Origin of the sequence: Pseudonocardia sp. (assembly GCF_035305885.1) — a bacterium.
Taxonomy (GTDB): Bacteria; Actinomycetota; Actinomycetes; order Mycobacteriales; family Pseudonocardiaceae; genus Pseudonocardia.
The window spans coordinates 1-48,660 of sequence record NZ_DATGOP010000064.1 but is presented as its reverse complement, the minus strand read 5'-3'; the positions used below and the strand labels follow the sequence as shown (position 1 = coordinate 48,660).

Below are 48,660 nucleotides of genomic sequence, written 5' to 3'. Positions count from 1 at the left end.
CGTAGGACGCGGAGGCCGACGCGGACGCGGAGTAGGAGTGGCTGCAGTTGGTGCCCTTGGTGCCGTGGCAGGACGCAGAAGCCTGCCCGGAGCCGCCGGCGGCCATCGCCGACGCGCTGGTGACGACCCGGCCGGCGCCCTTCCCGCCGGTGTAGTAGCCGGTGGCGGTGCCGTGGGCGCTCGCGCCACCGGCCGCGGCCGAGGCGCTGCTGTGGGCGCGGTAGGAGCGGCGGCAGTCGGCGCCGGTGCACGCCGCCCCGGCCATGGCCTGGGTGCCGCTCGCGGACGCGGCCACCTGGGCCGCGGCCGAGCAGGTGCCGTTCTTGCCGGCCACGCAGCGGCCGTAGGCGGTGGAGAGGCCGCCGGTGTGGGCGGCGCCGGTGGTCGTGGCCCGGCACCCGGTGCCCTGGCAGTCGCCGGTGACGGCGGCCGTGCGGGTGGTGCCCTGGCCGGAGACGACGGTGCTGGAGCCGGCGGCGATCTGGCCGACGCAGGCCGTCTTCCCGGTGCAGGCGACCCGGCCGGTGGCGTGCGTCCCCTGGCCGTTGACGGAGCGGCCGTTCAACTCGGCCTTGCAGCCCGCCTGCGGGCAGTGGGCCTGCGAGCCGGTCTGGCCGGTGGCGGTCAGGCCCGGGACGGTCGTGGTCCGCTTGCTGTTCTTGGCCGTGATCACGCCGGCGTTGCCGGTGAGGGTGGCCGATGCGCTGCTGGTGACCGCGCACCCGCCGGCCTTGCCGCGGCAGGTGGCGTCGGTGTGCGAGCGACCGGGCGCGCCACCGACGTCGCCGGTGGTCGTCACGGTGCAGCCGCGACCGGCGCACTGGCCGATCACGTTCGACACCGACAGGCTCGCCGGCGGGTTCGTCACCTTGCCGGTGCGAGCGATCCGCGCCGCCTCGGCGGCGATCCGACGTGCCTCCCGTGCGGTCTCGGCGGCCTGGGCGGCCAGCTTCTTCTGCTTCGCGGTCGCGCCCGGTGCGGCGGCGGCCTCGCGGGCCTGCGCGGCAGCCTGCCGGGCCTGCTTGGCCTGGGCGGCGGTCTGCGCGGCCGTGGTCCGGGCGTTGGCGAGGATCGTGTCCACCACGGCCTGGCCGGACACCGAGTACGAGGTGCTCTGGATGGTGCAGGCGCTGCCCGTGGTCCTGCAGGTACCCGTGGTCTCGACGTGGGTGCCCTTGGCCGTCGGCGGCCCGCGCGCCCCCACGCCGCCGTCGGCGTTGTTCGGCCGCGTGGTGCTGCCGCCGGAGGTGGAGGGCCGTCCGGAGCACTTGCCGCCACCGGTGCACTCGAGCGTGGCCGAGGCGGCCGACCAGCTCGACGCGCCCGCCACGGTCGCGGCGCCCGAGCTCGCGGCGGCGCCGGGCGCCCCGACGGGCGGCAGCACCGCGTTCTTCCCGGCGGGGCCGCGGTCGCCGCCGTCCTCCTGCGCGTCACCGGTCTGGACCGAGCCGGTCTCGGCGTTGTCGGTGGACCGGCCCGCGTACAGCGCGCCGATGGAGGAGGCGTCCGGGCCGGAGGAGGCACCGGAGTTGGTCACGCCCTGGCAGTGCCCGCCGGACACGCCCTTGCAGGAGGCCCAGCTCCGGTCGCCGCTCGTGGTCGAGGTGGCGGCGTCGGTCCCGCTGGCCGAGCTGGTGACCTTGCCGTTGCAGGTGCCCGGCCCGTCGCACGACACGACGCCGCCGGAGGCCGTGGCGGTCGACGGCCCGGACGTGAGCCGCTTCTTGGTCGGGTTGCCCGACAGCGTCTGCGCCGCGCCGGCACCGGAGTAGGCGACCGAGACGACGCGCCCCTCACAGGTGTCGCCGCCCTCGCAGGTGGCGTGTCCCTTCGAGGTGTCGGGTGCGCTGCGCTTGCCGTCCCACGCCGCCGACTGAGAACGGACGGTGACCCGGCAGCTCGGGGAGTCGCACGTGATCCTGCCCTCGGACACCGACCGCGCGCTGGCGCCCCGCTCGCCCTTCGTCAGGGGCTTGCCGGTCTTCGGGTCCCGCGCCACGAAGTCGCGCGTGCTGCTGGCGGACGACGTGGTCGCGACCTGGCAGCCACCGTCGCGAGCCCGGCAGTCCTCCTTCTTGGCCGTGCGCTTCCAGCCGTCGGACACCGCGGTGTCGCGGGCCCTGGCCGAGCTGGACGCGGTGCCGCCGCACCGGCTGCTGTCCGCGCAGCTGACGTAGGCGCTGCCGTGCGAGACGCTGACCGGTTTGCCGTCGCGGTTCTGCACCACCGAGCTGCTGCTCGCCCCGCACGACCCACCGTCGCCGTAGACGGTGCAGCGGCCCTTCCCCTCGCTCTCACGGACCCCCTTGACGTCCCCGGACGCCGACGCGGAGGTGCGGGCGCGGGCCTCGCCCCGGCACCTGGGGTTGTCGCAGCGGACCTCGCCCGCCGCGTCGCTGGCCGCGATCAGCCCGCCGCGGCGCTCGACGTGAGAGCTCGCGGACGAGGTGCAGCTGCCTGCCTCGACCGTGCAGCTGCTGCGCCCGGAGGTCGTGCGCACGGCGGCCTTCTCCCCGCGGCCGCTGGTGATGGTGCCGGTCGTGCTGGTGCGGCACCCGCCGTTCGTGGCGGCGCAGCCGGCGGCCGAGTCGCGGGCGCTGGCGGACGTGGTCAGCGTGCAGCCGCCGGTGCAGGACCCGGTGGCCCGCGTCTCGGTCCTGGCGCTGCTCCCGGTCTCGGCGTCGGTGGTGCGACCGGTGAACGCGCTGCTCCCCGAGCACCCGTTGCTCGCCTGGCAGGTGGTGGCCGTCTGGCGGGTGTCCGCGCTCGCGGCCACCGCGCAGTCGCCGGCCCCGCACCCGCTGGTGGCGGAGTTCCGGCCGCTCGTGGCCGTGGTCTTGCAGCTCTTCGCCGTGCACTTGGCGGTCGCCTTGACCGAGCCCTTGCCGGACTTGGCCCCGCACCCGGACCCGCCGAGCGCGACGCAGTCGTCGCGGACCACCTTGTCGGTCTTGTTGTTGGTGGCGGCGGTGTTGCACGAGGTGAAGGCCCCGCTGCGCCCGCAGGCCGCGGCCGCCCCCTTCTCGCCGACCTCCACGCGGTCGACGACGTCGTTGCCCGTGACCTTCTGCAGCTTCTTGGTCTGCGCCTCGATCGTGGAGCGCTGCTTCTTGGTCAGGTTGGCGTTGGGGTCGTTCAGCTTCTCCTGACCGGCCACCACGCTGTTGATCAGCTTGCGGTTGGCCGCGCTGACCTTCTTCGCCGCCGCGTCCGCCTTCTTCTCGAGCGCCTTCTGTTCCTTGACCTGCTTGTTGTAGGCGGCCTTCGTCATCTCGCCCGCGGCGACCTTCTTGCGGGCCGCCTCCACCTTGTCCGCGGCCTTCTCGGCCTTCAGCCGGGCGTTGAGCGCCGCGTTGGCCTTCTTCTGGGCGGGCGTGCGTTCCTGCGCGGTGGCGGTGTCGTTCGCCATGCTCTCGCCCTGCAGGGTGTCGGTCTGCGTGACGTACACCTCGCCGGACGTGACGCACGCGAGGCAGTCACCGATCCCGCCGGACTGGACGAGCGAACCGTTCCCGCTCGCGTCCGAGAACGAGGCGCCGCCAGCCCCGCCCGACCCGGAGCCGCCGCGGTCGACGAGCACGGTGCCGGGGCTGTCGGAGGGCACCAGCTGGTTCGCCCCACCGGACCCACCGGCATCGGTGTCCGAGTGGTTCGTCAGCGCGGTGCCGGGGCTGTCGTCGACCAGCAACTGGCCGTACGGGATGGCGTCGGTGACGGTGCTGTTCGTCTGGAAGGTGGGCGCCGGGTCGGGACCGTCGTCGTACGCCGGCCCGCCGGCAGCGCCGTAGTCGATCCCGTAGTCGATCCCGTGGTCGGCACCGAGGTCGCCGCCGTCGAAGGCGCCGTGGCCGGCGAAGGCGGCTTCCATCGAACGCATCGAGGAGGCCGGTGGACCGCGCGCGCTCCGGTGCGACGGCCAGGAGGTGCTGGACGCCTCCACGCCACATCCGCCGCCGGTTGCCAGGCACAGGCCGTCCGCACCTGGTCCGTCCGGCGGCAGGGCGTCGTCATCCCCGCCCGGGTCGAACCGGCGCTCCCCCGACCGTTTCGCGCCCGCGTCGCGCGCGAGCACGGCGAGGAGCTGTTCCGGTTGGTCGGACGGCCCGCGGCCCGACCGCATCGTCCGGGACACCTCGTCGGCGAGCCGCTTCACGGCCTCGACGAGGTCCTCGACGTCACCGCCGGACACCGCCTCCTCGACGACCTCGACCACGCGGTCGCCGATCCGGCTCAGCGCCTCGGCGTCGACGGGCGGTCGCGGGTCCGACGCGTCGCGCAGCACGGCCCCGTGGTGCCGCTCGGACGCGACCAGTCGGCCCGGCCGCCGCCGCCCGTCCCGTTCGGTGGCGCGACCGCCGTCGTCGTACATGCCCGGTGATCTGTCGCCGACCGAGCGCACGAGATCGCCGTCGGGCGTGAACCCGCGTCGATCGAATCGAGGTGGTCCGTGCTCGCCGCGGGTGGCGCGGTCGCGCTTCGTCCACTCGGAGCGCACGGCGCGCACGCGGTCGCTGATGTCCTCGCCCGAGGACGCGGCCGCCACCCACTCGGGCACGTGCCTCAACACGCTGCGCGCGATCGCGCCCGCGTCCTCTCCGCGATCGGACACCAGCTCCGCCACGGAGTCGGTGACGCGGCGGGCGACGTCCACGACGGACGTGGGCATCGCATCGTCGGCGTCCTCGGGGAGCTCGTCCCCGCGCGCCCGATCGAACACGTGGCGATCGCGGCCGTACCGGATCGACCGTTCCGCGTCGAAGCCGCCGTGGTCCCGGGCGACCGGCCACCGCCACGGCCCGTCGTGGCGCTCGTCGGGCCCCCGCGACGGCCCGTGCCACCATCCACCGTGGTGGCGGTGCCCCTCCCGCGGCCCGGCGCGCCAGCCGTCCCGTGCGTCCTCGTCGGCGCCCGGTCCCCTGTCGTGGGTCCGCACGAAGAAGCGGGGGCCGGGTCGGTCGCGCCGCTCCTCGGGCCTCCAGTCGTCCCACCCGCTCCGGAAGCGCGTCGGCTCGTCGTCCGACCACGGGCGGGCGGGCTTCGGGTACCAGGCGTCGTCAGCCGAGGATCCGAACCGCCGGGACGCGTCGCCTCGCTGCCCCGACCGCTCCTCCGCCGAGCCCATCGACCACCGGGCCGACGTCCGCTCGGCCGCGTGGCCGCCCGAATCGTCCGCGCCGGAGAACGCCCTGCTTCCCTCGGAGAACCGCCGGCGCCCGTCCGCCCGGGAACGGTCGCGCTCGTCGTCCGCACCTGGCGACCAGCCGGTCCTCGACGCGGGTCTCGACCACGTCGATCCGTCCCCGACGCTGCGCCCCGAGTACGAGACCGCGAACCCGATCTCGTGCTCCGAGCGCGAGTCGCCCCGGCTGCGGCGCCCGGACCACCGGTCGGCGTCGGAATCGTGGCGGGCCGCCCAGCGACCCTCGTCCCCGCGAGACGGCCGCTCGCCCTCCACCTCGGGGGCGGAGCCGCGGCGGGAACGGGGCTCGTCGTCCGCGTCGGGGCGCCACTCGTACCGTGATGGTCGGGGCCCCCGGTCCGCGTCGGAGCCGCGGCGCGCCGCCCAGCCCTGCTCGTCTCCGCGGGACCGCCGCTCCCCGCCGGCGTCCGCATCGGAGTCGTGACGCACCGGACGAGCCTCATGGTCGGAATCCGAGCGCGATCCGCGCCACGAGGGCTTCCGGTCCGAGTCGCGGTGCGCCGCCCAGCGGTCCTCGTCCCCGCGAGACGGCCGCTCGCCCTCCACCTCGGGGGCGGAGCCGCGGCGGGAGCGGGGCTCGTCGTCGGCGTCCGGGCGCGACCCGTGCCACGAGGGACGCGGCTTCCGGTCCGGTTCCGAGTCGCGCCTCTGGGCACGCGACTTCCGGTCCGAGTCGAAGTCGGAGTCACGCCTCGACGAGCGCGACTCGCGATCCGCGTCCGAGTCGCGCCGCGACCAGCGGGACGCGTGGTCGGAGTCCGAGTCGCGCCGTTCCGCTCGCGACCGCCGATCCGAGTCGGCGTCGGAGTGCCGCGACCGGCGGGACTCGCGATCCGAGTCGGACTCGCGCCGCTCGGCACGCGACCGCCGATCCGAATCAGAATCCCGGTCGCGACGCTCCGAACGGTCCTTCCGATCCGAATCCCGGTCCCGCCGCTCCGAACGATCCTTCCGATCCGAATCCGAGTCCCGATCACGACGCTCGGAACGGGACTCGCGACGGGAGTCGGAGTCACCGTCGTCATCGTCGTCGTCATCGTCGGACGAGGCGGCGAACAACCGCGAACCGGCGGCGCGACCGCCCGCGGCCTTCGTCGCAGCCCCTGCCCCGAGTGCGAGCGTGTGCGCCGGGACCACGGCCGCGGCGGCCGCGGGCGCGGCCAGCAGCGCGCCGCCCACCCACAGCGCGGCCACGCCGATCCCGACGGCGAGGATCGAGCGCAGCGCCAGCCACAGGCGGTCCGCGGCCGAGAGGCGCAGCCGCACGACGCGCGCGCCGGCATGCGCGGCGGGGCCCATGGCCCCACCGTCGCGAACCCGACGCGCGAACACGGCTCTGCTTCTCCCTCGTGGTGCCGACCGATCTGATCAGGACACGGACCGGTCAGACGGGAATGCGAAATGGAATCGCCAGAAAAGTGACAGCACAGCAGGGCCCAACGGGGACGCGCCTGGGGCAAGCGAACCCCGACCGGGCGGTGTTCAACACGCCCGACAACCCTGCGACATCCCGATCGCGACGTTGCGAGTCGTCAGCAACCTCGCGGCTCGGTGAAGGGCCCCTCGATTCGTGAACCGAGGGTGATGGGGAAGATACCAGACGCATCACGGCATTCGCCAGACCTTCCGCGACGGCACCCTGGGCGTGCGCACGCCCAGGTGCGTCGACCCACGTCGGGGACCGGGTCGGCACCGCGGGAAGTGGACGGCGACACCCGGCCCCCGGGGCCCGGACGCCGCTGCTGCGGTCGGCCCGGCCGGCCGCGGTGGGCCGGCGCGGTCCCGCGGCACGGCCACCGCGCACCCCGGGGAGACGCCACGCTGACGGAGACCGACCGGTTCGACGCATCGATTTTCCCGATCTGCAACGGGAGATCCGGAAGCGGCGCAATCCGACGGAACCGCCCAGCGCGAAGTGCGGCGCGGTGCCACTTTCGCGGGTGAAGCGGAAACGATCTGCCACCCGTCACGGTTTCGCGATCCGCTCCAGCAGCGGCTGCATCCGGTGCTCGACGAGCGTGCGCATGACGAGCGACGTCGTCGTCCGCTCCACGCCGTCGGTGGCGAGCAGCCGGCCCGCGATCCGGTAGAGGTCGTCGGCGTCACGCGCGACGACGCGCACCAACAGATCGGTCGGCCCGGAAAGGCCCAACACCTCGATCACCTCCGGCACCTCGTGCATGGCCGCCGCGACCTCGGCGAGCATCCGCTGGGTCACCTGCACCATGACGAACGCGGTGAGTGGGTAGCCCAGCGCGGCCGGGTCGATGCGCCGCTCGAACGAGGTGAGCACGCCGCGGGCCTCCAGCCCGGCGAGCCTGGCCTGCACGGTGTTGCGCGACAGCCCGGTGCGCTCGGCGAGCGCGAGCACCGTGGCGCGCGGGCTCTCGGCGAGCGCGAGCAGCAGCCGCGCGTCGGTCGCGTCGATCCGGTCCGCACTGCGCACAGTGCCCGCACCTCCCTCGTCACCGCACCCCGCGGCTGAACAGTCTGCTCAACATCAACCGTCATGGTTGTGCAATCCACCTCCGGGGTGCTGCCATTTCAGGCATCGTGGCACGAGGAGGAGCGATGACGATCGTCGACCCGCGGCCGGCCGCCGCTTCGTCCCTGCCGGAGTCCTCGCCGGAGCCGCTGCGCGAGATCGAGAAGCGGGTGCTGTGGCTCGCGACGGCGATCGTGCACCACGCGAACCGGGTGCGCCCGAACCCGACCGGGCTCAAGGTCGGGGGCCACCAGGCGTCCAGCGCGTCGATGGTCACGATCATGACGGCGCTGTGGTTCAACCACCTGCGGCCCCAGGACCGGGTCTCGGTGAAGCCGCACGCGTCGCCGGTGCTGCACGCCATCAACTACCTGCTCGGCGAGCTGGACCAGCGCTACCTGACGACGCTGCGCGAGTTCGGCGGCCTGCAGGCCTACCCGTCGCGGTCCAAGGACCCCGACCCGGTCGACTACTCCACGGGGTCGGTCGGCATCGGCGCGACCGCCCCGATCTGGGGCGCGCTCGCGCGCCGCTACCTCGCCTCGAAGGGCGCAGGCGCGGGCAGCGGGCGGCAGTACTCGCTCGTCGGCGACGCCGAGCTGGACGAGGGCGCGTGCTGGGAGGCGATCCTCGACCCGATGGTCGCCGAGCTCGGCGAGGTCGTCTGGATCGTCGACGTCAACCGGCAGTCGTTGGACCGGGTCGTCCCCGGCATCGGCGTCCCCCGGCTGCAGGGCATGTTCGCCGCGGCGGGTTGGCAGGTCCTCACCGTCAAGTACGGCCACCTGCTCGAGGAGCTGTTCACCCGGCCCGGCGGCGCCGCGCTGCGCAGGCGCATCGACGAGATGACCAACCCGGAGTACCAGCGGCTCCTGCGCTGCACACCCGCGCAGCTGCGGGAGCGGCTGCCCGGCGGCGACCCGGAGCTCGCCCGCCTCGTCGCGGACCTCGACGACGACACCCTGCACGCGGCCGTGCGCAACCTCGGCGGGCACGACCTCGCCGCGCTCGACCAGGCGCTCTCCTCGATCGACGACACCCGGCCCACGGTGATCTTCGCCTACACGGTGAAGGGGCGCGGCCTCGCCACCGAGGGGCATCCGCAGAACCACTCGTCGCTGCTCACCGACGAGCAGATGGCGCAGCTCGCCGCCCGCCTCGGCACGTCGGTCGACGACCCGTGGGCGCGGTTCCCGGCGGGCTCGGCCCCGGCCCGGCTGTGCGCGGAGGTGGCGCGCCGGCTGCGCCGCGAGCCGACGCCCGCGCCGCGCACGTTCGCCGTCCCCACCGACTTCGGGCGCACCCCGGCCGGCACCGCCACCACGCAGGCCGCGCTCGGGCGCACGCTGCTCGACCTCACCCGGTCCGCCCCCGAGGTGGCCGGCCGGGTCGTCACGCTGTGCCCGGACGTCAGCTCGTCGACCAACCTCGCGGGCTGGGTGAACAAGGTCGGGGTCTGGTCGCCGCGCGAGCGGGTGGACTGGTTCGCCGACGACCCGGAGACGATCCTGCACTGGCGCGAGCGCCCGACCGGCCAGCACCTGGAGCTGGGGATCGCCGAGACCAACCTCGTCGGGTTGCTCGGCGAGCTCGGGGCGACCTGGAGCCGGTGGGGCGAGCCCCTGCTGCCCATCGGGGTGCTCTACGACCCGTTCGTCGAGCGGGCCCTCGAGCCGTGGTCGTTCGGCATCTACGCCGGCGGCCAGTCGATCCTGGTCGGCACGCCGTCCGGGGTGTCGCTCGCACCGGAGGGCGGCGCGCACCAGTCGGTCACCACCCCGTCGATCGGGCTGGAGCAGCCGGGCTGCATCGGCTACGAGCCGGCGTTCGCGATCGACGTCGAGTGGACGCTGCTCGCGTCGCTCGCCCGGCTCGGCCGCCCGGACGGGACCTCGGCCTACCTGCGCCTGTCGACCCGCCCGGTCGACCAGACCCTCGCCGCGGTGCCCACCGACCCGGCCGCCCGCGAGCACCGGCGCCGCCAGGTCGTCGCGGGCGCCTACCCGCTGCGCCGGTCGCAGGGCCGCCCGGCCGTCACGCTCGTCGCGATGGGGGCGGTCGTGCCCGAGGCGCTCGCCGCGGCCGACCGGCTGGACGCGCTCGGGGTGCCCGCCGACGTCGTGTGCGTGACCAGCCCCGGCCTGCTGTTCGACGCGGTGCAGGCCCGCGCCGGGCGCGGCGAGGCCGAGACGTGGATCCTCGACTCCGCCTTCCCCGCCCGCCGGGCCGCGCCGATGGTGACCCTGCTCGACGGCCACCCCCACACGCTGGCCTTCCTCGCCGGGATCCACCGCGTCGACGCCACGCACCTCGGCGTCACGCGGTTCGGCCAGTCCGGCGGCCTCGACGACGTGTACCGCCACCACGGGCTCGACGCCGACAGCGTCATCCGCGCCGCCCTCGACCTGCTCGGCTGAGCCGCCGCCCACGGGCGGGCGACGCGTCGTCGCGCGCCCGGCGGGCGCGCAGCGACTCGTCGGCGCGCTCGGCGTACCACCGCATCGCGCACGGGTGGTTCGGCACCGCGGCCGTCCGCCACGAGCACCCGGCGCAGCGGCCGGTGCCGTCGTCGACGTGCACGCGCAACAGCTCCGCGACGAGGGCAGGCCGCTTCTCCATGAAGTCGATCACGTCGAACACGCGCCCAGCGGTCACGTAGTCGATCTTGGTCGCTGCGGCGCGCGATGCGTTGCGCCACGCACACAGTCCCCCGATCGGGCTACCCCGAAGAAGTGGCCGGATCGGGCCCCGATACCTCACCGTTCCAGGTGGGCAGCGCGAGCACGTCGTCCATCCGACGCAGCTCGGCGCGGTGCAGCGCGCTCAGCCGGCCGAGGATCCGCTCCCCGTCGGCGGTCAGCTGCACGCGGACGGCGCGCGCGTCGTCGGGGTGCGGCACGCGCTCGACGAGCCCTTGCCGCTGCGCCCGGTTGACCAGCTCGACGACGCTGTGGTGGCGCAACAGCAGCCGGTCGGCCAGCTCCCGCACGGTGGCCCAGTCCCGCCCGGGAAACCCCTTCAGCGCCAGCAGCAGCTGGTACTGCTGCGGGGTCAGGCCGTGGCTGCGCACGGTCTCCTCGCTGAAGCGCAGGTAGCGGCGGATCCCGAACCGGAACCGCGCCAGCGCCTCGAAGTCCTTCTTGGTCAGGGCGCCGGCATCCCCGTCGTCGGCCACCGCCCCATGACACCACTCACGCCCCCGGCGTTTCGCCACGACCCCGTACTATATCGGCTCACGATACATCGTGCTACGATATAAACGACCGTAGGGCACCGATCGCCACGGGAGGCAAACGCCGACACGGGAGGTGCGCCGTGCTCAGTGACCGGGAACGGGAGACGCTGCGCGAGGTCGAACGCGGGCTCCTGACCGACGACCCCGACTTCGCCCGCTCCTTCGCCGCCCGCGCCCAGGACCTGCCCCGACGCAAGGGCGGGGTGGGCAACAAGATCTTCCTCGCCAGCGGGTTCCTGCTCAGCACGCTCGTGCTGGCCGCCGGGTCGCTCGCCGGGGCCGCGGCGTTCGCGGTGACGACCGTGCTGGTCTGGATGGCGTGGCGGTACGGACCCGACGCCGCCGGGTGAGGGGCCCGGCTCACCAGCCGCGGCGGATCCACTCGTCGAGGTGCGGGCGCTCCGACCCGACCGTGGTATCCGGGCCGTGCCCGGGGTGGACCACCGTCGCCTCGTCGAGCGCGAGCAGCCCGCGCACCGAGTCGACGATCGCGGGGAAGTCCGACAGCGGCGGGCCGGTGAGCCCGGGCCCGCCCGGGAAGAGCGTGTCGCCGCTCAGCAGGTGCCGCCCCGCGAGGAGGCAGATCCCGCCCGGGGTGTGGCCAGGGGTGTGCAGCACCCGGACGGCGCGGTCCCCGACGGCGATGTCGTCGCCGTCCGCCACGGGCGTGAACGCCCCGTCCCACAGCCGCTCGGGCGGCGCGAGCCGCGCGGGGTCCTCGGCGAGCAGGGCGGCGGTGGCCGTGCCCGCGTCCCAGTGGCCGCCGCGGCGCACGCCTGCCACCTCGTGCGGCCACACCGGCGCCTCGGCGGGGTGGGCGAGCACCGGCACCGCCCAGGCGTCGACCAGCGCGGGCACCGCGAGGACGTGGTCGAAGTGGGTGTGGGTGAGCACGACGGCCCGCACCCGCAGGCCCGCGGTGGCCGCCAGCACCCGCTCCGGCTCGTCGCCGGGGTCGACGACCAGCGCCTCCCCGCCCGAGGACACGATCCAGCAGTTCGTGGCGAGCACGCCGACGACCACCCGGCGCAGGTTCATCCCGCCCGCCGCAGCAGATCGTCGTAGACGCCCGGGTCGTGGCGGTCCACGATCGGGAACCCCTCCCCGAACGGCCCTTCCCAGTGCACCTCGATGCCCGGGTTCGCGACGGTGGTGCCGTCGGGGAGGCGGAACGTGGGGCTCAGCGGGATCGCGTCGGTGCGGGCCACGGCGTGGTCGGCCATGACGCGCGAGCGGTGGCGCCCGTCGTCGAGCGCCCCGGCCAGCGCGTCGACGTCGACCTGCCCGACCTCCGCCGCGACGTCGAGGATCACCTGCCGCTGCCCGATCGACCAGGACCGGGTCCAGAACGCCCGGCGCAGGGCGAGGTCGAGCTCCTCCCCCGCGGCCGGGCTCTGCGCGCTCGCGGCGTGCACGGCCTCGGCGGCGAGCAGCACGCTGTGCGGGTAGAGGTCGTCGGGGGCCGTCCACACGCGGAAGCCGGCCTCCGGCTCGATCTGCCCGAGCCCGACGGCCTCGGTGTCGGTGCCGCGCCGCCGGTGCGGCCCGTTGAACAGCTCCAGCGGGAACGTGTGGTGCTCGACCGGCACGTCGAGCCCCAGCCGCTCGCGGGCGCGCCGCATCCGCAGGAGCCCCACGTAGGCGAACGGGCAGAGCAGGTCGGACCACACCTCGATCGCGGTCATCAGCCCTCCTCGTGCTCGGTGCCCGGCGGGTTGGTCGTGAACCGGGTGGGCCGCAGCAGCACCGCGGTGCGCCGCTCCTCGGCCATCACGCGGTCGTAGGTGTCGAAGTCGGGGTGGGTGCCGCCCGCTGCGGTGAAGATGTCGCGCAGCAGCTGTCGCAGGTCCACACCGGGCATCGGGTCGTCCGGCCCGGCGAGTTCGACCGGGCCGCGCACCGCGACCCACTCCCAGCCCGACCGGAACACGAGCGTGGCCCGCGGGTCCCGGCGCAGGTTCGCGAGCTTGGCGGTGCCGCCCCGGGACACGAACGCCACGGTCGGCTCCCCCGTGACCGGGTGCGGCAGCACGCCGGCGTTGACCACGCTGACCGACGGCGCGGTGCGGCCGCTCGTGACCAGCACCGCAAGCCAGTGCTCCGCGCCCCCGTAGGTGCGCACGAGGCGGAGCCCCTCTTCGGTGGACAAGCTCATGCCGCCGACGATACGGACTTCGGTCCGGTTACGCTAGGCTCGTGCCCGTGGACCTGTTGGCCGACGACGCACCGAGGGAGCGCGCCGACGCGGCGCGCAACCGGCGCAAGGTGCTCGCCGCCGCCGCCGAGCTGTTCGCGGCGCGCGGCGTCGCGGCGGTGAGCATGGACGACGTCGCCGCGGCCGCCGGCGTCGGCAAGGGCACGCTGTACCGGCGGTTCGGCGACAAGTCGGGGCTCGCCGCGGCGCTGCTCGACGAGCGGGAGACCGAGCTGCAGCAGCGGATGCTCGCCGGCCCTCCGCCGCTCGGCCCCGGCGCACCCGCCGTCGAGCGGCTCGTCGCGTTCACGGACGCCTACCTCGCCTACGTCGACGCCCACCTCGACGTCGTCGCGATGTCGCAGACCGCGCGCCCGGGCGCCCGGCTGCGCACGGGCTCGCACCGGCTGTGGCGGCTGCACTGCCGGATCCTGCTCGCCGAGGCCGGCGCGCCCGACCCGGAGCTGCGCGCCGACGTGCTGCTCGCCGCGCTCACCGCCGAGCAGGTCCGGCACTGGCGCCGCGACGAGCGGCGCGGCCTCGACGAGCTCACCCGCGCGATGGGCGACCTGGCCCGCGCCCTCGCAGAGGGAGGGCGCGGGCCGGGTGTCAGCCCTTGAACGCCCCCTCGAGGATGCCCGCGACCATCCGCTTGCCGACGAAGACGAACAGCACCAGCAGCGGCAGCGTGGCGAGGAACGAGCCGGACATCGCGAGCCCGAGGTCGATCGTGTAGCTGTTCTGCAGCGCCTTGATCGCGATCTGCGCGGTGAAGCGCTCGGGCGACTTCAGGACGATGAACGGCCACAGGAAGTCGTTCCACGCCGTCACGAACCCGAACAGGCCCAGCACGAACGCCGCGGGCCGCACGATCGGGAACGCGATGCGCCAGAAGATCTGCCAGGTGCTCGCGCCGTCGATGCGAGCGGCCTGCACCAGCTCGTCGCTGACGGTCGCCGCGATGTGCTGGCGCATCCAGAAGATCCCGAAGGCGCTCGCCAGGCCGGGCACCGTGATCGCCTGCAGGGTGTCCACCCAGCCCAGCCAGGAGATGATCATGTACTGCGGGATGATCGCCAGCTGGGTGGGCACGGTCATCGTCAGCACCACGATCAGGAACAGCACGTCGCGGCCGCGGAAGTGCAGCTTCGCGAAGGCGAAGCCGCCCAGCGCGCACAGCACGGCCTGCCCGACGCCGATCGTGGTGGCCACGACCAGGCTGTTTCCGATCGCCTGCAGGAACGGGACCGTGTCGAAGACGAGCCCGGCGAGGTGGAAGAAGTTGTCGCCGGGCACGATCTCCGGCGGCATCTGCGTCGCCGTGGCCGAGTCGGTCGAGGCGACGACGAACATCCAGTAGAGCGGGAAGATCGACGCGAACGCGGCGACGCCGAGCAGCAGGTAGCTCCACCACCGCACCCGGCCCAACCGCCCCGACGACCGCGCCCGCCCGGGCGCTGCCCCGCCGGTCATCGTCGTGCCGATCACGGAACCGGCTGTCGTGTCAGCCATGCCTCACGCCCCTCGGATCCGCGCGGAGAGCAGGTAGTTGACCGCGGCGACCAGGATGATCATCACGAACAGGGCGACGCCGATCGCCGCGCCGTAGCCGAACTGGTACTGGCCGAAGCCCTGCTCGTAGAGGAACAGCGTCAGCGTCTGGCACTGCCGCACCGGGCCGCAGGTGAGGTTCGTCGTGCGGGCGACCAGCAGGGGCTCGGTGAAGATCTGCAGGCCGCCGATCGTCGACGTCACGACGGTGAAGATGATCACCGGTCGCAGCGACGGCACGGTGATGTGGCGGAACTGCGCCCACCCGCCCGCGCCGTCGATCGACGCCGCCTCGTACAGATCGCGCGGGACGGCCTGCAGCGATGCCAGGTAGAGCAGGGTCGTGTAGCCGAACCAGCGCCACGCGACCATCACCGCGATCATGACGTGGCTGCCCCACACGGACTGGACGAAGTCGATCGAGCCGATCCCGACCAGCCCGAGCAGCCAGTTCAGAAGGCCGTAGTCGCGGTCGAACATCTGCGCGAAGACGATCGCGGTGGCCGCCACCGAGGTGATGTAGGGCACCAGGATCGACATGCGGAAGAACAGCGCGAACCGCAGCCGGGCGTGGTTGAGCACGTGCGCCAGCACCAGCGCGACGAGCAGCTGCGGCACGGTCGACAGCAGCCAGATGCTGACCGTGTTGCGCGTCGCGTTCCAGAACCGCGCGTCCCCGAGCATCCGGACGAAGTTGTCGAACCCGGTGAACGTCTGGTCCCCGATCGGGTTCCACTCGAACAGCGCGATGTAGAACGTGAACAGGAACGGGATGAGCCCGAACACCCCGAACAGCACGAAGAACGGGGCGATGTAGGCGTACGGGGCGATCCGCTCCCGCAGCGGGAGCGCCCACCCCGCGGGGCGGCGGTGCGGCGCGCGAGCGGGCGCGCGCGGCGTCGGCGTTGCCGTCACACGCGTCGCGGTCACACCGCCTCCCCGGGGTCGAGCGAGCGGCGTCGCATCGCCGCTACGCCCCGATGGCCGTGCGGATGTTGCGCACGGCGTCGTCCCATGCCGTCGCCGGGTCGCCCGAACCCTGCTCGACGTTGGTGAGCGCGTTGAGGAACTCCGTGCCGATCGTGCCGGTGTCCGGCCCCATGTGGAACGGCTTCAGGCCCAGCAGCGCCTGCGTGTAGATCTCCCCCGTCGGTGCGCCGGAGAAGAACTCGTCGCGCTTGCCGGTCAGCTGCGGGTCGTCGTAGACCGACGGCGTGGTCGGCAGGGCGCCCACGTCGAGGAAGTGCTGCAGCTGGTGCTCCGGCGACTGCATCTCCCGGATGTAGTTCCACGCCGCCTGCGGGTTCTGCGCCCGGGCCGGGATGGCCAGGTAGCTGCCGCCCCAGTTGCCCGCCCCACCCGGGATGCGGGCGACGTCCCACTTGCCGGCGGTGTCGGGCGCGTACCGGCGGATCTGGTCCAGGAGCCACGACGGCGCGGAGACGACCGCGAAGTCACCGCGGGGCAGCGCGGCGTTCCAGCCGTCGGAGCCGAACGAGATCCGGGCCGAGATGTCGGCCTCGATCGCCCGGAGCGCGAGGTCGAAGGCCGCCTTGACCTCGGGGTTGCGGTCGTAGATCGGGTTGCCGGCGTCGTCGTAGTACTTCTGGGAGACCTGGTTGACGGCCTGGAAGAACACGCTCGTCGGCACGTTGTCGAGGAAGGCCTTGCCGGTCGCCTCCTTGTACCGCTTGCCGACCTCGATGAAGTCGTCCCACGTCGACCACATCTGGGAGACCTCCTCGCGGTCGGTGGGCAGGCCCGCCTCGGCGAACAGGTCCTTGCGGTAGGCGACGGCCAGGCCACCGACGTCGGTGGGGATGCCGATGATCTCGCCGCCCTGGGCGACGGCCTGCTCCATCACCCAGTCCAGGTAGTCGCCCTTGATCTCGTCGGCGCCGAACTCGCGCAGGTCGTGGAAGTTCTGCGGCTGCTGGACGAACTTGGGCAGGTCGTCGCCCTGGATCAGCACCAGGTCGGGGACCTTGCCGCCGGCGAGCGCGGTGGTGAGCGCCTGCGCGGTCTCGGTCGTGCTCCCGACCTCGGTGAGCTCGATGCGGATCTCGGGGTGGGCGCGCATGTAGTCGTCGACGTCGCGCTGCTGGTCGATCCCGCTGAACGACCAGAACTCGAAGACGTTCGGGTCCCCGCCGCCACCGGATGACGATCCCGGTGAGCAGGCGGTGACCGCCGCGAGCGCGGCCGCGGCGAACAACGCGAGGGAGGGGCTGATGCGGAGTTTCACAGCGGTGTGCCTCCTGTGTCCGGGCAGACGAGCGGCTCCGCCGGCCACGACGAACCGAAAGTTTCGCCTCCCGAGCCCGAGGGCGGCGGTCGACCGTGCCGGAGAGCGCGTGGTGGCGGACACGGTATAACGTCAAATCTCGCCTTGGGAAGACGCATCGGGTAACGCGCCGATCGAAACTTTTCGAGGCCGTCGTCGATCGAGGGAGGATCCCCATGGCCACATCAGACGCCCGCGCCGTCGTCGATCTGGACGTCACCGGCCCGACGATCTCGAGGCACCTCTACGGCCACTTCGCCGAGCACCTCGGCCGCTGCATCTACGGGGGGTTCTGGGTCGGGGAGGACTCACCGATCCCGAACGAGGGCGGACTGCGGCTCGACGTCGTCGAGGCGCTGCGCGCACTGGACGTCCCCACCCTGCGCTGGCCGGGCGGGTGCTTCGCCGACGCCTACCACTGGCGCGACGGGGTCGGCCCGAAGCACGAGCGGCCGGTGATGGTCAACACGCTGTGGGGCGACGTCGAGGAGAACAACCACTTCGGCACCCACGAGTTCATGGCCCTGTGCGAGCTCCTGGGCGCCGATCCCTACGTCAACGGCAACGTCGGCTCGGGCACGGTCCGCGAGATGAGCGAGTGGGTCGAGTACCTCACCCGCGACGGGGACTCCCCCATGGTCCGCCTGCGCAAGGCGAACGGGCGCGACGCACCGTGGAAGGTGCCGTTCTGGGGCATCGGCAACGAGGCCTGGGGCTGCGGCGGGCACCTGCGCGCCGAGGCCTACGCCGACCTGGCCTGCCGCTACGCCACGTTCCTGCACGACCACGGCGACAACCGGCTGTACCGGATCGCCGCCGGCGCGAGCGACGACGACCTGACCTGGACCGAGGCGCTGATGAAGGCGATCAGCTGCCTGGGCTGCACCGCCCGACCGCGCGGCGTGTTCCAGGGGATCTCGTTCCACTACTACACGTTCGCCGGCGACGGCATCGGCAAGAGCTCGGCCACCGACTTCACCGACGAGCAGTACTACCGCACGATGGTCAAGGCGGCCGACATCGACCGCGTGATCGCCGCGCACAGCGCGGTCATGGACGCCTACGACCCGCTGCGGCAGGTCGGGCTGGTCTGCGACGAGTGGGGCACCTGGTGGCAGGCGGAGCCGGGCACCAACCCGCGGTTCCTGCACCAGCAGAACACGCTGCGCGACGCGCTCGTCGCGAGCCTGCACTTCGACATCTTCCACAAGCACGCCGCCCGCCTGCGCATGGCGAACATCGCCCAGACCGTCAACGTGCTGCAGGCGATGGTGCTCACCGACGACGACGGCGGGCTCGTGCTCACCCCGACCTACCACGTCTTCGAGATGAACAAGGGGCACCAGGACGCCACCTCCGTGCCGGTGCACCTGGTGGAGGCGCCCGAGGCCGTGGAGGTCGGCGACGACCGGCTCGCGCCGCTGTCGATCTCGGCCAGCACCAAGGACGGCCGGGCGCTGGTGTCGATGAGCAACCTCGCGCTCGACCGCGAGGCGACGGTCCGGCTGGACCTGCGCGGCCGCGCGGCCACGGCCACCCGCGCCCGGATCCTCACCGCGGACAAGCCGCAGAGCCACAACACGCTCGCCGCGCCGGACGCGGTCGCCCCGACCGAGTTCGACGTGGAGCTGCGGCCGGGCGCGCTCGGGTCGACGGAGCTCACCGCGCCGCTGCCGCCGCACTCGTTCGCGACCGTCGAGCTGGTGCTGGGCTGAGGCGGGTCAGGGCCTGCGCGTGGTCTCCCGCTCCACGAGCCGCGCCTGCGGCATGATCACGCGGGCGGGGACGTCGGCGCGCCGGGACTCGATCCGCTCGACCAGCAGCGCGCAGATCGCATCGGCCATCTCGTCGTTGCCCGGCTCGACGGTGGTGAGGGCGGGGACGGTGAACCGGCCGTCGTCGAGGTTGTCGAACCCGACGACCTGGACGTCGTCGGGCACCTCCCGCCCGGCCTCGGCGAGGGCCCGCAGCGCGCCGATGGCGGCCGAGTCGGTCAGGGCGAAGACCGCGTCGAACGGCACCTTCCGGGCCATGAGGTCGTGCACCGCCGCGTACCCGTCCTGCACACCGAAGTCGCAGGAGACGATGAGGTCCTCGGGGACCGGGATCCCGGCCTCCGCGTGCGCGGCGCGGTAGCCGCGGGTGCGCAGCCCCGGCATGGTCTCCTCGGCCACGGCGACGCCGCCGAGCAGCGCGATCCGGCGCGCGCCGGTGCGCAGCAGCAGCGCGGTCGCCAGCCGCGCGCCGCCGACGTTGTCCATCAGCACGTGGTCGAACCGGGCGGGCACCGCGCGCTCCCCGATCAGCACGACCGGGGTGTCGATGCTGATCCGGTCGAGGTCGGCGGCGTCGCCGGCGACGACGCTGAGCACGAACCCGTCGTAGCCGGACAGCCGCGGCGCGGTCAGCGCGTCCAGCTCGGCCGTGCGGCTCGCGCCGGTCCGCTCCACCGCCAGCCGCAGCCCGTGCGCGGCGAACCGGTCCGCCAACCGGTCGGCGAGCTCGCCGTAGTAGCCCGGCGCGAAGGCCGGCACGGCGAGCCCGACCGCACCGGTCCGCCCGCGCCGCAGGTTCCGCGCCGTCTCGTTGACCTGGTAGCCGAGCTCGGCGATGGTCGCGAGCACGCGCTGCCGGGTCGACTCGCTGACGCGCTGCGACCGCCCGTTGATCACGTTGGACACGGTCATGGTCGACACGCCAGCGTGGCGGGCGACGTCGGTCATCGTGACCCGCGCCCGCCTACCGCCTCCGACCCCCACGACGGCGACCCTACGGAGCCTCGCGCGCCCGCCGCACCCGGGTTTGCCGGGGACGGTCAGGTGATCGGCGAACCACCGGTGACGCCGACCACCTCCGAGGTGATGTAGCTGGACTCCTGCGAGGCGAGGAAGACGTAGATCGGAGCCAGCTCGGCGGGCTGGGCCGCCCGCCCCAGCGGGGACTGCTTCCCGAAGGACTCGAGCTTCTCCCCGGGCATGGTCGCCGGGATCAGCGGCGTCCACACCGGACCCGGCGCGACGGAGTTGACCCGGATGCCCCGGTCGGTGAGGTTGCTGCCCAGCCCCTTGGTGAAGTTGACGATCGCGGCCTTGGACGTCGCGTAGTCCAGCAGGTGCGGCGACGGGTTGAACGCCTGCACCGACGAGGTCGTGATGATCGTCGAGCCCTCCGGCATGTGCGGGATCGCGGCCTTGCACAGCCAGAACATGGCGTAGACGTTGGTCTTCATCACCCGGTCGAACTGCTCGCTCGTGATCCCGTCGATGCCCTCGTCCTGCGACATCTGGTAGGCGGCGTTGCTGACCAGGACGTCGATCCGCCCGAACTCCCGCACGGCCCGTTCGACGACCGCCCGGCACCGGGCCTCGTCCTGCAGGTCGCCGGGCACGGGCACCGCCTGCCGCCCGGCCTCCTCGACCAGGCGCGCGGTCTCCCGGCCGTCCTCCTCCTCGTCCGGCAGGTAGGACAGGAGCACGTCGGCGCCCTCGCGGGCGAACGCGATGGCCACGGCGCGGCCGATCCCCGAGTCGCCACCGGTGATCACCGTCTTCCTGCCCTCGAGCCGCCCGCTGCCCCGGTAGGTCGCCTCCCCGTGGTCCGGCCGGACGTCGAGCTCGCCGGTGCGGCCCGGGTGCGGCACGGTCCGGTCGCCGCTGCCCGGGGCGGAGTGCTGCTCGGCCGGGTGCTGCTGGGTGAACTGGTCCTGACCCACTGATCGTCTCCATCCCGCGGTGGCTCGTCGCCATCCGGTTCCCCGGGATCGGGCGGGCGAACCGTCGGCGCCTCAGGTGGTCGAGGCCGGGTTCCGCCGCGCGGTGAGCAGCGCGGCGTAGTCGGGGAGCTCGATGTTCGTCGCGAACCGGTCGGTGACCCACAGCAGCGCGCTCAACAGCGGGCGGGCCCGCAGCACCAGGTTGCGCGCCCGGATCCCGCGGCGGCTCGCCGGGGCGAGGAACGATCCGGCGTGGCCCTTGCGCGCCACCGCCGCGTACGGCCGGAACCGCTGCTCGTACGCGCGGAAGGCCCGGCGGTGGTCGCCGCCCGCCAGCGCCAGCTCCCCGGCCAGCACGTACCCGGCGACGAGGGCGAGCCCGGTGCCGAACCCGCCGAGCGTGTTGCCGTAGCCGGCGTCGCCGACGAGCACCACCCGGCCGGCGGCGTAGCGGTCCATCTCCACGCGGCTGATCGAGTCGACGTGGACGTCCGGGGCGCTGCGCACCTGTTCGAGGAGCTCCGGCAACCGCCAACCACCGCCTGCGAACGCGTCGAGCACGATCCGCCGCTGCTCGTCGACCGCGTAGCGGTCGTAGTGCAGCGGGTCGGATGCGAAGACGAAGAACGCGGGCGAGTCGGGCCCGCCGACGGCGGCCATCCGGCCCGGCTCGTTGTACACGACGGCGGGAACGTCCGCGAAGGGGTTCCCGGCGGGCAGCTCGACCAGCGCGTAGTGGTAGCCGAGGTGACGCACGAACCGCTCCTCGGGGCCGAACGCGAGCCGCCGGATCCCGGAGTGGATGCCGTCGGCGCCCACCACCAGGTCGAACGTGCGGGGCGCGCCGCGCTCGAACGTGACGTGCACGCCGCCCGCGGTCTCGGTGAGCGAGGTGACCGCGTCCCCGAACACGTACTCGCACGTGTCGCGGGTGCGCCGGTGCAGGATCGCGGCGAGGTCGCCCCGGCGGATCTCGAGCTCCCCGGCGGAGAACGCGGCGGGGAGCACGGCGAGCCTCCGCCCGGTCGCGTCGACGATCGCCTGGTCGACGCCCCCGGTCTGGTGGGCGCGCAGCTCGTCGAGGATGCCCATGCGCTCCAGGACGGTGCGGTGCACGTCGCCCTTGACGTCCACGGCCTGCCCGCCCGCGCGCACGCCGTCGGCCTTCTCCACGACGGTGACGCGGGCGCCGTGGCGGTGGAGCCAGAACGCGACGGCGGGGCCCGCGATGCCGGCGCCGGAGACGAGGACGTCGAGGTCTGAGGATCGGTTCTCGGTCACGGGGCGAGGCTCGCCTCCGTCACCGACAGCTCACCGACAGCCCACCGACAGCCGCCGAGCCGCGTCGTCGACAGCGGCCTCGGCGGCGGTGGGGGCGAGCGCGGCGCCGTGCGCGAAGGCGGCGGCGAACCCGTGCGCGCCGAGCGCCTCCCGGGCCTGCGCCGCCAGCTCGGCGGCGTGGGTCCGCCCGGCCACGGCCGTCCCGCGCAACGCCACCGCGGCCCCGAGCAGCAGCGCCGCGCGCGACGGATCGCCGGCTCGCAGGGCGGCGGCGGCCACGCCCTCGGCCGCGTCGGCGACGTCCCGCCGCAGCGGCGAGTCGCGCACGGCCGCGAGCGCGGCCCGGTGCAGCTCGGCCGCGGCGTCGTCGTCCGCGGTGAGCCGGGCGAGCACCGTCAGGGCCTGCGCACGCACCCCGGCGCTGCCGAAGTCGCCGTCCCGGGCGGCGTCCGCGGCCGCGTGGAGCAGCGAGCGCGCCTCGTCGACGTCCCCGCGCCCGCGGGCCACCTCGGCCGCGGTGAACAGCGCGGCCGCCGGGCCGCGGTCCGGCCTGCCGGCCGCCGCCCAGCGCTCCTGGGCGGCGCGCACGTGCGCGGCGGCCGCGTCGAGGTCCCCGCGGTGCAGCGCGTTCTCCGCCCGCCGGCAGCACAGGTCCGCGCACTCCTCCAGCGCGCCCAGCTCGGACATCGCGGCGAGCGCCTCCGCCCACAGCTCGTCGGCGCGGTCGACCTGCCCGCGCCAGCTCGCGACGTGGGCGAGCCCGTCGAGCGCCTGGGCGGTGCCCCACCGCTCGCCCAGCTCGCGGAACCGCGCGAGCACCGCGCGCAGACCGGCCTCCCCGGCCGCCGGTTCGCCCCCGAACGCCTGCAGGAGGTGATCGCCCAGCCCCACCAGCGCCGCGGCCCAGGCGTCGGCGCCGACCACGGCCCGCGGGTCGCTCCCGTCCGGCGCCCACGGGCCGACGGCGATGCCCCAGATCGCCGCGGTGAACGGGTGGCGCAGCGGCCGGTCCCGCCGGGCCAGGATCCGGGCGGCCCGCCGCCGCTGCTCGGGGGCGGCGCGCGGCAGGGCGTGCACGACCGCGCAGACGTACCCCTCCTCGGCCCCCGGCGGCGGCTCGCGTCGGAGCAGCGCGGCCGCGGCGGCGCCCGGCCGCACCCTGCGCCCGGAGAGCCACCAGTACGCCGACAGCGCCGCGACGAGGTCGAACGCCGTCTCGGGAGCGTGCTCGACGGCCCAGTCGAGCGCGACGGTGAGGTTGGCGTCCTCGGCGCCGAGCCGGCGCAGCGCGGTGAGTTGTTCGGGACCGCGCAGCTGAGCGTCGGCTTCCCGGGCGCACTCCAGCGCCCACTGCGCGTGCGCCCGGCGCACCGATCGGCCCTCGCCCGCCGCGGCGAGCCGCTCCGCGCAGAACGCGCGGATGGTCTCGAGCATCCGGTACCGGACGCCGCCGGCATCGGGATCGGCGTCGGGGTCGGCGACGAGGATGCTGCGGTCGACGAGGTCGGCGAGCAGGTCGTCGGGCTCGGCGACCGCGCAGACCCGCGCCACCGCGTCGCCGGGCGCGCCGCCCCGGAACACGGAGTACCGCCGCGCGAGCGTCTGCTCGTCGGGCCGCAGCAGGTCCCAGCTCCACTCGACGGCCGCCCGCAGCGTCCGGTGCCGGGCCGCGGCGGTCCGGTCGCCCCTGCTGAGGAGCGTGAGCCTGTCGTCGGCCGCGAGCCGGCGCGCCAGCTCGGCCGCCGGGAACTGCCGCAGGCGGGCGGCGGCGAGCTCGATCGCCAAGGGCAGGCCGTCGAGGGTGGCGCAGATCGCGGGCGCGTGGTCGGCGACCGCGGCGCCGGGCCGCACGGCCGCGGCCCGTTCGGCGAACAGCCGCTCGGCCTCGTCGGCCGGGAGCGGGCCGAGCGGCACGAGCACCTCCCCGGTGATGCCGAGCGGTTCGCGGCTGGTCGCGAGCACCGCCAGGTCGGGGCAGGCGGCGAACAGCCGGCGCACCAGCCGCGCCACCGGGTCGACGAGGTGCTCGCAGCCGTCGAGCACCAGCCGGGGCACGCCCGCGAGGACCACCGCGAGCCGCTGCACCGGGTCCGCGCCCGGCGGCCCCATGCCCAGGCCCGCCTCGCGGACCCCCAGCCCGGCGAGCACCCCCGTCGCCACCTCCGCCGGGGTCTCGGCGACGACGTCGGTGAGGTCGACGACCGGGGCGTCCGGCGCCGCCTCGAGGGCGAGGCGCGTCTTGCCGATGCCGCCGGGGCCGACGATCGTCACCAGGCGGGCCGACCCCGCCGCCCGCACCCGGGCGAGCTCGGCCGCGCGACCGACGAACGAGGTGAGCGGCGGCGCGGGCCGTCGAGGGTGGGTCGCGGGGCGTTCGGCGCGCAGGATCGCGGCGTGCACCTCGGCGAGCTCGGGCGACGGGTCGGTGCCCAGCTCCTCGGCGAGGACCCGGCGCGCCGTCTCGAATTCCGCGAGCGCCTCGCCGGGGCGGCCGGCCGCGACGAGCGCGCGCATGAGCAGCCCGCGCAGCCGTTCCCGCAGCGGGTGCTCGGCCACCAGGGCCCGCAGCCGCGCGACGAGGTCAGCTGCGGGCGCGGGTGACGCGAGCTCGGCCTCGGCGGCGTCTTCGGCGCAGGCCAGCCGCAGCTCCGTCAAGCGCACCGCGGCCGGCGCGTCGCCCGGCAGCTCGGCGAGCGCTGGCCCGCGCCAGAGCGCCAGCCCGGCCCGCAGCGCGGCGGCGGCGCCCGTCGGGTCCCCGGCGGCCAGCAACGACCGGCCGCGTGCGGCGAGGCGCTCGAACTCGGCGGCGTCGACGTTCTCCGGGTCGACCGCGAGCCGGTAGCCCCCGCCCTCGAAGAGGAGCGCGCCGGCGGGCAGGGCGCGCCGCAGGCGGGCCACCTGGGCCTGCACCGCGCCGACGGCGTCCGCGGGCGGGTACCGCCCGTACTGGGCGTCGACGAGCTGCTCGACCGGCACCGTCCGGTCGGGCTGCAGCGCCAGCAGCACCAACAGGGAGCGCGGGCGTGGGCCGCCGACCGCGAGGGGTGCGCCGTCGGCGTCGTGCACCTGCAGCGGCCCGAGCACGCCGATGCGCAGGCCGCTGATCACACCGGTCATGCTGGCACGGGCGGGGCCGGGGTCGGGCCGGGGAGCTGTCCGGCGCGGCGTCCGCCTGCGGCGCGGCCGGTCCGGCGGCAGCAGCTTCGCCGGCAGGTCGGGGTCGGTCCCGGGGAAGCGGCGCCGGTCGCGCGGCCGGGTGCGCAGGCCGGCGCGTCGGTCCCGCCCCGCTGATCGCCTCGATCCCGCGGTGCCTCGTCGCCATCGGGTTCCCCGGCAGAACCCTCGACGAGGGAACGGTCACGCCGGAGCGCGAGCGACGAGGGCCCGCAGGGTGCGCACCAGCGGGTTGGACTCGCCGCGGCGCCACGCCAGGTGCAGCGAGATCGGATCGGCCTTCGGCGCGGGCGAGCGGAACACGACGTCGGGCCGCCGCAGCGAAGCCACGCTCGCCGGCACGATCGACACCCCGATGTCGGCGGCGACCAGCCCGATGATCGTCTGCATCTGCACGGCCTCCTGTGCCACCCGCGGCTCGAAGCCCGCGTCGCGGGTGAGGCGCACGATCCGGTCGTGCAGCGCGGGGCCGAGCCGCCGCGGGAAGAGCACGAACGCCTCCTCGGCCAGGCTGCGGAGCGGCACCGGATCGCGGTGCGCCTGGGGGCGGCGCCGGTTCATGGCGACGACCAGCTCGTCCCGGTAGACCTCGCGGGAGGCGAGCGCGGGGTGGTCCACCCCGCTCGGCCCGGCGTGCAGGATGCCGACGTCCAACCGCCCCGAGACCAGGTCGCGGACCTGCTCGCTGCTCGTCGCCTCCCGCAGCTCCAGCTCGACGCCCGGATAGCTGCGGCGGTACCGGCGCAGCAGCCCGGGCAGCATCCGCTGGCCCGCCGAGCCGACGAAGCCGATGGCGAGCCTGCCCACCTCCCCGCGCCCGGTCTGCCGCGCCACCCGCTCCGCCCGCTCCGCGTGCCGCAGGACGAGGCGGGCCTCGGCGAGGAACGCCGTGCCCGCGGGGGTGAGGTGCACCTCCCTCGTCGTGCGCTCGAACAGCCGGACCCCGAGCTCGTCCTCCAGCGCGCGCAGCTGCCGGCTCAGCCGCGGCTGGTGGACGCCGAGCCTGGCCGCGGCCCGGGCGAAGTGCAGCTCCTCCGCGAGGACGACGACGTAGCGGAGCTGGTCCAGATTCATATCCCGATTGGATCAGTTGCGACGACCCCGGTGAACAACGCGGCCCGCGCCCCGTCGGCGGGCCACGCTCGTGCCCCATGCGACGCACGTTGTCGACCCTCGTCCTGCCCGCCGCCCTGGCCTGCGCGCTCACGCTGCTGCTCGCCACGCCCGCGGCGGCGCACCACGGGTGGGACGAGTACGACACCACCGCGGCCCGGTACGTCTCCGGCACGGTCGTGGACGTCCGCTGGGGCAACCCGCACCCGGATGTCACGATCGAGGTCGACCGGCCCGTTGCGGTACCCGCGGGCTGGGCGGACCTCGACATCCCCCCGGAGCTGGAGGAGATCGGCGGTCGCGAGGTGCTCGCGGCGACCCGGCCGTACGAGGGCGGCGCCGCCGAGCTGCACCTCGACCTCGCCCCCGTCGAGCGGCTGGCCGCGTGGGGGATGGAGGGCGAGGTCCGGGCCGGGGAGACCATCCAGGCCGTCGGCTACCTCGGCCGGGACGACGACACCCACCTGCGGCCCGAGCTGATCGTGCTGCAGGACGGTCAGGTGGTGCGGCAGCGTTCGGTGCCGCTCCCGGACGCGCCGCGCGCCGCTGCCGCCCAGGACACCGCCACCGGGCCCGCCGCCACCGCGCCCGCGGCCGACCAGGGCGGCGGCCCGCCCGCTGCGGTGTGGGTGGTGATCGGCGCCGCGGCGGTCGCGGGCGGCGTCGGGTACGCGGTGCGCCGCGCGGGCCGGGGCTGAGGCGTGACCGACCTCTACTCGTGGCTGGAGCGCACCGCGCTCGGCGAGGCGGTCCGCACCACCCCGTGGGTGTACTCGTCGCTCGAGTCGGTCCACCTCATCGGCATCGCGCTCCTGGTCGGTCCGGCGATCGCGTTCGACCTGCGCCTGCTGGGCGTCGGCCGGCACCGGCTCGCGGTGACCACCGCGGCCCGCCACCTGCTGCCGCTGGCCCGGTTCGGCTTCGGCCTCGCCGCGGTGTCCGGTGCGGCGATGTTCGTCTCCGGGGCGTCTGCGGTGGCGGCCAGCGCCGCCGCGCCGTGGAAGCTGGGGCTGCTGGTGCTCGCCGGGGCCAACGTCGCGGCCTTCCACGGCGGCGTCTACCGCACGGTGTCGCGCTGGGACGTCGACGCCCCGCCCCCGGGTCGCGCCCGGCTGGCCGGAGCCGTCTCCGCCTCGTCGTGGATGGCGGTGATCGTCGCCGGCCGGTTGCTGGCCTACACCTGAGCCGGCGCTCGGCCCTGCCGGGGGCTGCGCCTGCGGGACCGGCGGGGCGGGACCGCCTCGGCCAGCCGGCGCGCCTCGGCGGCGCGCTCGAACGGCGTGTCGCCGCGCGGGCGCCGGTCCCCGAGCCCCGCGTAGAGCTCGGCGACGGTCGCGGAGTCGTGGTGGCGGGCGAGCGCGGCGAGCTCCGGGTCGGTGCGGGCGAGGATCTCGCGGAACCGCAGCTCCGCGAGCGGCCCGAGCCGGTCGTAGATCTGGACGAACACCCGCTGCGCCTGCGGGCGCGGCCAGTCCGGGGGCAGCAGCTCCGCCGGCAGGTCGGGGTCGGTCTCGGGGAAGCGGCGCCAGTCGACGCGCAGCCGGGTGCGCAGGCGCAACGCGTCGGCGGGCCCGATGCGGCCCGCCTCCACCTCGGCCAGCAGCGGCTCGTAGTGCTCGGCGAAGCCCCGGTACTCCTTCGCGAGCGGTTCGAGGTCGAACGCCGCCCGGGGGCTGCCCGCCGCCGACCCGCCCGGAACCTCCGTCGACCGCAGCACGGTGGCGGTGGCGATGCCGAGCTCGTCGAGCACGGCGCGCGCGTCGGCGCCGGTGTCGTGCGGTGACACCCACACCCCGTCGTAGAGGGCCGCGAAGCGCAGCAGCCGCAGCCGCGCGCGCAGCGCCGTGCGGACGTCGCGGTCCTGCTCCGGCACCGAGAACGCCACGACCGTCCACTGCCCGTCCCACGCCGGGGCCGTGGCACCGAAGGTCAGCATGCGGTGGGTGCGCTCGATGATGACCTCGGACGTGCGGGCCGGGATGCCGTAGGCGGTGGTGCGCCCGTTGCGCACGACCGTCAGCAGGCCGCGCGCGGCCAGCCGCCGCATCGCGGCGCGCGCCCCGTCGACGGTGATGCCGAACTCGTCGAGCAGGCGGACCAGCGCGGTCGAGGGGATGTGCTCGTCGCGCCAGTACCAGAAGTCGCCCAGCAGCGACGTGAGCAGCAACTGGGGTTCCGGCCCTTCTTGGGCGCGCGGGAAGTCGATCGGCGTCATTCCTGTCGTCCGTCCTGCCGTCGGCGGCGTCGGCGCCCCAGCGTACGGGTCGGGGCGCCGATCCGATCGGGCGAGCGCGCGAATGCAAGGAGACTTGACATTGGCGACATCTTGGCCGACGCTCGTCGCCGCCAACGACAGATCGTGGCTCGGTCAGACCCAACGCAGGGAGATCCGCCATGCGCCACCCCGTCCGCGCGCCCCGCCTGCTGCGGGGTCTCGCCGCCGCCGTGCTCGTCCCGTTGCTCGCCGTCGCGGCGTGCGGCGCCGAACCGGCCGCGGAACCGGACGCCGCGCCGCCCGCCGGGGCGATCCCGGAGTTGCACGCCGCGCTCCCCGACGAGATCAAGCAGGCAGGCGTCCTGCGCTTCGCAGGCGACTCGCACCCGCCCTACCGCACGGTGAACCCCGACGGCTCGGTCAGCGGGGTCGACGCGGACTTCCAGGCCGCGCTCGGGAGGGTGCTCGGCGTCCGGACCGAGACGCTGATCGTCGACGGGCTCCCGGCCGCGCTGCAGGGCATGCTCGCGGGCCGCTACGACGCGTTCAACGGGCCGGTCAAGGCCACGGCCGAGCGCGAGCAGCAGTTCGACACGGTCACGTGGATGACGACGCGGAGCTCGTACGTCATCCCCGCGGGCTCCAGCGCGGGCATCGCCGCGTCCGACGACCTGTGCGGCAAGCGCGTCGCCGTGACCGCGGGCAGCATCACCGAGGAGCAGCTGGCGAAGCTGTCGGAGTACTGCGGGCGGATCGGTCGGCCGGCCGTCGAGACGATCGCGCTGACCGACACGAACGAGACGCTGCTCGCCGCCGAGTCCGGTCGCGCCGACGCCGCGGGCATGACCCAGGCCGCCGCCATCGACGTGACGAGCCAGCAGCCGGACCGGTTCACCTACGTCACGCAGACCGAGGAGCAGGGCGCCACCACCGACAACCTCGCGCTGTTCGTGCCGAAGGACAGCGGCCTCGGCCCGGTGATGCTGGACGCGTTCCGCGCGCTGTTCGCCGACGGCACCTACGCCGAGATCATGCAGAAGTGGGGCCTGACCGACGTGACGGTCCCCGAACCGATCCTCAACGCCGGAACCGCCGAGGGCGCGCAATGACCGCCGCGGCGGTGGCGCCGGAGCACCTCGGCACCGACGACGTCGCGACCTCGCGGCGCCGGGTGCGCCCGTGGCGGTGGGTCACCGGGGCCGTGCTCGCGGTCCTCGCCGCCCAGGTGCTCGCGTTCCTCGTGGGCAACGAGCGCTTCGAGTGGGACGTCGTCGCGCAGTACCTGTTCGAGCCGAGCGTGCTGGCGGGCGTGGGCACGACGGTGCTGCTCGCGGTGCTGGCGATGGCGATCGGCTCGGCCGTCGGCGGCGCGCTCGCCGCCGCGCAGCTGTCGGACTTCGGGCCGGTGCGCTGGGCCGCGACGCTCTACGTGGGCGTGTTCCGCGGGATCCCCCCGCTGGTGCAGCTGATCTTCTGGTTCAACCTGGCCTATCTCGTGCCGCGGATCTCGATCGGCATCCCGTTCGGCCCCACGCTCGTGTCGTGGGACGCCAACGAGGTGATCACGCCGTTCACCGCCGGGGTCATCGGGCTCTCGCTGGTGGAGTCGGCCTACATGGCGGAGATCATCCGCGCGGGCGTGCTCGGCGTGGACCTCGGGCAGCGCGAGGCCGCGCGCGCGATGGGCTTCACGCCGGCGCAGACGTTCTTCCGCATCGTGCTGCCCCAGGCGATGCGGGTGATCATCCCGCCGAGCGGCAGCCAGTTCATCAGCGTGCTCAAGGGAACCGCGCTGGTGAGCGTGATCGCGATGTCCGACCTGCTGCACGCGGTGCAGGTGATCTACAACCGCACCTACCAGATCGTGCCGATGCTGATCGTCGCCTGCATCTGGTACCTGGCGCTGGTCACGGTGCTCACCGCGGGGCAGCGCCGCCTGGAGCGCCGCTTCGCCCGCGGCCACGAGCGCCCGACCGGCGTACGGCGCCCGGCCGCTGCGAACCCCGTGGAGGTGGACCGGTGACCGGCAACGCGCTCACCGCCGCGGCCGGGAAGGCCGCGGCCGCGACCGGCACCGCGCCCGTGCTGCGGCTGCACGAGGTGCGCAAGGAATTCGGCGGCCACGCCGCCCTCGACGGCGTGAGCCTCGAGGTCGCAGAGGGCGAGGTCGTGGTCGTGGTCGGCCCGTCCGGGTCGGGCAAGTCGACGCTCGTGCGGTGCGTGCACCAGCTCGAGGACATCGACGCCGGAGCCATCTACCTCGACGGCGAGCTCCTGGGCTACGAGCGCCACCGGGGCGGGCTGCGCCCGCTCACCCCGCGCGGCGTCGCCGCCCAGCGCCGCCGCATCGGGATGGTGTTCCAACAGTTCCACCTGTTCCCGCACTTCACCGCGCTGCGCAACGTGACCGAGGCGCCGGTGCGGGTGCACGGGCGCAGCCGCGCCGACGCCGAGCGCGAGGCCATGGAGCTGCTGGACCGGGTCGGCCTGCGCGACCACGCCCACCACTACCCGCGGCAGCTGTCGGGCGGCCAGCAGCAGCGGGTGGCGATCGCCCGCGCGCTCGCCACCCGGCCCCGGGTGATGCTGTTCGACGAGCCGACGAGCGCGCTGGACCCGGAGCTGGTCGAGGAGGTCCTCACCGTCCTGCGCGGCCTCGCCGCCGACGGCCTGACCATGATCGTCGTCACGCACGAGATGGCGTTCGCGCGCGAGGTCGCCGACCGGTGCGTGTTCATGGAAGCCGGGCGGATCGTCGAGGCCGGCCCGCCCGCAGAGTTCTTCGGCCGCCCCCAGAGCCCGCGCCTGCGGGCCTTCCTGTCCCGCCACACCGCACCCGGGAGGACGCCGGAGTGATCACCGTCGCCGCGGTCGGGGACCTGATCCTCGACGAACCGGACCCGGCCGGCTTCCTCGCGCCGGCCGCGCCGCTGCTGCGGTCCGCCGACGTGACCGTCGGGCACGTCGAGGTCCCGCACTCCACGACGACCACCGAGGTGAGCACGGACGTCCCCGCGCCGCCCGCCGACCCGGCGGCGCTGGACGCGCTCGCCGACGCGGGCGTCGACGTCGTCACGCTCGCGGGCAACCACATCGCCGACGCCGGGCCGGTCGGGGTCACCGACACCGTCGCCCACGCCCGCAAGGCGGGCATGGTGCCGACCGGCGCCGGGGCGAACCTCACCGAGGCGCGCACGCCCGCGATCGTCGAGCGCGGCGGCCTGCGGGTCGGGGTGCTGTCGTACAACTGCGTCGGCCCCCGCGAGTCGTGGGCGACCTCGCGCAAGGCCGGCTGCGCCTACGTGCACGTGCTCACCCACTACGAGCTCGACTACGCAAGCCCCGGCAGCCCGCCCAAGACCTACACGTTCGCCGACCCGGACAGCCTGGACGCGATGGCCGACGACGTGGCGCGGCTGCGCGCCGAGGCCGACGTCGTGCTCGTCGGGCTGCACAAGGGCATCGGACACACCCCGGCGGCGATCGCGATGTACGAGAAGCCGGTGGCCCGCGCGGCGATCGACGCGGGCGCCGACGCCGTGTTCGGCCACCACGCCCACATCATGCGCGGCATCGAGGTGCACCGCGGCCGGCCGATCTTCCACGGCCTGGGCAACTTCGTGACCGTCACCCGTGCGCTCACCCCGGGCGACGGCGCGGACAGCCCCGAGCGGCTGACGTGGGCGAAGCGGCGCAAGGAGCTGTACGGGTTCGAGCCCGACCCCGCGTTGCCCTACTACCCGTTCCACCCCGAGAGCCGCAACACGGTGGTCGCCGTGTGCCGGTTCGACGAGAACGGCCTCGTCGAAGCCGGTTTCGTCCCCTGCTGGATCGACGACGCCGGCCGACCCGTGCCCCTTCCGGAAGGGCCGGAGAACGCACGGGTCGCGGACTACGTCGCCTCCATCACCCGGACCGCCGGGCTGAACGGCGAGTTCGTCCGCCGCGGCGCCGAGGTCCTCGTCGCCGGGGCCGGCTCCACGAAGGAGAGCACCGCATGACCGACCAGCCCCTCGCGGGCCGGACCGTGATCGACCTGACGACCGCACTCGCCGGCCCGTACGCCACGCTGCTGCTCGCCGGCCTCGGCGCCACGGTCATCAAGGTCGAGAAGCCGGCGGGCGGCGACGTCGCCCGGACCAACGCCCCCTACTACGGGCCGGGCGGGTTGACCGTCGCCCGCACCCACGACGACGACATGTCGCTGTCGATGCTGGTGCGCGGCCGCGGGAAGCTGTCCGTCACGCTCAACCTCAAAGACCCCCGCGGGAAGGCGGTGTTCGCCGACCTCGTCCGCGACGCCGACGTCGTGGTCGAGAACTACTCCCCCGGCGTCACCCGGCGCCTCGGCATCGACTACGCGGCGGTCCGAGAGATCAACCCCCGCATCGTCTACACCTCGATCAGCGGGTTCGGCGCGCAGGGCGGGCCCGGGTCGGGCAAGGCGATGGACGCGATCGTGCAGGCGCTGTCCGGCGTGATGATGACCGCGGGCGAGCCCGGCGAGGGCCCGGTGCGGTTCGGGCTGCCGATCGGCGACCTGCTCGCCCCGCTGTTCGCGGTGATCGGCACCGTGTCCGCGCTGCTGCAGGCCGACCAGACCGGCGAGGGCCAGCACGTGGACGTGTCCATGCTGGGCGCGCTCACCTCGTTGATCGCCTGCGAGCCGTTCGACGCGCTCGAGGCGGTCGGGATGCCGCAGCGGACCGGCTCGATGGTGCCGCGGCTGGCGCCGTTCGGGATCCTGCCCGCCGCCGACGGGCACGTCGCGCTGTGCGCGCCGACCGACGCGTTCGCCCACGGCGTGTTCCGCGCGATCGGCCGCCCCGAACTGGCCGCCGACGAGCGGTTCGGCCAGCGCGACGCCCGCGTCCGCAACGCCGACGAGCTGCACGCGCTGATCCGCGACTGGTGCCGGGAGCGGACGGTGGCCGACATCGTGGCGGCGTTCACCGCGGAGGGGGTGCCCGCCGCCCCGGTGCGCGAGCCGCGCGAAGCCGTCCGCGACCCGCTGGTGCGCGAGCGCGAGGAGGTCGTCCCGCTCGTCCACCCGCGGCTCGGCGCGGTCGCCGACGTCGTGGCCACCGGCGTGCCCATCCGGTTCTCCGGCGCGCGGACGAGCCTGGACCGGCCGGCCCCCGCGCTGGGCGAGCACAACGACCACGTCTACCGCGAGCTGCTCGGCTACAGCCCCGAGGCGCTCGCCGAGCTCGCCGAGCAGGCCGTCATCTGATGGGCGCGCTCGACGAGCTCACCGCGCTCGCCGCCGACCGCACGGCCGCGGCCCGCGAGTGGGCCGCCGCCGGGCGCCCGGTCGCGGGCTACGTCGGGGCCGACGTGCCGGTCGAGGTGCTCACCGCGGCCGGCTTCCTCCCCGTCCGGCTCACCGGCGACCCGGACGCACCCTCGGACCCGGGCGACCGCTACCTCGGCCGCGGCCTCGACCCGGTCGCCCGCTCCGTGCTCACCCGGCTGCTCGACGGGGCGTACGGGCGGCTCGACGCGCTGGTCGTCTCGCACGACTGCGAGGCGTCGCTGCGGCTGTTCTACGCCGTGCGCGAGCTGCACCGCACCGACCCGGGGATCGGCCTGCCCCCGGCGCACCTGGTCGACGTGCTGCACCTGCCACACCGCACCACCACCCGCTACGTGCTGGCGAAGATCCGGCAGCTGCGCGCGCAGGTGGAACGGTGGAGCGGCGCCGCCGTCACCGACGACGCGCTCGCCACCGCCGTCGCGACCCACGACCGGGTGCGGGCGCTGCTCGAACGGGTCGCCGCGCTGCGCCGATCCCGGCCGGCCCGGCTGACCGGGACGCAGGCCCTCGCCGTGGTCGCCGCGACCACCGCGCTGCCGCCGGACCGCGCCGCGGAGCTGCTCGAGGCGCTGCTCGCCGAGGCCGACGCGCTGCCGGAGCACGGCGGAACCCGGGTGTTCCTCACCGGCTCGAGCCACGACCACCCCGCCGTCTACGCCGCGCTCGAGGGGGCCGGGCTGCTCGTCGTCGGCGAGGACCACGACTGGGGCGACCTGCTGCACCACCGCCGCGTCGACCCGCCCGCCGACCCGGCGCTGCTCGAGCTCGCGCTCGCCGAGCGGTACCAGCACAACGGTCCGGCCGCGGCCGCGGCGTCCATCCGGCAGCGGGCCGCCCACACCGCCGCGGCGGCCGCGGCGTGCGGGGCCGAGGCGCTCGTGTCGTACGTCCGCGTGCACGACGACGCGCCGCGCTGGGACTTCCCCGCCCAGCGGGCGACCACCGGCCTGCCGGCCGTGCTCGTCGACCACCAGCCCTACGGGCGGGTCGACCTCGACGCGCTCGCCGGCCTGCGCCCGCGCGGAGCCGCGGCATGACCCGGCTCGACAGCGCCCTGCGCGCCACCCGCCACCAGAAGCAGTGGTTCGCCGACCTGCGCGCCGAGGTCGCCGCCGGGGCGCCGCTCGCGCTCGTCAACGCCGACGCGCCCCAGGAGATCTTCCGGGCGATGGGCATCCCCTACGTGGTCAACCAGTGGTGGGCCTCGATCATCACGGCGAAGCGGCTCGGCGAGGATCACCTGCGGCGGCTGCGCGCCCACGGCTACCCCGACGACAGCGAGCAGTACAACGCCCTCCCCCTCGGCGACGTGCTCGAACCCGACCCGACCTCGGCGCCGTGGGGCGGGCTGCCCCGGCCGACGATCGTGCTGGCCGAGACCACCGGGGACGCCTCCCGCAAGGTCTTCGACATCTGGGGCGAGCAGCCGGGCACCACGTTCTACGCGCTGGAGAGCGCGGCGGAGAACGCCGTGCCGGAGCGCTGGTGGGAGCTCATGCCGCACCGGTGGGAGGAGGCCATCGGCTCCGACCGCCTCGACCTGCTCGTCGGGGAGCTGGAAGGGCTCATCCGGTTCCTGGAGACCACCACGGGGCGGGTGTTCTCCGAGACCCGGTTCCGCGAGGTCATGGACCTGGTCAACGAGCAGGAGGAGTGGAACCGGCGCACCCGCGACCTCATCGCCGCGGCCCGGCCGTGCCCGCTGGAGGTCACCGACGGCATCCCGAGCGTGATGGTCCCGCAGTGGCACCGCGGCACCAGGTGGGGCGTCGAGGCCGCGAAGGCGTTCCACGACGAGGTGGCCGCCCGGGTCGCCGCGGGCACCGGGGTCGGCGTCGACGAGCGGGCCCGGCTGATGTTCATCGGGCGCGGGCTGTGGTTCGACCTGGACTTCTACCGGCGGTTCCAGGAGAGCCACGGCGCGGTGTTCGTCTGGTCGATGTACCTCGCGATCGCCGCCGACGGCTACCTGCGCTACGGCGACGACCCGCTGCGCGCCCTGGCCGCCCGCTTCGCCTGCTTCTCCGACCAGCTCTACACCCCGCCCTGGTCGGTCGAGTGGTACGTCAAGGAGGCCCGCCACCACGGGATCGACGGGGTCGTGCACCTGGTCTCCGACGACCCGCGCGGCGGCTTCTTCACCACGCGCGGGCTCGAGGCCGCCGGCTTCCCGGTGCTCGAGCTGCGCGCCGACAACGTCGATGCCCGCACCGCCGACCCGGACGCCCTCGACCGGCGCGTGGCCGAGTGGCTCGACGACGTGGTGCTCCCCCGGGCCGCCGCCCGCCGCTGACCCGCTCCACCCTCCCCCTTCTCCCCCTGCACCACCGACCGCTGCACGGAGGATCCGATGCCCCGCCCCGCCCGCGTCGGCTGGATCGTCGGTGCCGTCGCGTTCGTGATCGCCGCGTGCTCCCCGGGCGGCGATCCCGCGGCCGCGCCGCCCGAGCCACCGACGGCCTCGTTCGGCGACTACCGGCCCGCGCCGCAGTTCACCGAGCGCGTCACCGAGACCTTCTACCTGCCCATGCGCGACGGCACCCGGCTCGCGGTGCGGCTGGACCGGCCCGCCGTCGACGGCGAGCCCGCGCCGGGGCCGTTCCCGGTGATCTGGCACCACACGCTGACGATCGACACCGACGCCGAGGACGGCTCCTTCGGGTTCTCCGCCATGCCCGGCCTGACCGAGCACGGCTACGTCGTGGCGCAGGTCGCGCGGCGCGGCAACGGCCAGTCGTTCGGGGTGCGCCGCGGCTACAACGACCGCATCGAGGCCCACGACGCCTACGAGGTCACCGAGTGGCTCGCCACCCAGCCCTGGTCGACGGGCAAGGTCGGCATCTACGGCTGCTCCAACACCGGCGACGCCGCGATGCACGCGCTCACCGTGCGGCCGCCGCACCTCGCCGCCGCGTTCGCCGGCTGCTTCTCGTGGGACAAGTTCGACGCGTGGCGCGTCGGCGGCATCCCCGCGCAGTGGGGCATCGGCCCGTCGCGGACGGTCGAGCAGGACATGGCCAACACCCCCGTGCAGGGCGACGAGGCCAAGCAGCTGCTCCACCAGGCGGCGCAGGAGCACCAGGCCTCGCCGCCGCTCGCCGAGATGTGGCGCGGCCTGCCGTACCGGGACAGCTTCTCCCCGATGGTGCTGTCGCGGTTCTGGTCCGAGGGCAGCATCGGCTCCTACGCCGACCAGATCCGCGCGTCCGGGGTGCCGGTCTACGTCGTCGGCGGCTGGCGCGACGAGCTGCGCGGCCAGGGCGTGGCCACGCTGCTGAACGTTCCGGGCTCCCGGCTGGTCATCGGCCCGTGGGAGCACTGCGAGAACGCGGGCTTCGCGCTGGTCGAGGAGGCACACCGGTTCTTCGACCGGCACCTGAAGGGGATCGACACCGGCATCGACGCCGAGCCGCGCATCCACTACGCGACCCCCGACTCCGACCTGCCCGACGCGGCCGGGCTGCAGTGGCGCACCGCCGACACCTGGCCCCCGGCCGGCGTGACGAGCACCCCGGTGCCGCTCGGCGGCGACGGCGTCCTCGGCTCGGACGCGGCCGGGGCCCGTTCGTTCACCGTCGGGGCCGACGTGAGCTGCCCGGACTCGGGTTCCGGGCCGTTCGCCCAGCCGTGCCACGTGCCCGGCGCCGGGGTGAGCTGGACCGGGCCGGTGCTCGCCGCGGACACCGAGCTGACCGGCTCGCCGGTCGCCGACCTGCAGGTGCGGGTCGACCGGCCGGACGCGCACGTGTTCGCCTACCTCGAGGACGTCGCCCCCGACGGCACGGTCACGGTGATCACCGAGGGCAGGCTGAAGGCGTCGCTGCGCGCCGAGCACCCGCCCGCGTACGCGCTGCCCGAGGGCGTCCCGTGGCACCGGGCCTACGCCGAGGACGCGGCACCGCTCGCCCCCGGCGAGGTCGCGCGGCTGCGGTTCGGGCTGCTGCCCACCTCCTACGTCGTGCGCGCCGGGCACCGCATCCAGGTGACCGTCACCGGAGCCGACCACCGGGAGAGCGCGCCGCTGCCCGACGCGGCCGGCGCGCGGATCGAGGTGCTCACCGACCCGGCCCGGCCCTCGCTGGTGCACCTCCCGTACGCCTGACCCCACGGAGGAACGACGATGTCCCCCCGCTCCCTGGCCGCGCGGCTCGGCGTGCTCGCCACCGTGGCCGCGCTGGCCGCCCTCGCCGGGCCCGGCGCCGCCCACGCCGCGCCCGGCCGCCCCGTGCGCGACACCGTCCGGGAGGCCGCCGACGGCCTGCCCGGCCACACCGTCTACCGGCCCGCCGACCTGCGAGCGCTGCCGCGCGGCGGCGTGCCGGTGATCGCCTACGGCAACGGCGCCTGTGCCGCGAGCAACCTGCCCGCGGTCACGTTCCTCACCGGCCTCGCCTCGCAGGGCTACATCGTGATCGCCCACGGCGCCCCCGACTCCTTCCCCGTCCCGAGCAGCCCGGAGACGACCACCGCCCACCCGGAGGAGCTGCTCGCCGCGATCGACTGGGCGACCTCGTCGCCCGCGGCGCGCCGCCAGCTGGACGGGCGCGTGGACCCGGCGCGGATCGGGGTGCTCGGCCACTCCTGCGGCGGCATCGAGGCCCTCGCCGCGGGGACCGACCCGAGGATCGGCGCGGTGGCCGGGTTCAACACCGGCTACCTGCCCGAGCCCGCGTTCGGCGGCTACGGCCGCGACCGCCTCGCCGACCTGCACAGCCCCGTGCTGCTCGTCCACGGCGGGCCGGACGACGTCGCCTACCGGAACAGCATCGACAACCACCGGTTGCTCACCGTGCCCGCGGTCCTCGCCGGACACGAGAGCGTCGGGCACAGCGGGCTGGTCTCCGGCGAGGAGGCGACGACGGGCTGGCAGATCGCCGCGGACTGGTTCGACTTCGCGCTGCGCGGCGACCGGCGGGCGGGCGCGACGTTCCTCGGGGACGACTGCGGCCTGTGCGCCGAACCGGGCTGGACCGTCGAGTCGAAGGGGTTGTCGCTGTGATCCGCCGTCCCGCCGTCGTGGCCACCGTCGTCGCCGCCGTCGCGCTCACCTGCGCCGGGCCTGCGGCAGCCGCCCCGCCGCCGGGCGGCGAGCCCTGCCTGCCCGACTCCCCGGCCCGGCCCACCTGCATCTCCGGCACGCTCGCCGACGGCACGCCGTACGCCTTCGCGGTCCCGGCCGACTGGAACGGCACGGTCGTCGTCGCGCTCGACTACGCCGACGGCGGCGAGTCGGAGCCCCTCACCGAGCGCCTGCTCGCCGACGGGGTGGCCCGCGGCGGCACCACCCGCACGGTGACCGGCTGGAACATCCGCGCCGCCATCGACAACCAGGCCGAGGCGCTCGCCCGCTTCGAGCACGCCTACGGCCCCGCCCGGCACGCGATCGCCTCCGGCAGCTCGATGGGCGGCTTCGTCGCCGCCGGGGCGGCCCAGGTGCACCCGGACGCGTTCGACGCGGCCGTGCCGTTCTGCGGGGGCCTCGGCGGCTCGGTCGCGCAGTGGAACCAGAAGCTCGACACGGTGTTCGTCCTCGAGCGGCTCGTCGCGCCCGGGCTCCCGGTGATCGACATCCCCGAGGACGTGGAGGGCGCGCGGAAGGCGTGGATCGACGCGCTCGCCGCCGCCCAGGACACCCCGCAGGGCCGCGCCCGCATCGCGCTCGCCGCCGCGATCGGGCAGCTGCCGGGGTGGGGCGCGAACCCCGACGGGTCCGCCCCGCCGCGGCCGGACGACCGCGACCCGGCGGCGCTGGAGCGGGGCGCCTACCTCGCCCTCGCCGGCGGCCCGCTGCCCTACATCGGGCAGGCGATGAGCAGCAGGCGCCAGCTCACCGCGGTGTCGGGCGGCAACCCCTCCTGGAACACCGGGGTCGACTACGCCGCGCAGCTGCGCGCCGCCGAACCGGCGCTGCACCGCGCCGTCCGCGCGCTGTACGCGGAGGCGGGGCTCGACCTGCGCGCCGACCTCGACGCGCTCGCCGCCGCCCCGCGGATCGAGGCGGACCCCGCCGCCGTGGAGCGGTTCGCGCGGGGCATCGTCTTCGACGGCGACCTGCGCATCCCCGTGCTCACCGTCTCCAACATCGGCGACCAGATCTCGACGGTGGCCCAGCAGCAGTTCTACGGCGAGAAGGTGCGCCGCGCGGGGAAGAACGCGCTGCTGCGCCAGACCTACGTCGAGTCGGTCGGGCACTGCGCGTTCTCCCCCGCCGAGCAGCACGCGGCGCTGCGCGTGATGGTCGAGCGGCTCGACACCGGCCGCTGGCCCGCCACCGACGCGCGCTCGATGAACCGCCGCGCGAGCGAGCTCGGCGCCGAGCCCGCCCCGCGCTACCTCGAGTTCACGCCGCCGCGGTTCAACCGGCCCTACCCGGGCTGAGCCGCGCTCAGACCGGTACGGCCGCGCGCTCGAGCACCTGCATGAACGCGCGCGACCATTCGGGCAGGTCGGGCCAGCCGCGGCAGGACACCATGGCCCCGTCCACGACGTCGGGGCCGTCGACGAACGTGGCGCCGGCCTGCTCGATGTCGGCCTTCAGCGGTGGGAACGCGGCCGTGGTGCGCCCGCGCAGCAGGCCCAGCGCGGCGGGCACCTGCGGGCCGTGGCAGATCGTGCCGACCGGCAGGCCGCGCTCGAAGAAGTGGCTGACGATGCGCGCCACGTCCGGGTCGGTGCGGATGTACTCCGGCGCTCGCCCGCCCGGGATGACCAGCGCGTCGTAGTCGGCGGGGTTCACGTCGGCGAAGGTGACGTCCACCGGCACCTGGTGGCCGGGCTTCTCGGTGTAGGCGTCGCAGTCGTCCTCGAAGTCGTGCACCACGAGCTTGACCGGGCGCGCCGTGCGCGCGGCGACGACCGCCTCGTGGCCGGCCTCGCGCAGCCGGAACACCGGGTACATCGTGTCCAGCTCCTCGGCGGCGTCCCCGGTCAGGACCAGCACACGTGCCATTCCTCGATCCTTCCCCCTCGTTGTGACACACCCCACTCTAGGACCGATGTGGGCGTGCGGACCAGAGGTGATCAGCGGGGGCGGCGCGCGAGCACGTAGAGGCGTTCGGTCTGCACCTCCACATCGGGCAGCGGGGAGCGCAGGTACCACTCGACGTCCACCAGCCCGGCCGCGCGGACGGCGTCGAGCACCTCGGCGGGATCGTGCTGCACGAAGTCCATGTCGACGGCGGCGCCGAAGAACTCGGTCACGTGGCGCACCTCCGCCCCGGTGTGCAGGGCGAACGCCAGCCGGCCCCCGGGCACCAGCACCCGGGCGAGCGCACCCAACGCGGACGGCAGCTCGGAGGGCGCCATGTGCACGAACGCGTACCACGCGGTGATCGCCGACCACCCGGACGCGGTGCGCGGGCGCAGCAGCCGCGTCAGGTCGCCGACCTCGAATTCCAGATCCGGGAACAGCGCCCTGGCCTGCTCGACCATCCCGGGCGAGAGGTCGATGCCGACCACCGACGCCCCGGCCGCCGCGAGCCGGGCGGCCACCTGCCCCGGCCCGGTGCCGACGTCGGCGACCGGCCCGCCGGCGGCCTCGCGCGCGATGCGGTCGAGCAGCCAGCAGTCGAACGGCTTGTGCTCCAGCTCGCCCGCGAGCTCCCGCGCGTAGCCGGGCGCGGCGGCGTCGTAGCCGGCGACGACGCGGGCATCACGGGCCTCGGCCCCGGCGGCGAGGACGACGTCCCGGTCGACCGGCGGGGGCGGCGGGACCGACTCCGGCAGCGGGCCGAGCAGGTGCGCCCACCGCCGGTCCTGCTGGCCCGGCCTGCGTTCCAGCTCGACGACCAGCGGCTCGGGCAGCTCGGCGAGCCGCCGCAGCGTCGCCTCCACCTCGGCGCGGTCGGCGAACGCGTGCAGCCGCGCGGTGCGGCTGCGCAGCTCGCCGGGGGTCTGCGGCCCACGCAGCAGCAGCACGGTGATCAGCGCCAGCTCGGGCTCGCCGACCCCGAGGTGCTCCTCGAGTCGCTGGTGGTACTTCACGGCCCGCGACCCGCCGGTCCACACCGGGCGGACCAGCTCGCGGTCGCGCAGCTCCTTGAGCGTCGCCTGCAGGAGCGCGTCGTCGTAGTCGGTGACCGGGTCCCGGCTGCTCGACTGGTTGCACGCGGCGCGCAGGGCGTTGAGGGTGAGCGGGTAGCTCGCCGGGACCGTGCGCTGCTTCTCCAGCAGCGCTCCGAGCACCCGCTGTTCGACGGCGGACAGCTGCGGTCGCGCTTCGGCCACGGCGGCAGCGTAGTCGGTGCGGCGCCCGGTGATCAGCGGCCTCGACCGGGCAACCACCGGGTCGATCCGCGGACCAGGCCGTCACCTCCGCCGCCCAGGGGTCGAAAACACACCTCAGGAGTCGACTGGCCTAGACTCGCCTCGTTCGGGCTGGTGGCACCAGCCGCGTCGGCGAGGGGGAGCGACCACCGGTGGCGGAACGGGCGGCGACGGAGGCACCCCGGCCCGAGGTCTCGGCCCGGACGGCCGGCCGGGTCGCGCGCAGGCGGGACCGGCGCAAGGCCGAGATCGTCCGCACCGCGACGGCGCTCCTGGCCGAGCACGGCTACCAGGGGATGAACCTCGAGGACGTCGCCGAGCGCACCGACATCGCCAAGGCCACGCTCTACCACTACTTCTCCGGCAAGGACGAGCTCGTCACCGCGGTCATCGAGACGCTCACGGTCGAGGTGAACCGGCGGCTCGAGCAGGAGCTGGCCGCGGTCGCCGAGGGCAGCCACCTCGAGCAGCTGCGCACGCTCATCCGGGAGCAGCTGCGCGTCCTCACCGACACCGCGCCCGAGGTCGCCACGGTGTTCTCGTGGCCGGGGGCGTGGCCGGAGCCGTTCCAGGAGCTCATCAAGGACAGCAGGCGCCGCCACGATGCGATCTTCCGGCGGGTGGTCGAGGGCGGGCTCGCCGCGGGCGAGTTCGACTGCCCCGACCCCGACGTCGCGCTGCAGTGCCTGCACGGGGTGCTCAACCAGGCCTCGCTGTGGATCCGCCCGTCGCTCCCGGCGGAGAAGAAGGCGCAGCTGTGGGAGGCGGTCGTCGACACCGCCTCCCGGATGTTCCGGCCCTGACCATCCGATCGGAAAGTCGACCGACTGGTCGAAAATGCGGATCCGTGGTTGACTGTGCCCGCACGGCAGCCGGGACGATCGGAGGAGCCACGTGGGCCTCGACGACTACCAGCAGCTCGAGTTCTCCCGCCGTCCGAACGGCGTCCTGCTCATCACGCTGAACCGGCCGGAGAAGTACAACGCCGCCGACGAGGTCATGCACGCCGAGCTCGCCCGGGTCTGGAAGGACGTCGACGCCGACCCGCAGACCCGCGTCGCGGTCGTCACCGGCGCGGGCAAGGCGTTCTCCGCGGGCGGCGACCTGGGCATGGTCGAGCGGATGGCGGGCGACTACGACCGGGTCTCGCACATGCTCCGCGAGATGAGCGACCTGGTCTACAACATCATCGACTGCGAGAAGCCGATCGTGTCGGCGATCAACGGCGTGGCGGTCGGCGCGGGCACGGTCGCCGCGCTGCTGGCCGACGTCGCCATCGCCGCCGAGGACGCCCGCATCGGCGACGGGCACGTCAAGCTCGGCGTCGCCGCGGGCGACCACGCCGCGATCATCTGGCCGCTGCTGGCCGGCATGGCCAAGGCGCGCTACCACCTGCTCACCGGCGAGATGATCACCGGGGCCGAGGCGGAACGGATCGGCATGGTGGCCAAGGCGGTGCCCCGCGACCAGGTCCTCGACGAGGCGCTGCGGGTCGCCGACGTGCTCGCCACCGGCTCGCAGCCGGCGATCCGGCTCACCAAGAAGGCGCTCAACAACTGGCTGCGCGCGGCCGGGCCCACCTTCGACGCCTCCGCCGCCTACGAGATGCTGACCTTCCTCGGCCCCGACGTCGTCGAGGGCGCCGCCGCGCTGCGCGAGAAGCGCCCGCCCCGCTTCCCGTCCGCGAACGCCTGACCGGGTCAGGCCGCGAAGCCCGCGGCCACCTCGATCAGGGCGAGCTCGTTGGCGTGGATGCGCTCGGGTTCCACGCCGTAGTGCGGCGGGTAGAGCAGCGCCCAGTCGACGACGCCGGCGTAGCGGCGCAGCTGCTCGGCCACGTCCTCCGGCGTGCCGAACACGGCGCGCTCCTCGACCATCTCCTGGCCCGCCGCGACCACGCCGGCGACGTCGCCCGCGGCCACCGCGGCCCGCGCCGCGGCGCGTTCCTGCCCGAACCGGCCGCCCGGGAACAGCGCGTCGTAGCCCTTGGGGGTGGCGTAGAAGCCGACCTGCGCCGCGGCGTCCCGGCGGGCGGTGGCGGCGTCGGGCCCCGCCGACGCGACGACCTGCGTGGTCATCCGCAGCGCCGACGCGTCCCGGCCGGCCTTCGCCGCGCCCTCGGCGAGCAGCGGTCGGGCGAGGTCGCGCAGGTAGTCGACCGGGGCGATGGTGTGCCCGACGAACCCGTCGGCGCACGCGCCCACCGCCCGCACCATGTGCTCCCCCACGCCCGCGGCCATGATCGGCACGTGGTCGGGCAGCGCGGTGCGCTCGTAGTGGGCGAGCGCGATGCGGTCGAACGCGCCCTCGAACCGGAACGGGCCGCTGCGGTGCGCGATCAGCCGACGCAGCAGCTCGACGCGCTCGCGCACCTGCGGGGCCGGGCGCTGCAGCGGCGTGCCGTACCAGTCCTGGTTCATCCGCCGCGTGCTGCTGCCCACGCCGAGCACGAACCGCCCGCCCGCCACGCCCTGCACGTCCGCGGCGGCCGAGGCGAGCGCCAGCGCGGAGCGGGCGAAGAGCGGCGTGACGCTCGTGCCCACGAGCGCGGTCTGCGTCACCGCTGCGATCGCCGCGGCCCGGGTCAGGCTGCTGCGGTTGTAGTAGTCGATCGTCCACAGCGAGTGGACGCCCGCGCGGTCGGCGGCCCGGGCGATCCGCAGCGCGGCGGCCGGGTCCTCGTCCATGACCACGAGCCCGATCTGCATGCGTCGGATTCAACCACCTGGGCGGAAAATCGACCACGTGGTTGGGCGACCCCGCTCGACCCCGGCACCGACCCATGCCGCATGATCACGCCCCGAACGACGGCCGGGGCCGTTTTCGAGGAGGCGTGCAGGGCATGGACACGGCGGAGGACGCGGCGCGGTCGGCCGTGGGAGCCGAGAAGACCCGGGGCGCGAGGGACGGCGGGAACGGCGGTTCCACCGGGCGCGGTCGGTTCCGCCGCGACAACCCCGACAGCTGGCTCGCCCCGCAGCACCGCGACGGAATGGCGCTCGTGCTCAGCTCGGGCGTCTCGTCGGCGGTCGGGATGTTGTTCTGGGTGCTCGCCGCGCGGCTGTTCGAGCAGGACGTGGTCGGGGTGAACTCCGCCGCGCTGTCCGCGGTCACGTTGCTCGCGTCGGCGTCGCACCTCAACCTCGGCAACGCCATCCTGCGGTTCGTCCCCGTCTCCGAGCGGCGCCGGGCGCTCATCGCGGGCTGCTTCGCCGTCGGCCTCGGCGTGGGCGCGGTCGCGGGCCTCGGGTTCGGCCTCGGGGCGCCCATCTGGGCGCCGGACCTCGTCGCCGCGCTCGGACACCCGACCGTGATCGTCTTCTACCTGGTCGCCGTCCCGCTCTGGACGGTGTTCGTCATCCAGGACTCGGCCCTCACCGCGATCAAGCGCGCCCCGCTCGTCCTCGTGGAGAACGTCGCGTTCGCGGTGCTGAAGGTCGGGCTGCTCGTGGTGGCCGCGTGGATGGGCCTCACGTTCGGCATCGCGATCGGGACGCTCGCCGCCACGGCGCTGCTCGTCGTCGTGGTCGTCGCGTACCTGGCCCGGGTGGCCGACCGGCAGCCGCCGCCGGAGTCGCCCCGCCCGGCCTCCCCCCGCGACCTCGCCGGGTTCCTCGGCGCCGACTACGCGGGCAACGTGGCCTGGCAGTCGGCCACCTTCGGCATCCCGCTCATCGTCATCGCCCTCACCGACCCCGCGGGCGCCGCGGTGTACGGGATGGCCTGGCAGATCACGTACTCGCTGTACCTGGTCGCCTCCGGCATGGGCAAGTCGATGGTCGCGCACTCCGCCGGCGGGGACTCCGAGGCGATCGTCCGCGCCCGCCGCGGGATGGACCGCAAGGCGGCCACGCTCATCCTCCCGGGCGCCGCCGTCGCCGCCATCGGCTCCTACCCGATCCTGTCGATCTTCGGCAACTCCTACGCCGAGACGGGGGCGTTCCTGCTGGCACTGCTCGCGCTGTCGGCCGTCCCGAACATCGTCACCAACTCCGCGCTGTGGGAGGCCCGCGTGCGCCGCCACCGGGCGGTGCAGTTCGGGCTGCCCGCGGCGACCGCCGCCGCGGTGATCGGCTCCACCGTCGTGCTCGTGCCCGCGCTCGGCATCACGGGCGTGGGGTGGGCATGGCTGGGCGCCCAGAGCGTGGCCGCGGCCGTGATCCTCGTGCTGCGCCGCCGGGCGGCCACGTCCGCCGCCTGATCACCGGTAGAGCGCGTCGATCGCGTCGACGACCTGCGCGCGGGCCACGTCGGCGGGGTGCGTCCCGATCAGGACGTGGTAGGCGAGCCCCTCGGCGAACGCGACGAGCCGGGCCGCGACGTGCTCGGGGCGCTCGGCGGTGCCGATCGCGCCGGACGCGACGTCGCGCGCGACGAGCTCGGCGAGCCGGGCGTGCAGCTCGGCGTAGGCCTGCCGCAGCCGGGTCGCCACCCGCTCGTCGGTGAGCGCCTGCGCGGTGAACGTCTGGCGGATGCGCATGTGCGTCGTGGTGGCCCGGTCGTGCGGCACCAGCTCGGTCAGGACCGCGGTGAGCACCGCGCGCGGCCCGTCGTCGGTGGCGGTCAGCGCGGTGATCCGCTCGGTGGCGAGCTCGTTCGCCCGGTCGAACGCCGCCTCGAGCAGCTGGGCCTTGGTCGGGAAGTAGTGCTGCACGCGGCCCGCCGACACACCGGCCTTGGCCGCCACCGACATCTGCGACACCGCGGCGAGCCCGGCCTCGTCGACGACGGCCAGGACCGCGTCGCAGATCTCCCGGCGGCGCGCGTCGTGGTGCGCCCCGGGGCCACGGGTACGCGGCATCCGACCTCCTCGAACAAACCGATGTGCTCACATCGTATTGCTGATCCGGGCTGCGCGCCCGTACCCTGCGATCAAATCGATGTGATCACATCGGAAAACGGGAGGAGCGACGGTGACGCGCAGCGCGACGAGCACCCCTCCCCTGCTGGTGGCCCTGGCCTGCGCCGGGCAGTTCCTGGTGGTGCTCGACGCGTCGGTGCTGAACGTCGCGCTCCCCACGATCGAGCGCGCGCTCGGCTTCGCCCCGACGGGCGTGCAGTGGGTGGTCAACGCCTACGGCCTCGCGTTCGCCGGGTTCCTCTTGCTCGGCGGCCGCCTCGCCGACACCCGCGGCCTGCGCCTCGCCCTCGCCGGCGGGCTGGCGGTGTTCGCGGGCGCGAGCCTCGTCGGCGCGCTCGCCCCCACCCCGGCCGTGCTCGTCGCCGCCCGCGCGCTCCAGGGGATCGGCGCGGCCGCGCTCGCCCCGGCGACCCTCGCGCTGCTCACCACCGCCGTCCCTGAGGGTCCGGCCCGCCTGCGGGCCATCGCCGCCTGGACCGCCACCGGCATGTCCGGCGGCACCGCCGGGAACCTCGTCGGGGGCGCGCTCGCCGAGCTCGCGTCGTGGCGGTGGATCCTGCTGGTCAACGTGCCGCCCGCCGCCGCGGCGATCGCCCTCGCGCTGCGCCTGCTGCCCCGCCCGCCCGCTCGACCCGCGACCCGGCTCGACCTGCCCGGGGCGGCCACCGCGGTGCTCGGGCCGGCCGCGCTCACCTACGCCGTCGTCGAGTCCGGCCGGTCCGGCTGGGCCGCCCCCGCGACCCTCGCTCCGCTCGGCGTCGGCCTGCTCGCGCTCGCGGCGTTCGCGATCGTGGAGACCCGCGCCCGCGACCCGCTGTTCCCGCCGCGGGTGCTGCGCTCACGGGCGCTCGTGGCCGGCAACGCGCTCGTCGCGCTGGCCGCGGTGTGCCTCATGCCGATGTGGTTCTTCCTGGCCTTCCTGATGCGCGACGGGCTCGGCTACACGCCCCTGCAGACCGGGCTGGGGTTCCTCCCGCACACCGTGCTCGGCATGGCCGTCGGCGTCGCGGTCGCGCCGCGCCTGGTGCGCCGGTTCGACCCGCGCGCCGTCGTCGCCGCGGGCGCCGCGGTCACCGCGCTCGGGTTCGCCTGGCAGGGCCTCGCCGCGACCGCGCTCGACGGCGGGTACCTCGACGAGCTGCTCGGGCCCGCGGTGCTGGTCTCCGTCGGCGGCGGGCTGCTCACCACGCCGCTCACCGCCGCGGTGACCTCGGGCGTCGCCCCCGATGCCGCGGGCCTGGCGTCCGGGTTGCTCAACACCGCCAAGCAGGTCGGCGGGGCGCTCGGGCTCGCCGCCCTCGTCGTCGTGGCCGCCGGCCCGGCCGGCGGCCTCGCCTTCGACGTGGTGTTCGCGGCGATGGCGGTGGTCGCCGCTGCCGTGGGCGCCGGGGCCGCGCTGCTCCCGTCACCCGGGCGGGCAATCCGCTCTCAGTAGATCCACAGACATCTCAGCCACGCCACAGGGAGGGCCTGTCAAGGTCATCGGGTTCGTTCCCGAACCCGAAACCCGAGGTACCCGTGCCCGCTCCCCGTCCGTTGCTCGCCGCGCTGGCCGCGCTCACCACGGCGCTGGTCGCCTGCTCCACCGGTTCGACCGGCACCCCGTCCGCCGCCCCTGAGGAGGCGCCACCACCGCCGATCGAGCTCGAGGGTGACTGGACGTGGACCCCGCAGCCGGGGCCGCTGGAGCTGGGGGTGACCCACACCCAGAAGAGCCTGGACGAAAGCGGCAGCGACCCCGAGGCCCGCCGGCGCGGGATCGAGATCCTGTCG

General features: G+C 74.9%; 41 protein-coding genes. 21 read left to right on the top strand and 20 right to left on the bottom strand.

Going from position 1 to position 48,660, the window contains the following annotated elements:
- Nucleotides 1–4,717, bottom strand: a 4,717-nt coding sequence (locus VKZ81_RS12945) for a hypothetical protein (RefSeq protein WP_324241763.1), incomplete at its 3' end; no start/stop codon positions are given.
- 2,449 nt (nucleotides 4,718–7,166) lie between these two features.
- Nucleotides 7,167–7,646 carry an Lrp/AsnC family transcriptional regulator gene (locus tag VKZ81_RS12940; protein WP_324241762.1) on the bottom strand — a complete coding sequence of 160 codons (480 nt, stop codon included), beginning with the start codon at nucleotides 7,644–7,646 and terminating at the stop codon, nucleotides 7,167–7,169.
- A 125-nt stretch (nucleotides 7,647–7,771) separates the two neighbouring features.
- On the opposite strand from VKZ81_RS12940, the gene VKZ81_RS12935 reads away from it, so the two are divergent.
- Nucleotides 7,772–10,102, top strand: a complete 2,331-nt coding sequence (locus VKZ81_RS12935; RefSeq protein ID WP_324241761.1) for a thiamine pyrophosphate-binding protein — start codon at nucleotides 7,772–7,774, stop codon at nucleotides 10,100–10,102.
- On the opposite strand, the gene VKZ81_RS12930 is transcribed toward VKZ81_RS12935, so the two are convergent.
- Complete coding sequence (locus tag VKZ81_RS12930; protein ID WP_324241760.1) at nucleotides 10,071–10,340, bottom strand: hypothetical protein; 270 nt, start codon at nucleotides 10,338–10,340, stop codon at nucleotides 10,071–10,073. The genes VKZ81_RS12935 and VKZ81_RS12930 overlap by 32 nt on opposite strands.
- Nucleotides 10,341–10,404: 64 nt before the next feature.
- On the bottom strand, nucleotides 10,405–10,860 hold the full coding sequence (locus VKZ81_RS12925; RefSeq protein WP_324241759.1) for a MarR family winged helix-turn-helix transcriptional regulator: 456 nt from the start codon (nucleotides 10,858–10,860) through the stop codon (nucleotides 10,405–10,407).
- Nucleotides 10,861–11,000: 140 nt separating this feature from the next.
- Here VKZ81_RS12925 and VKZ81_RS12920 point away from each other — a divergent pair, with 140 nt between their 5' ends.
- The gene (locus VKZ81_RS12920) at nucleotides 11,001–11,270 is read left to right on the top strand and encodes a DUF3040 domain-containing protein (RefSeq protein WP_324241758.1); all 270 of its coding nucleotides are present in this window, start codon (nucleotides 11,001–11,003) and stop codon (nucleotides 11,268–11,270) included.
- Nucleotides 11,271–11,280: 10 nt separating this feature from the next.
- On the opposite strand, the gene VKZ81_RS12915 is transcribed toward VKZ81_RS12920, so the two are convergent.
- From VKZ81_RS12915 to VKZ81_RS12905, 3 genes are read right to left on the bottom strand one after another with little or no spacing between them, the layout of a single operon-like run.
- On the bottom strand, nucleotides 11,281–11,958 hold the full coding sequence (locus VKZ81_RS12915; protein WP_324241757.1) for an MBL fold metallo-hydrolase: 678 nt from the start codon (nucleotides 11,956–11,958) through the stop codon (nucleotides 11,281–11,283).
- Nucleotides 11,955–12,605 carry a DsbA family oxidoreductase gene (locus VKZ81_RS12910; protein WP_324241756.1) on the bottom strand — a complete coding sequence of 217 codons (651 nt, stop codon included), beginning with the start codon at nucleotides 12,603–12,605 and terminating at the stop codon, nucleotides 11,955–11,957. Before VKZ81_RS12910 ends, VKZ81_RS12915 begins: the two co-directional genes overlap by 4 nt.
- Entirely contained in the window at nucleotides 12,605–13,075 is a 471-nt protein-coding gene (locus VKZ81_RS12905; protein ID WP_324241755.1) for a pyridoxamine 5'-phosphate oxidase family protein, read from the bottom strand. Before VKZ81_RS12905 ends, VKZ81_RS12910 begins: the two co-directional genes overlap by 1 nt.
- Before the next feature lie 47 nt (nucleotides 13,076–13,122).
- Between VKZ81_RS12905 and VKZ81_RS12900 the strand changes: the two genes are divergently transcribed.
- The gene (locus VKZ81_RS12900; RefSeq protein WP_324241754.1) at nucleotides 13,123–13,734 is read left to right on the top strand and encodes a TetR/AcrR family transcriptional regulator; all 612 of its coding nucleotides are present in this window, start codon (nucleotides 13,123–13,125) and stop codon (nucleotides 13,732–13,734) included.
- On the opposite strand, the gene VKZ81_RS12895 is transcribed toward VKZ81_RS12900, so the two are convergent.
- From VKZ81_RS12895 to VKZ81_RS12885, 3 genes are read right to left on the bottom strand one after another with little or no spacing between them, the layout of a single operon-like run.
- Entirely contained in the window at nucleotides 13,724–14,626 is a 903-nt protein-coding gene (locus VKZ81_RS12895) for a carbohydrate ABC transporter permease (protein WP_324241753.1), read from the bottom strand. The genes VKZ81_RS12900 and VKZ81_RS12895 overlap by 11 nt on opposite strands.
- 3 nt (nucleotides 14,627–14,629) lie before the next feature.
- A complete protein-coding gene (locus VKZ81_RS12890) occupies nucleotides 14,630–15,595 on the bottom strand; it encodes a carbohydrate ABC transporter permease (protein ID WP_324241752.1) in 966 nt (321 codons plus the stop codon).
- 40 nt (nucleotides 15,596–15,635) lie between these two features.
- Nucleotides 15,636–16,910, bottom strand: coding sequence for an ABC transporter substrate-binding protein (locus tag VKZ81_RS12885; RefSeq protein ID WP_324241751.1), 1,275 nt, complete (start codon nucleotides 16,908–16,910; stop codon nucleotides 15,636–15,638).
- A gap of 215 nt (nucleotides 16,911–17,125) precedes the next feature.
- Between VKZ81_RS12885 and VKZ81_RS12880 the strand changes: the two genes are divergently transcribed.
- A complete protein-coding gene (locus VKZ81_RS12880; protein WP_324241750.1) occupies nucleotides 17,126–18,664 on the top strand; it encodes an alpha-N-arabinofuranosidase in 1,539 nt (512 codons plus the stop codon).
- Between the two features lie 6 nt (nucleotides 18,665–18,670).
- Here the strand turns inward: VKZ81_RS12880 and VKZ81_RS12875 are convergent, their stop codons facing one another.
- From VKZ81_RS12875 to VKZ81_RS12855, 5 genes are all read right to left on the bottom strand, one after another.
- The gene (locus tag VKZ81_RS12875; protein ID WP_324241765.1) at nucleotides 18,671–19,672 is read right to left on the bottom strand and encodes a LacI family DNA-binding transcriptional regulator; all 1,002 of its coding nucleotides are present in this window, start codon (nucleotides 19,670–19,672) and stop codon (nucleotides 18,671–18,673) included.
- Nucleotides 19,673–19,764: 92 nt separating this feature from the next.
- Complete coding sequence (locus VKZ81_RS12870; protein WP_324241764.1) at nucleotides 19,765–20,589, bottom strand: SDR family oxidoreductase; 825 nt, start codon at nucleotides 20,587–20,589, stop codon at nucleotides 19,765–19,767.
- Between the two features lie 144 nt (nucleotides 20,590–20,733).
- Nucleotides 20,734–21,942: an FAD-dependent monooxygenase gene (locus tag VKZ81_RS12865; RefSeq protein ID WP_324241749.1), complete on the bottom strand. Its 1,209-nt coding sequence runs from the start codon at nucleotides 21,940–21,942 to the stop codon at nucleotides 20,734–20,736.
- A 30-nt stretch (nucleotides 21,943–21,972) separates the two neighbouring features.
- Nucleotides 21,973–25,059 (bottom strand): AfsR/SARP family transcriptional regulator, encoded by a 3,087-nt coding sequence (locus tag VKZ81_RS12860; protein WP_324241748.1) that lies wholly within the window; start codon nucleotides 25,057–25,059, stop codon nucleotides 21,973–21,975.
- 240 nt (nucleotides 25,060–25,299) lie between these two features.
- Nucleotides 25,300–26,190 (bottom strand): LysR substrate-binding domain-containing protein, encoded by an 891-nt coding sequence (locus tag VKZ81_RS12855; protein ID WP_324241747.1) that lies wholly within the window; start codon nucleotides 26,188–26,190, stop codon nucleotides 25,300–25,302.
- Between the two features lie 77 nt (nucleotides 26,191–26,267).
- Here VKZ81_RS12855 and VKZ81_RS12850 point away from each other — a divergent pair, with 77 nt between their 5' ends.
- Nucleotides 26,268–26,927, top strand: a complete 660-nt coding sequence (locus VKZ81_RS12850; protein WP_324241746.1) for a DUF6152 family protein — start codon at nucleotides 26,268–26,270, stop codon at nucleotides 26,925–26,927.
- Nucleotides 26,928–26,930: 3 nt separating this feature from the next.
- On the top strand, nucleotides 26,931–27,413 hold the full coding sequence (locus tag VKZ81_RS12845; RefSeq protein ID WP_324241745.1) for a hypothetical protein: 483 nt from the start codon (nucleotides 26,931–26,933) through the stop codon (nucleotides 27,411–27,413).
- Here VKZ81_RS12845 and VKZ81_RS12840 read toward each other — a convergent pair.
- Nucleotides 27,404–28,444 (bottom strand): PaaX family transcriptional regulator, encoded by a 1,041-nt coding sequence (locus VKZ81_RS12840; RefSeq protein ID WP_324241744.1) that lies wholly within the window; start codon nucleotides 28,442–28,444, stop codon nucleotides 27,404–27,406. The two genes, VKZ81_RS12845 and VKZ81_RS12840, sit on opposite strands and share 10 nt — an antisense overlap.
- Before the next feature lie 179 nt (nucleotides 28,445–28,623).
- On the opposite strand from VKZ81_RS12840, the gene VKZ81_RS12835 reads away from it, so the two are divergent.
- Genes VKZ81_RS12835 through VKZ81_RS12790 form a run of 10 tightly spaced genes read left to right on the top strand, consistent with a single transcriptional unit; the run spans nucleotide 28,624 to nucleotide 40,139 of the window.
- Nucleotides 28,624–29,553: a transporter substrate-binding domain-containing protein gene (locus VKZ81_RS12835; protein ID WP_324241743.1), complete on the top strand. Its 930-nt coding sequence runs from the start codon at nucleotides 28,624–28,626 to the stop codon at nucleotides 29,551–29,553.
- Entirely contained in the window at nucleotides 29,550–30,467 is a 918-nt protein-coding gene (locus VKZ81_RS12830) for an amino acid ABC transporter permease (RefSeq protein ID WP_324241742.1), read from the top strand. The genes VKZ81_RS12835 and VKZ81_RS12830 overlap by 4 nt, the downstream gene beginning before the upstream one ends.
- On the top strand, nucleotides 30,464–31,300 hold the full coding sequence (locus VKZ81_RS12825; protein ID WP_324241741.1) for an amino acid ABC transporter ATP-binding protein: 837 nt from the start codon (nucleotides 30,464–30,466) through the stop codon (nucleotides 31,298–31,300). The genes VKZ81_RS12830 and VKZ81_RS12825 overlap by 4 nt, the downstream gene beginning before the upstream one ends.
- Nucleotides 31,297–32,445, top strand: a complete 1,149-nt coding sequence (locus VKZ81_RS12820) for a CapA family protein (protein ID WP_324241740.1) — start codon at nucleotides 31,297–31,299, stop codon at nucleotides 32,443–32,445. Before VKZ81_RS12825 ends, VKZ81_RS12820 begins: the two co-directional genes overlap by 4 nt.
- On the top strand, nucleotides 32,442–33,677 hold the full coding sequence (locus VKZ81_RS12815; RefSeq protein ID WP_324241739.1) for a CaiB/BaiF CoA transferase family protein: 1,236 nt from the start codon (nucleotides 32,442–32,444) through the stop codon (nucleotides 33,675–33,677). The genes VKZ81_RS12820 and VKZ81_RS12815 overlap by 4 nt, the downstream gene beginning before the upstream one ends.
- On the top strand, nucleotides 33,677–34,798 hold the full coding sequence (locus VKZ81_RS12810; protein WP_324241738.1) for a 2-hydroxyacyl-CoA dehydratase family protein: 1,122 nt from the start codon (nucleotides 33,677–33,679) through the stop codon (nucleotides 34,796–34,798). The genes VKZ81_RS12815 and VKZ81_RS12810 overlap by 1 nt, the downstream gene beginning before the upstream one ends.
- Entirely contained in the window at nucleotides 34,795–36,054 is a 1,260-nt protein-coding gene (locus VKZ81_RS12805; protein WP_324241737.1) for a 2-hydroxyacyl-CoA dehydratase family protein, read from the top strand. Before VKZ81_RS12810 ends, VKZ81_RS12805 begins: the two co-directional genes overlap by 4 nt.
- Before the next feature lie 57 nt (nucleotides 36,055–36,111).
- Nucleotides 36,112–37,863: a CocE/NonD family hydrolase gene (locus VKZ81_RS12800; RefSeq protein WP_324241736.1), complete on the top strand. Its 1,752-nt coding sequence runs from the start codon at nucleotides 36,112–36,114 to the stop codon at nucleotides 37,861–37,863.
- Nucleotides 37,864–37,881: 18 nt separating this feature from the next.
- The gene (locus VKZ81_RS12795; RefSeq protein WP_324241735.1) at nucleotides 37,882–38,760 is read left to right on the top strand and encodes a poly(ethylene terephthalate) hydrolase family protein; all 879 of its coding nucleotides are present in this window, start codon (nucleotides 37,882–37,884) and stop codon (nucleotides 38,758–38,760) included.
- Nucleotides 38,757–40,139: an alpha/beta hydrolase family protein gene (locus VKZ81_RS12790; protein ID WP_324241734.1), complete on the top strand. Its 1,383-nt coding sequence runs from the start codon at nucleotides 38,757–38,759 to the stop codon at nucleotides 40,137–40,139. The genes VKZ81_RS12795 and VKZ81_RS12790 overlap by 4 nt, the downstream gene beginning before the upstream one ends.
- Nucleotides 40,140–40,146: 7 nt before the next feature.
- On the opposite strand, the gene VKZ81_RS12785 is transcribed toward VKZ81_RS12790, so the two are convergent.
- Nucleotides 40,147–40,710: a DJ-1/PfpI family protein gene (locus tag VKZ81_RS12785; protein WP_324241733.1), complete on the bottom strand. Its 564-nt coding sequence runs from the start codon at nucleotides 40,708–40,710 to the stop codon at nucleotides 40,147–40,149.
- Between the two features lie 71 nt (nucleotides 40,711–40,781).
- A complete protein-coding gene (locus VKZ81_RS12780) occupies nucleotides 40,782–41,987 on the bottom strand; it encodes a DUF480 domain-containing protein (RefSeq protein ID WP_324241732.1) in 1,206 nt (401 codons plus the stop codon).
- A 191-nt stretch (nucleotides 41,988–42,178) separates the two neighbouring features.
- On the opposite strand from VKZ81_RS12780, the gene VKZ81_RS12775 reads away from it, so the two are divergent.
- Both VKZ81_RS12775 and VKZ81_RS12770 read left to right on the top strand, forming a co-directional pair.
- Complete coding sequence (locus tag VKZ81_RS12775; protein WP_324241731.1) at nucleotides 42,179–42,829, top strand: TetR/AcrR family transcriptional regulator; 651 nt, start codon at nucleotides 42,179–42,181, stop codon at nucleotides 42,827–42,829.
- A gap of 91 nt (nucleotides 42,830–42,920) precedes the next feature.
- Nucleotides 42,921–43,721, top strand: coding sequence for an enoyl-CoA hydratase/isomerase family protein (locus VKZ81_RS12770; protein ID WP_324241730.1), 801 nt, complete (start codon nucleotides 42,921–42,923; stop codon nucleotides 43,719–43,721).
- 5 nt (nucleotides 43,722–43,726) lie between these two features.
- On the opposite strand, the gene VKZ81_RS12765 is transcribed toward VKZ81_RS12770, so the two are convergent.
- Complete coding sequence (locus VKZ81_RS12765; RefSeq protein WP_324241729.1) at nucleotides 43,727–44,734, bottom strand: LLM class flavin-dependent oxidoreductase; 1,008 nt, start codon at nucleotides 44,732–44,734, stop codon at nucleotides 43,727–43,729.
- A gap of 134 nt (nucleotides 44,735–44,868) precedes the next feature.
- On the opposite strand from VKZ81_RS12765, the gene VKZ81_RS12760 reads away from it, so the two are divergent.
- Nucleotides 44,869–46,227, top strand: coding sequence for a lipopolysaccharide biosynthesis protein (locus VKZ81_RS12760; RefSeq protein WP_324241728.1), 1,359 nt, complete (start codon nucleotides 44,869–44,871; stop codon nucleotides 46,225–46,227).
- Here the strand turns inward: VKZ81_RS12760 and VKZ81_RS12755 are convergent, their stop codons facing one another.
- Nucleotides 46,228–46,827, bottom strand: coding sequence for a TetR/AcrR family transcriptional regulator (locus tag VKZ81_RS12755; RefSeq protein WP_324241727.1), 600 nt, complete (start codon nucleotides 46,825–46,827; stop codon nucleotides 46,228–46,230). It abuts the gene before it with no gap.
- A gap of 112 nt (nucleotides 46,828–46,939) precedes the next feature.
- Here VKZ81_RS12755 and VKZ81_RS12750 point away from each other — a divergent pair, with 112 nt between their 5' ends.
- Nucleotides 46,940–48,322 carry an MFS transporter gene (locus VKZ81_RS12750; protein ID WP_324241726.1) on the top strand — a complete coding sequence of 461 codons (1,383 nt, stop codon included), beginning with the start codon at nucleotides 46,940–46,942 and terminating at the stop codon, nucleotides 48,320–48,322.
- 83 nt (nucleotides 48,323–48,405) lie between these two features.
- A partial coding sequence (locus tag VKZ81_RS12745) for a hypothetical protein (RefSeq protein ID WP_324241725.1) occupies nucleotides 48,406–48,660 on the top strand: 255 nt, incomplete at its 3' end.

What these genes read in the sequence shown, in the direction of transcription:
- VKZ81_RS12815 (WP_324241739.1), top strand. Translation starts at nt 32,442, where the DNA reads ATGACCGACCAGCCCCTCGCGGGCCGGACCGTGATCGACCTGACGACC.
- VKZ81_RS12875 (WP_324241765.1), bottom strand. Translation starts at nt 19,672, where the DNA reads ATGACCGACGTCGCCCGCCACGCTGGCGTGTCGACCATGACCGTGTCC.
- VKZ81_RS12795 (WP_324241735.1), top strand. Translation starts at nt 37,882, where the DNA reads ATGTCCCCCCGCTCCCTGGCCGCGCGGCTCGGCGTGCTCGCCACCGTG.
- VKZ81_RS12830 (WP_324241742.1), top strand. Translation starts at nt 29,550, where the DNA reads ATGACCGCCGCGGCGGTGGCGCCGGAGCACCTCGGCACCGACGACGTC.
- VKZ81_RS12760 (WP_324241728.1), top strand. Translation starts at nt 44,869, where the DNA reads ATGGACACGGCGGAGGACGCGGCGCGGTCGGCCGTGGGAGCCGAGAAG.
- VKZ81_RS12840 (WP_324241744.1), bottom strand. Translation starts at nt 28,444, where the DNA reads ATGACGCCGATCGACTTCCCGCGCGCCCAAGAAGGGCCGGAACCCCAG.
- VKZ81_RS12810 (WP_324241738.1), top strand. Translation starts at nt 33,677, where the DNA reads ATGGGCGCGCTCGACGAGCTCACCGCGCTCGCCGCCGACCGCACGGCC.
- VKZ81_RS12765 (WP_324241729.1), bottom strand. Translation starts at nt 44,734, where the DNA reads ATGCAGATCGGGCTCGTGGTCATGGACGAGGACCCGGCCGCCGCGCTG.
- VKZ81_RS12850 (WP_324241746.1), top strand. Translation starts at nt 26,268, where the DNA reads ATGCGACGCACGTTGTCGACCCTCGTCCTGCCCGCCGCCCTGGCCTGC.
- VKZ81_RS12905 (WP_324241755.1), bottom strand. Translation starts at nt 13,075, where the DNA reads ATGAGCTTGTCCACCGAAGAGGGGCTCCGCCTCGTGCGCACCTACGGG.
- VKZ81_RS12800 (WP_324241736.1), top strand. Translation starts at nt 36,112, where the DNA reads ATGCCCCGCCCCGCCCGCGTCGGCTGGATCGTCGGTGCCGTCGCGTTC.
- VKZ81_RS12785 (WP_324241733.1), bottom strand. Translation starts at nt 40,710, where the DNA reads ATGGCACGTGTGCTGGTCCTGACCGGGGACGCCGCCGAGGAGCTGGAC.
- VKZ81_RS12880 (WP_324241750.1), top strand. Translation starts at nt 17,126, where the DNA reads ATGGCCACATCAGACGCCCGCGCCGTCGTCGATCTGGACGTCACCGGC.
- VKZ81_RS12860 (WP_324241748.1), bottom strand. Translation starts at nt 25,059, where the DNA reads ATGACCGGTGTGATCAGCGGCCTGCGCATCGGCGTGCTCGGGCCGCTG.
- VKZ81_RS12755 (WP_324241727.1), bottom strand. Translation starts at nt 46,827, where the DNA reads ATGCCGCGTACCCGTGGCCCCGGGGCGCACCACGACGCGCGCCGCCGG.
- VKZ81_RS12915 (WP_324241757.1), bottom strand. Translation starts at nt 11,958, where the DNA reads ATGAACCTGCGCCGGGTGGTCGTCGGCGTGCTCGCCACGAACTGCTGG.
- VKZ81_RS12855 (WP_324241747.1), bottom strand. Translation starts at nt 26,190, where the DNA reads ATGAATCTGGACCAGCTCCGCTACGTCGTCGTCCTCGCGGAGGAGCTG.
- VKZ81_RS12805 (WP_324241737.1), top strand. Translation starts at nt 34,795, where the DNA reads ATGACCCGGCTCGACAGCGCCCTGCGCGCCACCCGCCACCAGAAGCAG.
- VKZ81_RS12895 (WP_324241753.1), bottom strand. Translation starts at nt 14,626, where the DNA reads ATGGCTGACACGACAGCCGGTTCCGTGATCGGCACGACGATGACCGGC.
- VKZ81_RS12835 (WP_324241743.1), top strand. Translation starts at nt 28,624, where the DNA reads ATGCGCCACCCCGTCCGCGCGCCCCGCCTGCTGCGGGGTCTCGCCGCC.
- VKZ81_RS12935 (WP_324241761.1), top strand. Translation starts at nt 7,772, where the DNA reads ATGACGATCGTCGACCCGCGGCCGGCCGCCGCTTCGTCCCTGCCGGAG.
- VKZ81_RS12910 (WP_324241756.1), bottom strand. Translation starts at nt 12,605, where the DNA reads ATGACCGCGATCGAGGTGTGGTCCGACCTGCTCTGCCCGTTCGCCTAC.